The 57,671-nt window shown below is 42.9% G+C and carries 53 protein-coding genes, 4 tRNA genes and 1 riboswitch (1 of these 58 running past the window's edge); of the genes, 21 read left to right on the forward strand and 36 right to left on the reverse strand.

All coding sequences use genetic code 11. From position 1 onward, the window contains the following. The 19 genes from E0H77_RS05005 to E0H77_RS05095 all read right to left on the reverse strand — a co-directional run. The coding region (locus E0H77_RS05005; protein ID WP_228151811.1) for a GTP-binding protein at positions 1 to 232 on the reverse strand (232 nt) is incomplete at its 3' end. Between the two features lie 169 nt (positions 233 to 401). Then, positions 402 to 476: transfer RNA gene (locus E0H77_RS05010), tRNA-Thr, on the reverse strand. Positions 477 to 488: 12 nt separating this feature from the next. Further along, positions 489 to 564: transfer RNA gene (locus E0H77_RS05015), tRNA-Gly, on the reverse strand. A 38-nt stretch (positions 565 to 602) separates the two neighbouring features. Further along, positions 603 to 686: transfer RNA gene (locus E0H77_RS05020), tRNA-Tyr, on the reverse strand. 55 nt (positions 687 to 741) lie between these two features. Further along, positions 742 to 817: transfer RNA gene (locus tag E0H77_RS05025), tRNA-Thr, on the reverse strand. 98 nt (positions 818 to 915) lie between these two features. Then, positions 916 to 2,409 carry an anthranilate synthase component I gene (gene trpE / locus E0H77_RS05030; RefSeq protein WP_131375516.1) on the reverse strand — a complete coding sequence of 498 codons (1,494 nt, stop codon included), beginning with the start codon at positions 2,407 to 2,409 and terminating at the stop codon, positions 916 to 918. Between the two features lie 129 nt (positions 2,410 to 2,538). Next, a complete protein-coding gene (locus E0H77_RS05035; RefSeq protein WP_131375518.1) occupies positions 2,539 to 3,210 on the reverse strand; it encodes a phosphoglycolate phosphatase in 672 nt (223 codons plus the stop codon). Positions 3,211 to 3,260: 50 nt separating this feature from the next. Next, positions 3,261 to 3,905: an FHA domain-containing protein gene (locus E0H77_RS05040; protein WP_131375520.1), complete on the reverse strand. Its 645-nt coding sequence runs from the start codon at positions 3,903 to 3,905 to the stop codon at positions 3,261 to 3,263. 438 nt (positions 3,906 to 4,343) lie between these two features. Further along, the gene (locus E0H77_RS05045) at positions 4,344 to 4,775 is read right to left on the reverse strand and encodes a RidA family protein (RefSeq protein ID WP_131312344.1); all 432 of its coding nucleotides are present in this window, start codon (positions 4,773 to 4,775) and stop codon (positions 4,344 to 4,346) included. Positions 4,776 to 4,830: 55 nt separating this feature from the next. Beyond that, a complete protein-coding gene (locus E0H77_RS05050) occupies positions 4,831 to 6,330 on the reverse strand; it encodes an efflux transporter outer membrane subunit (protein WP_131375522.1) in 1,500 nt (499 codons plus the stop codon). After that, on the reverse strand, positions 6,330 to 9,425 hold the full coding sequence (locus tag E0H77_RS05055; protein WP_131375524.1) for an efflux RND transporter permease subunit: 3,096 nt from the start codon (positions 9,423 to 9,425) through the stop codon (positions 6,330 to 6,332). Before E0H77_RS05055 ends, E0H77_RS05050 begins: the two co-directional genes overlap by 1 nt. Next, positions 9,418 to 10,593: an efflux RND transporter periplasmic adaptor subunit gene (locus E0H77_RS05060; RefSeq protein ID WP_131375526.1), complete on the reverse strand. Its 1,176-nt coding sequence runs from the start codon at positions 10,591 to 10,593 to the stop codon at positions 9,418 to 9,420. Before E0H77_RS05060 ends, E0H77_RS05055 begins: the two co-directional genes overlap by 8 nt. A gap of 513 nt (positions 10,594 to 11,106) precedes the next feature. Next, a complete protein-coding gene (locus tag E0H77_RS05065) occupies positions 11,107 to 11,430 on the reverse strand; it encodes an H-NS histone family protein (RefSeq protein WP_004902511.1) in 324 nt (107 codons plus the stop codon). Between the two features lie 202 nt (positions 11,431 to 11,632). Further along, positions 11,633 to 12,829 (reverse strand): heme biosynthesis protein HemY, encoded by a 1,197-nt coding sequence (locus E0H77_RS05070; protein WP_131375528.1) that lies wholly within the window; start codon positions 12,827 to 12,829, stop codon positions 11,633 to 11,635. A gap of 9 nt (positions 12,830 to 12,838) precedes the next feature. Beyond that, positions 12,839 to 13,675, reverse strand: coding sequence for a hypothetical protein (locus tag E0H77_RS05075; protein ID WP_131375530.1), 837 nt, complete (start codon positions 13,673 to 13,675; stop codon positions 12,839 to 12,841). Further along, positions 13,672 to 14,436, reverse strand: coding sequence for a uroporphyrinogen-III synthase (locus tag E0H77_RS05080; protein ID WP_131375532.1), 765 nt, complete (start codon positions 14,434 to 14,436; stop codon positions 13,672 to 13,674). Before E0H77_RS05080 ends, E0H77_RS05075 begins: the two co-directional genes overlap by 4 nt. A 1-nt stretch (position 14,437) precedes the next feature. Further along, positions 14,438 to 15,358: a hydroxymethylbilane synthase gene (gene hemC, locus E0H77_RS05085; protein WP_131375534.1), complete on the reverse strand. Its 921-nt coding sequence runs from the start codon at positions 15,356 to 15,358 to the stop codon at positions 14,438 to 14,440. Between the two features lie 84 nt (positions 15,359 to 15,442). Further along, entirely contained in the window at positions 15,443 to 16,180 is a 738-nt protein-coding gene (locus tag E0H77_RS05090) for a LytR/AlgR family response regulator transcription factor (RefSeq protein ID WP_131375536.1), read from the reverse strand. A 44-nt stretch (positions 16,181 to 16,224) separates the two neighbouring features. Further along, on the reverse strand, positions 16,225 to 17,367 hold the full coding sequence (locus E0H77_RS05095; RefSeq protein WP_131375538.1) for a sensor histidine kinase: 1,143 nt from the start codon (positions 17,365 to 17,367) through the stop codon (positions 16,225 to 16,227). On the opposite strand from E0H77_RS05095, the gene argH reads away from it, so the two are divergent. Beyond that, positions 17,358 to 18,791 carry an argininosuccinate lyase gene (gene argH / locus E0H77_RS05100; RefSeq protein WP_131375540.1) on the forward strand — a complete coding sequence of 478 codons (1,434 nt, stop codon included), beginning with the start codon at positions 17,358 to 17,360 and terminating at the stop codon, positions 18,789 to 18,791. The two genes, E0H77_RS05095 and argH, sit on opposite strands and share 10 nt — an antisense overlap. Positions 18,792 to 18,801: 10 nt before the next feature. Further along, positions 18,802 to 19,074, forward strand: a complete 273-nt coding sequence (locus E0H77_RS05105; RefSeq protein WP_131375542.1) for an oxidative damage protection protein — start codon at positions 18,802 to 18,804, stop codon at positions 19,072 to 19,074. A gap of 332 nt (positions 19,075 to 19,406) precedes the next feature. Here the strand turns inward: E0H77_RS05105 and phoU are convergent, their stop codons facing one another. After that, on the reverse strand, positions 19,407 to 20,129 hold the full coding sequence (gene phoU / locus E0H77_RS05110) for a phosphate signaling complex protein PhoU (RefSeq protein WP_131312356.1): 723 nt from the start codon (positions 20,127 to 20,129) through the stop codon (positions 19,407 to 19,409). Between the two features lie 304 nt (positions 20,130 to 20,433). Between phoU and E0H77_RS05115 the strand changes: the two genes are divergently transcribed. The 7 genes from E0H77_RS05115 (at position 20,434) to gluQRS (ending at position 27,781) form a co-directional block, all read left to right on the forward strand. Further along, complete coding sequence (locus E0H77_RS05115; protein ID WP_131375544.1) at positions 20,434 to 21,528, forward strand: hypothetical protein; 1,095 nt, start codon at positions 20,434 to 20,436, stop codon at positions 21,526 to 21,528. Positions 21,529 to 21,604: 76 nt separating this feature from the next. Continuing rightward, complete coding sequence (locus tag E0H77_RS05120) at positions 21,605 to 22,498, forward strand: DMT family transporter (protein WP_131375546.1); 894 nt, start codon at positions 21,605 to 21,607, stop codon at positions 22,496 to 22,498. Between the two features lie 64 nt (positions 22,499 to 22,562). Beyond that, positions 22,563 to 22,683: riboswitch (TPP riboswitch) on the forward strand. A 93-nt stretch (positions 22,684 to 22,776) separates the two neighbouring features. Beyond that, complete coding sequence (thiC, locus tag E0H77_RS05125; RefSeq protein ID WP_131375548.1) at positions 22,777 to 24,672, forward strand: phosphomethylpyrimidine synthase ThiC; 1,896 nt, start codon at positions 22,777 to 22,779, stop codon at positions 24,670 to 24,672. Between the two features lie 76 nt (positions 24,673 to 24,748). After that, a complete protein-coding gene (locus E0H77_RS05130; RefSeq protein ID WP_131375923.1) occupies positions 24,749 to 25,357 on the forward strand; it encodes an NUDIX domain-containing protein in 609 nt (202 codons plus the stop codon). 25 nt (positions 25,358 to 25,382) lie between these two features. Next, complete coding sequence (locus E0H77_RS05135) at positions 25,383 to 26,171, forward strand: metallophosphoesterase (RefSeq protein WP_131375550.1); 789 nt, start codon at positions 25,383 to 25,385, stop codon at positions 26,169 to 26,171. 206 nt (positions 26,172 to 26,377) lie between these two features. Then, a complete protein-coding gene (gene dksA / locus E0H77_RS05140) occupies positions 26,378 to 26,890 on the forward strand; it encodes an RNA polymerase-binding protein DksA (RefSeq protein WP_131312361.1) in 513 nt (170 codons plus the stop codon). Between the two features lie 3 nt (positions 26,891 to 26,893). Then, positions 26,894 to 27,781, forward strand: coding sequence for a tRNA glutamyl-Q(34) synthetase GluQRS (gene gluQRS / locus E0H77_RS05145; RefSeq protein ID WP_131375552.1), 888 nt, complete (start codon positions 26,894 to 26,896; stop codon positions 27,779 to 27,781). Between the two features lie 27 nt (positions 27,782 to 27,808). Here the strand turns inward: gluQRS and ftsW are convergent, their stop codons facing one another. The 5 genes from ftsW to E0H77_RS05170 form a co-directional block, all read right to left on the reverse strand. Next, positions 27,809 to 29,002, reverse strand: a complete 1,194-nt coding sequence (ftsW, locus tag E0H77_RS05150; RefSeq protein WP_131375554.1) for a putative lipid II flippase FtsW — start codon at positions 29,000 to 29,002, stop codon at positions 27,809 to 27,811. 20 nt (positions 29,003 to 29,022) lie between these two features. Beyond that, positions 29,023 to 30,372, reverse strand: coding sequence for a UDP-N-acetylmuramoyl-L-alanine--D-glutamate ligase (gene murD, locus E0H77_RS05155; protein WP_131375556.1), 1,350 nt, complete (start codon positions 30,370 to 30,372; stop codon positions 29,023 to 29,025). Positions 30,373 to 30,525: 153 nt separating this feature from the next. Further along, a complete protein-coding gene (locus E0H77_RS05160; RefSeq protein WP_131375558.1) occupies positions 30,526 to 30,780 on the reverse strand; it encodes a DUF6587 family protein in 255 nt (84 codons plus the stop codon). 18 nt (positions 30,781 to 30,798) lie between these two features. Further along, on the reverse strand, positions 30,799 to 32,652 hold the full coding sequence (gene feoB / locus E0H77_RS05165; RefSeq protein WP_131375560.1) for a ferrous iron transport protein B: 1,854 nt from the start codon (positions 32,650 to 32,652) through the stop codon (positions 30,799 to 30,801). Then, on the reverse strand, positions 32,649 to 32,909 hold the full coding sequence (locus tag E0H77_RS05170) for a FeoA family protein (RefSeq protein ID WP_131375562.1): 261 nt from the start codon (positions 32,907 to 32,909) through the stop codon (positions 32,649 to 32,651). Before E0H77_RS05170 ends, feoB begins: the two co-directional genes overlap by 4 nt. 153 nt (positions 32,910 to 33,062) lie before the next feature. Here E0H77_RS05170 and xerD point away from each other — a divergent pair, with 153 nt between their 5' ends. The 4 genes from xerD to thrC all read left to right on the forward strand — a co-directional run bounded on the left by xerD (position 33,063) and on the right by thrC (position 37,506). Beyond that, positions 33,063 to 33,980: a site-specific tyrosine recombinase XerD gene (xerD, locus tag E0H77_RS05175; protein ID WP_131375564.1), complete on the forward strand. Its 918-nt coding sequence runs from the start codon at positions 33,063 to 33,065 to the stop codon at positions 33,978 to 33,980. 114 nt (positions 33,981 to 34,094) lie between these two features. Further along, positions 34,095 to 34,910, forward strand: coding sequence for a DsbC family protein (locus tag E0H77_RS05180; RefSeq protein WP_131375566.1), 816 nt, complete (start codon positions 34,095 to 34,097; stop codon positions 34,908 to 34,910). Between the two features lie 98 nt (positions 34,911 to 35,008). Further along, positions 35,009 to 36,310: a homoserine dehydrogenase gene (locus tag E0H77_RS05185; protein WP_004902561.1), complete on the forward strand. Its 1,302-nt coding sequence runs from the start codon at positions 35,009 to 35,011 to the stop codon at positions 36,308 to 36,310. Positions 36,311 to 36,366: 56 nt separating this feature from the next. After that, positions 36,367 to 37,506 carry a threonine synthase gene (gene thrC / locus E0H77_RS05190; protein WP_131312370.1) on the forward strand — a complete coding sequence of 380 codons (1,140 nt, stop codon included), beginning with the start codon at positions 36,367 to 36,369 and terminating at the stop codon, positions 37,504 to 37,506. A 213-nt stretch (positions 37,507 to 37,719) separates the two neighbouring features. Here the strand turns inward: thrC and E0H77_RS05195 are convergent, their stop codons facing one another. Beyond that, positions 37,720 to 38,724, reverse strand: coding sequence for a serine hydrolase (locus E0H77_RS05195; protein WP_165491500.1), 1,005 nt, complete (start codon positions 38,722 to 38,724; stop codon positions 37,720 to 37,722). Positions 38,725 to 38,938: 214 nt separating this feature from the next. On the opposite strand from E0H77_RS05195, the gene gacA reads away from it, so the two are divergent. From gacA to E0H77_RS05210, 3 genes are read left to right on the forward strand one after another with little or no spacing between them, the layout of a single operon-like run. Then, positions 38,939 to 39,574 carry a response regulator transcription factor GacA gene (gene gacA, locus E0H77_RS05200; RefSeq protein ID WP_004749929.1) on the forward strand — a complete coding sequence of 212 codons (636 nt, stop codon included), beginning with the start codon at positions 38,939 to 38,941 and terminating at the stop codon, positions 39,572 to 39,574. 13 nt (positions 39,575 to 39,587) lie between these two features. Further along, positions 39,588 to 41,159 carry a sensor histidine kinase gene (locus E0H77_RS05205; protein WP_131375570.1) on the forward strand — a complete coding sequence of 524 codons (1,572 nt, stop codon included), beginning with the start codon at positions 39,588 to 39,590 and terminating at the stop codon, positions 41,157 to 41,159. 18 nt (positions 41,160 to 41,177) lie between these two features. Further along, positions 41,178 to 42,632 (forward strand): sigma-54-dependent transcriptional regulator, encoded by a 1,455-nt coding sequence (locus tag E0H77_RS05210; RefSeq protein ID WP_131375572.1) that lies wholly within the window; start codon positions 41,178 to 41,180, stop codon positions 42,630 to 42,632. A 32-nt stretch (positions 42,633 to 42,664) separates the two neighbouring features. Here the strand turns inward: E0H77_RS05210 and E0H77_RS05215 are convergent, their stop codons facing one another. The 4 genes from E0H77_RS05215 to lptF all read right to left on the reverse strand — a co-directional run bounded on the left by E0H77_RS05215 (position 42,665) and on the right by lptF (position 47,691). After that, positions 42,665 to 43,855 (reverse strand): S41 family peptidase, encoded by a 1,191-nt coding sequence (locus tag E0H77_RS05215; RefSeq protein WP_131375575.1) that lies wholly within the window; start codon positions 43,853 to 43,855, stop codon positions 42,665 to 42,667. 12 nt (positions 43,856 to 43,867) lie between these two features. After that, positions 43,868 to 45,415 (reverse strand): 2,3-bisphosphoglycerate-independent phosphoglycerate mutase, encoded by a 1,548-nt coding sequence (gene gpmI, locus E0H77_RS05220; RefSeq protein ID WP_131375577.1) that lies wholly within the window; start codon positions 45,413 to 45,415, stop codon positions 43,868 to 43,870. A 100-nt stretch (positions 45,416 to 45,515) separates the two neighbouring features. Beyond that, positions 45,516 to 46,589 carry an LPS export ABC transporter permease LptG gene (lptG, locus tag E0H77_RS05225; RefSeq protein ID WP_131375579.1) on the reverse strand — a complete coding sequence of 358 codons (1,074 nt, stop codon included), beginning with the start codon at positions 46,587 to 46,589 and terminating at the stop codon, positions 45,516 to 45,518. Between the two features lie 10 nt (positions 46,590 to 46,599). Further along, positions 46,600 to 47,691 (reverse strand): LPS export ABC transporter permease LptF, encoded by a 1,092-nt coding sequence (gene lptF / locus E0H77_RS05230; protein WP_131375581.1) that lies wholly within the window; start codon positions 47,689 to 47,691, stop codon positions 46,600 to 46,602. A gap of 156 nt (positions 47,692 to 47,847) precedes the next feature. Between lptF and E0H77_RS05235 the strand changes: the two genes are divergently transcribed. From E0H77_RS05235 to E0H77_RS05245, 3 genes are read left to right on the forward strand one after another with little or no spacing between them, the layout of a single operon-like run. Beyond that, positions 47,848 to 49,281 (forward strand): leucyl aminopeptidase, encoded by a 1,434-nt coding sequence (locus E0H77_RS05235; RefSeq protein WP_131375583.1) that lies wholly within the window; start codon positions 47,848 to 47,850, stop codon positions 49,279 to 49,281. Then, positions 49,274 to 49,681: a DNA polymerase III subunit chi gene (locus E0H77_RS05240; RefSeq protein ID WP_131375585.1), complete on the forward strand. Its 408-nt coding sequence runs from the start codon at positions 49,274 to 49,276 to the stop codon at positions 49,679 to 49,681. Before E0H77_RS05235 ends, E0H77_RS05240 begins: the two co-directional genes overlap by 8 nt. A gap of 34 nt (positions 49,682 to 49,715) precedes the next feature. Beyond that, positions 49,716 to 50,336: a hypothetical protein gene (locus tag E0H77_RS05245; protein WP_131375587.1), complete on the forward strand. Its 621-nt coding sequence runs from the start codon at positions 49,716 to 49,718 to the stop codon at positions 50,334 to 50,336. 29 nt (positions 50,337 to 50,365) lie between these two features. Here the strand turns inward: E0H77_RS05245 and E0H77_RS05250 are convergent, their stop codons facing one another. The 6 genes from E0H77_RS05250 to glnK all read right to left on the reverse strand — a co-directional run bounded on the left by E0H77_RS05250 (position 50,366) and on the right by glnK (position 55,810). Next, positions 50,366 to 51,025, reverse strand: a complete 660-nt coding sequence (locus E0H77_RS05250) for a riboflavin synthase (RefSeq protein ID WP_131312380.1) — start codon at positions 51,023 to 51,025, stop codon at positions 50,366 to 50,368. Positions 51,026 to 51,046: 21 nt separating this feature from the next. Next, complete coding sequence (locus E0H77_RS05255; RefSeq protein ID WP_131375589.1) at positions 51,047 to 52,339, reverse strand: DNA adenine methylase; 1,293 nt, start codon at positions 52,337 to 52,339, stop codon at positions 51,047 to 51,049. A gap of 2 nt (positions 52,340 to 52,341) precedes the next feature. Next, on the reverse strand, positions 52,342 to 53,421 hold the full coding sequence (gene ribD / locus E0H77_RS05260) for a bifunctional diaminohydroxyphosphoribosylaminopyrimidine deaminase/5-amino-6-(5-phosphoribosylamino)uracil reductase RibD (protein ID WP_131375591.1): 1,080 nt from the start codon (positions 53,419 to 53,421) through the stop codon (positions 52,342 to 52,344). 6 nt (positions 53,422 to 53,427) lie between these two features. After that, positions 53,428 to 53,886, reverse strand: coding sequence for a transcriptional regulator NrdR (gene nrdR / locus E0H77_RS05265; RefSeq protein WP_004902592.1), 459 nt, complete (start codon positions 53,884 to 53,886; stop codon positions 53,428 to 53,430). Between the two features lie 123 nt (positions 53,887 to 54,009). Then, positions 54,010 to 55,410 (reverse strand): ammonium transporter, encoded by a 1,401-nt coding sequence (locus tag E0H77_RS05270; RefSeq protein ID WP_131375593.1) that lies wholly within the window; start codon positions 55,408 to 55,410, stop codon positions 54,010 to 54,012. A 61-nt stretch (positions 55,411 to 55,471) separates the two neighbouring features. Continuing rightward, a complete protein-coding gene (gene glnK / locus E0H77_RS05275; protein ID WP_004749947.1) occupies positions 55,472 to 55,810 on the reverse strand; it encodes a P-II family nitrogen regulator in 339 nt (112 codons plus the stop codon). A gap of 244 nt (positions 55,811 to 56,054) precedes the next feature. Here glnK and E0H77_RS05280 point away from each other — a divergent pair, with 244 nt between their 5' ends. After that, the gene (locus tag E0H77_RS05280) at positions 56,055 to 56,282 is read left to right on the forward strand and encodes an accessory factor UbiK family protein (protein ID WP_131375595.1); all 228 of its coding nucleotides are present in this window, start codon (positions 56,055 to 56,057) and stop codon (positions 56,280 to 56,282) included. A gap of 68 nt (positions 56,283 to 56,350) precedes the next feature. Next, positions 56,351 to 57,671, forward strand: the 5' portion of a protein-coding gene (locus tag E0H77_RS05285) for a YifB family Mg chelatase-like AAA ATPase (RefSeq protein WP_131375597.1). 170 nt of this gene lie beyond the right edge of the window; the window shows 1,321 of its 1,491 coding nt (coding positions 1-1,321); the start codon lies at positions 56,351 to 56,353; its stop codon lies beyond the right edge, outside the window.

A 57,671-nucleotide genomic window follows, 5' to 3' on the forward strand; every position in this document is an offset into this window, starting at 1 on the left:
CGTAGTGACGAATTGGAGAATCGTATTCTACGTGAGAAGTATTAATTGTAATACCACGTGCTTTTTCTTCTGGAGCTGAGTCGATTTGCGAGTAATCTTTCGCTTCGCCGCCGTAAGTTTTTGCACAGATCGTTGCGATTGCAGCAGTAAGAGTTGTTTTACCATGGTCAACGTGACCAATTGTGCCCACGTTTACGTGTGGCTTATTACGTTCAAACTTGGCTTTAGCCATGATGATCTTCCTCGTTTACGTCGAAACCAAGCTACAGGGGACTAAGCATTAAAAGCAACTCAGCACATCGACATATGGTCTTAAAAAAAACAGACACCCAATACTTTAAAAGCAGACTAATAAGCCTGCTTCTTTAAAAATTTGTAGATATTTCTACTAAACTGTAATCTGGAGCTCTTATCGAGACTTGAACTCGAGACCTCTCCCTTACCAAGGGAGTGCTCTACCACTGAGCTATAAGAGCGATAATCTTCGATGGAGCGGGAGACGAGGGTCGAACTCGCGACATGCAGCTTGGAAGGCTGCCGCTCTACCAACTGAGCTACTCCCGCGTGTTGGTATGTATACCACTTCATTCGAAGTTTAAATATGGTGGTGAGAGAAGGATTCGAACCTTCGAAGCTTTCGCGACAGAGTTACAGTCTGTTCCCTTTGACCGCTCGGGAATCTCACCAGATCACACTTATTTCAGTGCTATTCTTTACTTGACTATACTTAACACTTTTAAGTGGTGCCGGCACACGGATTCGAACTGTGGACCTACTGATTACAAGTCAGTTGCTCTACCAACTGAGCTATGCCGGCGTTTCTTAGTGTTTCGTACGTTTCGTATCGGAACGGTGTGCAGTTTAGCAAAACTCAGAAATGATGCAAGCAGTTTTTTAAAAAAAACTGCGAAAAACTCATAAAATCAATCCATTTGATGATAATTCAACCGCTTTGATCACGGCGCGAGCTTTTATTTGGGTTTCATTCCATTCAGATTCAGGATTTGAGTCTGCAACCAGCCCTGCCCCAGCCTGTACATAGACTTTATTATCACGAATAACACAGGTACGAATGGCAATCGACATGTCCATTTCACCATGCCAGCCCAAATATCCGACTGCACCACCAAAAATACCGCGTTTTACTGGCTCAACTTCGTCAATAATTTCCATTGCGCGGATTTTAGGTGCACCAGATAGCGTTCCCGCAGGGAATGTGGCTTTAAAAACATCGAGTGCATCAACATCATCTCTTACTTCACCTTGTACATTAGATACAATGTGCATCACGTGAGAGTAACGTTCGATCACCATGCGATCAGTCACTTGTACTTTGCCAATTTTAGAAACACGCCCCACATCATTACGCCCCAAATCAATCAGCATGAGATGTTCAGCAATTTCTTTTTCATCAGAGAGCAAGTCTTTTTCTAGTGCCAGATCTTCTTCTTTAGTTTTTCCACGTGGTCGTGTGCCTGCAAGTGGACGCACAGTGGCAATCCCATTTTCCAAACGAGAAAGAATTTCAGGTGATGAACCAACTATATGAAATGGTTTTTGATCGGTTAAGGTATGACCTTGCACCAAAAATAGATAAGGTGATGGATTAAGATGACGTAATGCGCGATACACCTGTAAAGGTTCGCCATCAAAATCTGACACCATGCGATGCCCTGGCACTACCTGCATCACATCGCCTGCACGAATGTAGTCTTTGACTTTCTCAATCGTTTGTAAAAATTTCTCTTTACCTGTGAGAGATTCAAAATGTGGTGCTGTATGTGGTTTGGCTTCTAGGCTAATCGGAGTATTGAGCTGTTTTTCAATCTCATCGAGTTGCTGCTGTGCTTTTTGGTAGGCATCGGCATCTTGTGTATCTGCATGCACAATAATAAATAAGGTATCTTTCAAGTTATCAAAAACAATGACGGTTTTTGATAACATCATCCAGATATCGGGCAAGCCAACAGGGTCTTGATTTGGAATATGGTTCAGACGCGGCTCAATATAACGTACAGCATCATAGCCAAAATAACCAACTAGACCGCCTGTAAAACTCGGCAACTCAGGTATTTGTTGTTGTGTTGGAACTTTAAACTGCGCCTGAAAGTCGCGGATATATTGAAATGGGTCACTGCATGACTGCTGGGTAATTTGCCCATCGGGTTGTTGAACTGTGAGCTGACCTTCATTACAAGAAAAGATGGTTGACTCACCCAAACCAATAATTGAGTAGCGCGCCCAGTTTTCTCCACCCTCTACCGACTCAAACAAATAGGCTTGCGCATGTTGTTTCAGGCGGGCAAACACCGATAACGGTGTATCGGTATCTGCTAGGCGGCGACGGTAGACGGGAATGGTATTAAAACCTTGTTGTTGGAGTTGTTGAAATAGTTCAGGAGTCATCATTTGTGGAATGCCTTTTATTTTAAAAATAGGGTTGATCAGTCAAAACTCGGTTAAGCGCGGTTATGAGCGACGCCATCGAAAAAATGTGATCATATTCATTCCAAAATTCCTGTACTTATTAAACAAACATTAAACCATTAAGGTTTCGAGAGTATCAATCACTTGCTGCGGTTGGCAAGCAGAAATATCCTCACCATGATTATAGCCATAACTCATCACTACACAGTCAACACCTGCACGGCGTGCAGCCTCAACATCATTGCTTGAGTCACCAATCATGAGTGTCTTTTCAGGTTGTACCTGAAAGAAATTCATAGCATGTAATATTGGCATTGGGTCTGGTTTACGCTTAGGCAAACTATCTCCACCAACAACTAAACTGAAGAAGTTCCCGACTTCAAGTTTATTGAGTAGGGTTTTTGCCAGATGCTCAGGTTTATTGGTCACACAAGCCATATTTAACTGCTGCGACTGGCAGTACTGTAAAAAGGGCAAGACACCTTCAAACAACTGGCTTTCTACACACAGTTCAAGCTCGTAAACTGCTAAATATTTTTCCAATAGCTGCTGATGCTGCTCAGGGTCAATTTTTCCCTGTAAATGCATCAATACCCGATCACAGAGCTTGGATGTTCCTTGCCCCACCCATTCACGAATTTGTGTTTCAGTCACCAGCGGATAACCGAGCTGTTGCAAGGTCAGATTCATAGCGCGAAACATATCGGCTGCGGTATCAATTAAGGTGCCATCTAAATCAAATAAAATAACATCTCGCTGCTGTAATCGACTGACCGATGACATATATTTCTCCTGCTAAGTATGAGGTTGAGTTGCAACCCCATCACTTCGTCTTATTTAAAGAATACAAATGCCAAAACAGCCAAAATAATGATGACAATAATGGTCATCAATCCAACTGATACATTTTTCTGTTGTTCAACTTCTTGCTCAACACGAGATACAGGTTGCTCAACAGGTACTGGTGTAGGTTCAGCCTTAGCATGAGGGTCTACACCTTCTGGAATAGGAGCAGGTTTTGGTACAGCGACATGCTGCGGCATACCTTCATGGTTGACCGCTGTTTCCGCTGAGCGCTCTGTTAGGCTTGGCATACCCTGCTCATTCATTTTTTGAGCATGATTATCTGCTGCTGTTTGGCCAGCTGTTTTAGATAATTCAAGGTTTTCATCAAGCACCAAATCCGCGTTTTCAGCCAGCAATGCAAATTTTAAATTAGCAAACTGAACGATATCACCTTGCGTCAACAGTGTCTCTTGAGCAATGCGCGCATCATTCACAAAGGTGCCATTGGATGAGTTTAAATCGGTTAACCACAATTGCTCATCCCGAACGCTGAATGCTGCATGGCGGCGGGAAATCGCCGAAGATTGCAAAACAAGGTCACAGTCTTGATGACGTCCAACCAGCATATCTTGTTTTACTTCGACTTCCTGACCCTGTAATTCATCAGAAATCGCCTGTAATATCCAACTCATATTGATTTCCCGTTTTTTCGTTTCACATAGAATAACATGTTTAGCCGATCATGCTGCCCCTGTCAGCCTAATGATTCAATTCACTTTATCGCTAAACACGACTGTTTTGTGCGCATCAATAAAATTGCTTATTCAACAACATCATGCCCAAAAGAGTAAGCTTACCTGTAAAATTATCATACGGTTAATTTTAGGGACGACAACAAAATAAAGCTCAAATTCATCGTAGGCACTTGGGTCTAAGGTCTAAATGATCAGGTAAACAAGAATGAAATTAAACTTAATCTAGATACGGCGATCTAAATTACATTCTTACTTTGAATCATATGAGAGATGCTGAAACTTTTAAAAGCTCGCGAAATAAACTACACCCCGAAAGCTAGATACCTAGCTCCAACTTGCAGGGTGTTTTTCTATCAGTAAAAATCACGTTCGATATTAACGTTTATGCTCAGATTGATGCTTTAAACTCGCACCCGTTAAACAATTTTCATCTTCCAGAACATGTTCTGCAACCGCTTGAACTTCAATTTCAATTTTATATTCCGAGTCAATCAGTTTCACACCTAAAGCAGCACGAGCAGGTGGACAGCCTTCTGGCACCCAATCCTCCCAGACTGCATTCATTTGTGCATAATCACCCACAGAAGCTAAATAAATTCGAGCGCAAACAATATCTTTTTTGCTGGCACCAGCATGTTCAAGCAAGCGATCTATAAATTTCAAAACTTCCTTGGTCTGACCTTCAACATCTAAAATTGTATTTTCAGCCACCTGCCCTGAAATATAGATAAAATTTGCTGAACCCACATGGGCAATGGTCATTTCACTAAATCGTGGACCTATTTCATGCCGTGTAATTGTCACCATTTGAATTCTCCTTATTCTTTATTTCACAATATCTAATTACATGGCACAGATCTTGTCATTTTGTTGTGTCTTGATTTTGCTGAGTTGACCACCATCCCCCACCTAAGGCTTGGAATAATGCAGCCGTATCCTGTAAGCGATTGCCTTGAGCTTGCGCCAATGCTAATTGCATTTGTAGATCATTTTGTTCAAGTGGCAGTAAAGCTATACGACTAATATCACCTAAACGGTATTGTTTGCGTGCCAAATTTAAACTTTTTGAACTTGCCTGTGTAGCCTGTAAGGCTGTGTGATAGGCATTTTGATCTGACTGGATTGATTGCATCACATCGCCAACATTTTGAAATGCAGTAATAATCGTAGCCTTATATTGCGCTACTGCACCATCATAAGCAGCACGTGCCGATTTTTCTTTATGTTTTAACGCACCACCATCAAAAATAGGCTCTGCGACATTCGCCCCGATCATCCAGAAATTCGATGCAGATGAAAATAAATTTGCAAGCCGATCAGCAGATGATCCTAAATCTGCATTTAAGGTAATATCTGGCAACCGATTCGCAACGGCAACCCCGATATTAGCACTCGCAGAGTGTAACATGGCTTCAGATAACCGAATGTCAGGACGGCGTTGCAATAAGCTTGAAGGTAATACTGCTGGCAGTTCATATGGTAGCTTAAAGTGATTTAAATTAAACTCGGCATCCAAACGATCACTTGGGTATTCGCCTGCTAAAGCCTTGATTAAATCACGTTGAATTGCCAGTTGTTTTTGCAAAGGCGGTAATGTTGCTTCAACTGCCAATTGCGCCGACTCTTGTGTCATCACATCTGCATCTGACACTTGTCCAAGCGCTCTCGCTTTATGCACAATCGACGTTAATTCACGTTGTTTTTGAATTACATTTTGCGTAATTCGAATTTGATCTCGAATGATGGCTTCTTGAATCGCAGCATTCACGACATTACTAATCAAAGTAAGATACGTCACTTCTACGTTGTAACGACTCGCCTCTGCTTCAGCTTTTAGCATTTCGATCTGACGTTTATTTGCCCCCCATACATCTAAACTATAGGACGCATTTAATTGTGCTGTATGCAAGTTATAAACATGGCTATTTGAAGCCAAGGGGCTAGCCAATGACGTCGCAACGCTTTGTCGAGTTGGGTTAAAAGTTGCAGATACCGAAGGAAAAAATGCCGCCTGCTGGATTCTCACATTTTCCAAAGCCTGATTTAAATTCGCCTGGGCAATCGCCACAGAAGGATTATTTTTCAGGCACTTTTCGATCAGCAAATTCAGTTCTTGTGAATGAAAGGCTTGCCACCACGCTGTAGGAATATCTTGTAAAACGTATTTCTGTGCTGTTGAAGAGGCCTGAGATAATGCCAAATTGGGTTGCTCAATGAGTGCCTTAGGCAAATGAACATCGGGACGTTGATAATTGGGGCCAACCGTACAACCTGAGAGGATTGCCAGCAAACCTACCCCGCTCCAGAACGTGCCTTTTCTTAAAGCATTTACAGGCAAAGCATATGGTCTAAAGTTTTTCATTAACGATGACTCCGACGTCCAGGCATATTCCATTTTTTATTTTCAGCAAATTTTTCAATCACATAATAAAAAACTGGAACAATAAATAAGGTCAATAAAGTCGATACAATGAGACCACCCACCACAACTGTAGCCAAATTACGCTGTACATCTGTTCCGACTCCTGTTGCCAATGCTGCGGGCAACATTCCAATGGAAGCCACCGTAGCCGTCATTAAAACAGGGCGTAAACGTTCACTTGCTGCGGTAATGATACTTTGATCGAGATCAAGCCCATCTCCACGCACACGCCTGAAATTGGCCACCATAATAATCCCGTTCTGGACAGAGACACCGAACAGCGCAATAAAGCCGACTGCGCTCGCGACATTTAAGGTATTTCCCGTCACATTCAACGCAATAAGCCCGCCTAAAGTCGCCAGTGGCACAACACCTAAAATGAGTAATACTTGACGGAAGCGTCCAAATTGGAAAAATAGCAAAGCGCCCATCATCCCGATCACTAAAATCATAATAAACGCCAGACGTTTTTCGGCACGATCTTGGCTTTGGAACTGCCCCGCCCACTCCATATGATATTTATTTGGATCGAGTTTGACTTGAGTATTGATTTTTTGCTGCGCCTCAGCCAAATAAGAGGTTAAATCGCGACCACGGTTATCAATACGAACAGTAATTTGTCGTTCGCCCTGCTCATGTGAAATCGTACTTTCGCCCGTTTTGAGTGAAATATCGGCCACTTGAGCCAACGGGATTTTTGCACCACTCGCGCTGTTTAATTGCAAAGCACCGAGTTCGGCAGGGCTATTCTTCGCATTTTTAGGGAAACTGACTGTAACGTTATATTGGCGGGCATCAACGTACACGGGAATAATCGGCGTGCTTCCGACACCTGTTTGGATCAGCGCAGAAATATCCGCAATACTAATACCGTATCTTGCCGCTGCTTCACGATTCACCTTGATCATGACTTGTGGAATGGGTGGTTCCTGAAATAATGAAGCTGAAGCTGTTCCACGGATTCCTTTTAAAATATCGACCACTTGATCACCAATACGGCGACCCTCTTTTAAATCTGGCCCATAAATACGTAAAACCAAAGGACTATGCGCACCACCTACCGCATCATTTACCCCATCAATAATCGGCTGACTAATCCCGATATCATAACCAGGCATCTGGCTAAATTCTTGACCTAATTTTTTAATAAACTGAGCTTTGGTTTCGCCATTTGGCCACTCACTATAGGGTTTTAACCCGACTGGCATTTCGATATGCGATGGTGTCCACGGATCTGTGCCTTCATCACTACGCCCAACCTGACTCACCGCATAAGACACTTCAGGATGCTTGAGTAAAACACGACGTAAATTTGTTGCCATTTCACTAGATTTATCTAATGAAATACCTGTTGGAAGTTGTACCTGTAACCACAATGCACCTTCATCTAACTCAGGCAAGAATTCACGCCCTGTACGCGCGCCAAGCAAGACCACAGCCACTAAAGACAAAATCGTAATGCTATAAACAATCACTGGGCGGAATAATAAAGTGGTTAAAACTTTTCGATATTTTTCAGTGAGCCAGATTAAGGGTTTATTTTCAAAAATCTTTCTGGGCTTTTTCAAAGCAACGTAAGCCAATCCCGGAATCAGTGCGATCGCACACACTAAAGCACCGAGTAATGCGTAACTCACTGTAATCGCCATAGGTGTAAATAACTTACCTTCAGCGCGTTCAAAGGCAAATAACGGTAAATAGGCAGTAATAATAATCAATGTTGCAAAGAAAATCGGACGACCGACATAGCTTAAAGTTTCTAAGATATCTTGCTCGCCCAAAACCACATCTGGCTCTTCTTCTCGACGTCTTAAAATCGCCTCCATGACTACAATTGCCCCATCGACAATAATCCCGAAGTCGATTGCCCCAAGCGAAAATAAATTGGCGGGCATGTTTGTAAAATTCATGAGAATAAATACAGTCACCAACGCCGCAGGAATAGCAACCGCCGCAATAATGGCACTGCGTGGACTTCCTAAAAATAAGATCAAAACAATTAGAACAAGCCCCACACCTTCCATCACGGTATGTGTCACTTTATCTACAGTAAGTTTGACCAAGCTATCTCGGTCAATATAAGGCACAATTTTGACGCCTTGCGGAGCAAGTTGCTTATTCAGTTGATCAACTTTGGCATGTACACCATCTAAAACGGTTGAAGGGTTTTGATATTTTGTCATCAAAACAATCCCTTCAAGCGTATCTGGGTTATAGTCTTTACCCATGATTCCTTCACGCTCTTGGTGACCAATAATCAGCTTACCTAAATCTTTTAAATAAATAGGCATGCCATTTTTTTGAGTCACAACAACTGAAGATAAATCATCAAGGGAATGAACTTGACCAATGCCGCGCACAACGTAGCTTTGTTCACCCCGTGTAATACGACCACCCCCAGCATCTGAACTACTGGAATTAATTGCGGTGGTCACATCATTAAGAACCACGCCATATTGCTGCATTTTTGCAGGGTCTAATTCGATACGGAATTCTTTGGTTAAACCACCAAAGTTATTGACATCTGCAACCCCTGCAACCTGCTTAAATGCAGGCATAACAACCCAGCGCTGGATCTCTGAAAGTTGCATTAAATTTTTATTTTCAGCTTCAAGGGTATAACGATAAATTTCGCCACCCGAACCACTTAAAGGACCTAAACTGGGTTGAGTACCACCAGGTAACGTCACACTACTTAAACGCTCCATCACCCTTTGACGAGCAAAATAATCATCTTTGCTGTCAAACACCAGTGTAATCAGAGAAAGTGCAAAAGTACTACTGGAACGAATCGTTGTGACGCCTGGCGTGCTATATAAACTGCGTTCTAGTGGCGTTGTAATTTGCTGTTCAACATCTTCAGCAGACAACCCAGGAACTTGTGTAGTGACCTGCACGGTGACATCATCAAGTTCTGGATATGCTTCTACTTTCATCACTTTCCATGAGTACATGCCATAAATTGCGAGAATAATGGCAATCGCCCAAACCAAGTGACGGCGGCGAAAAAATAAGGCAATCAGACGATTAATCATTTAAGAGCACCCCACCACTAACAATCACGCGATCTGATGGATTTAAGCCTGAAATAATCTGTACATCAGTGTCATTTTCACTGCCCAATTCCACAATTTTCCGCACATAGGTATGTGGTTTTATTTCTACAAAAACGGTGATTTGCTCATTATTCATCAGCAACGCAGACTGCGGTACAGTAATTTTCTGCTGACTGTTATTTTTAATTTGCACCGTTGCAAACATATTTGGCTTCAATTTCATATTGGTGTTATCAAATAAAATACGAGCCTTGGCGCGGCGGGTGTCGCTATCTAAAACACTGCTTACATTACCAATACGCCCATGAAACACTTGGTTTGGATATGCAGGGAAAGTCACATCAACCTCTAACCCTGTATGCACCTGATTCAGCTGTGCCTCTGGAATATTTGCAGTTACCCAGACCTGATCAAAATTTGCAATGGTCAAAATCGCATTGGTATTGTCATTGATAAATGAGCCAAGACCGACATTCAAAGCGGTGACATCACCATTGATTGGAGAAACAATTGGTAAAAAGGCTTCTGAACCTGAAAGTTTTGCACCATGTCCTGCCAGTGTTTTTAAGCGTTGTGTTGCACGTTCATATTCGTCTTTAGCTTGGATTTGTGTACTTTGAGCAGCTTCTAAATCTTTATTTGCATTCGCACCAATCGCATTAACTTCACGTGCACGTTTTAAATTGGCATTCGCTAAACTCAAACTATCTTTGGCTTTGCTTACATCTGAATATGCTTGGGCTAAATCCCCAGAGCTCAGAATTGCAAGCACTTGCCCTTTGCGAACGTGATCACCAATTTTCACATTGAGTTTGACAATACGACCTGTCAATGGAGGCTCAATATTGGCAGATGCCGCTGTATTTGCCTCAACCATACCTGGGAAACTTGTCATCTGGGCTGAACCACCTGAATTCACAGGCATAACTTTGAGATGACTTATTAAAGGTGAATGGTTCGGCACAATATACTCATCCCCTTGATGCTTAAACATTTCAGGGGGAGGGCTAGGATTTTTAGCTTCAGCAGATTCACTTTTATGAGGTGATACCATCCAAATGATGCCTATCAGCAAACATCCCCCGAGTGCGATAGCCAATTTTGAACCGACAAATAATTTTGAAGTGTTATGATTGTTTGAAGGCATAGTCTGGCTACCTTAAATCGTATTGGATTCGTGATTTTTAAAAAATCGGCCTGCTTAAAGCACGTACATCGTATAAGTGAAAAATTAAACAAAAATTAAAACAACAAATTAAATATTTGAAATATATTTAAAAATTAAATCAAATATTCTAGATTATAATTTTCTAAAATGACAAATTAATGATATAAAATTTTAATATTTCTGATAACTTACATCTAATTAAAAGTATAGATATTATACCAAGCAACTCATAATCACTGATTCAACAACACTATTCCCAAACACCTCGTATTTCCCACTAAAACCAACCGCATCGCTAATTTAACTGGGTATACCAGACTTCTTTTATTCATCTGTTTTCGTTCACCCTATGAGATAAATATAAAGAGAGCTGAACCAATGATGAAAGAAGTTCAATTCTTAAAAATTTATGTCACAAAACCCTGCAACAGTACAAATAAAAAAAAGCCGAATCTAAAATAAATTCGGCTTTTTTTATTTTCTTGATCTAGATTAGATTAAGAAGTCTTCCAAGCTTGCGCCTTTTTCCAACTCAGTCACTAACCAGCGAGGTTGTTTACCACGACCAGTCCAGGTTTCTTCCGGGTTGTTTTTATTACGGTAGCGTGGCTCAACAGTTTTACGCGTTGGGCTTTTACGTTTTTGAGCACCATATTCAAGTAGTTGCTCAATTGTTAAATCAAGACCTGAAGCAATTTCAATCACTTGATTATAAGCATCTTGAATTGCTTGTTCTTTTTTAGAAGCAATTAAAACTTCTGCTTCACGTTGTAAGCGTTTTAACTCTTCAACAGATAAAGTACTAATGTCTTGCACAGTTTTTCTCCAAATTCAGATTGGAATCTATTTAAAATAAACTTCCATGTGAAATATATTAATCTAATCACGATTATTAAGTATAGAGTAAAGCCAAAGAAATAACTTATTTTTACAACATCAATCGTCTTTTATTTTAAAACCATAAAACCTCTAGTTTCATATTTAAAACATCCTGATATTTGATTGCAAAATTATTCGGCTATAGATTTACTTTTAAAAAGTTTGTATTACTCTCAAACAGTAAATTAAGCTGTTGCACAAGAACCTCATTATCCTTTAACTGATTTTTAATTCTTAAATAACTCATTAATATATTATCTGGATATAATTCTAATAATTTTTCTGCTTCTGCAAAACATCCTGTTTCCTGATAAACAAACCATCTTGCAAAACTAAATACAGGAATATTTGGATATTTCGCTTCCCACATATTTAACTGTTGTTCAATTTTATCATATGCAGGTGTTTGTTTTAACAATTGTTTTTCAAACCATAAATAAAAAACCTCCTGATCAAACAATTCATTCAGCAATGTCTCTGCCAATACTTCATGTGCCAGACTCATCTCTGGTAAGCGCGCTAAAACCTTCAACCACAACACTTTATTTTCACGAGTTGTCTCATGCAGCTTCGTATCTTTAAACTCTTCATAACGCTGCTGTAAATGATTTAAATCTTCAGGACTCGCTTGATCAAAGGCAATTAAGATCTGCTGTAACCAGCGGGTTTTATCAATATCATTTAAGTGCCCAAACTGACTACTTTGTACATACAGCCACGGAAACTGTGCCGCAAACTGTCCCCAAAGCAATGCTAAACGCTGCAGATACCCCTGCTGAATGTCTTTGAGCCAAGGTGATAATTCATGCTGAGATAAAAACTCCAAATGGGTTAATGCATGATTTGGATTTTGTTCAGATAAATAAATTTCAATTCGCTGCAATTCGGCCAATTCAAAAGCCATGGCGGGGCTATGTTCAAGCATGTTTAATGCTGACTTTGCATCCCCCTGTTTCCAGAGAAAAAACGCATGAATCACTTCATTTAATAAATTAGATTGTTTGAAAATCCCTTCGACCATCTGTCTTTTTTCTTGATTCGCATCTAATAACCACAATACCGCCATTTTTTCATAAGGATGCAAATGTTCAAAATTAAATACTTTCTGTTTTCTTTGTTCGAGTCGGGAAAAATAGCGTTTAAATAACAACCATAATACTTGCCCAATCAGGCTCAGTATTGTCAAAAAAATTAATAATGCCCAAACATTACTTTGAATTTGCCAGTGTCGAAAATAAACATAAACATAACCTGCGCCATATCCATAACTCAAGATACTCACAAGCGCAATTAAAAGCAGCAGCACAAATGCATAAGAATATAAAATCTGTTTCATGCCCGACCTCTAATTCAATATTGCCAGTGCAGTGAGTTTTGGCATAGCCACAGCAGGCAACTGCTTCGCTTTTTCAAGTAATAAACTTAAAGCATGACGATTAAATGTCGGTGCTTGGCGCAATAACTGATTTACATCTAACAGTGTTTGTTGATATTCATCATATTGACCAGATTCAAGCAATTGTTTTGCGAGCACCAAACGTATTTGCATTTCTTTTAATACCAGCCGTTGATTCATTAATTCAGTTTGTGGCTGGTCTGTTGATTCAACTTTAAACCAGCGACTCCAAAAATGCTTTTGCTGTACAGGCTGATATTGTTGGGTTTGACTCAATAATAATTGATTTAATTGCTGATCGATTTGACGGAATACTAAATGTAGCTGATCCAGCTGATTTTGATGGTTATCATGATATTGCTGAATATTTTGTAAATCTTGATTTATCGCCTGATATAAACTTTGCTGCAAAGCAGGCGCTAAATCATAAGCTGCAATCTCCTGATTGAGCTTTTGCAATTGTTCAAATGCATAAACATCCTGTTGCTGCTGTAAAGCAAACTGTACCAGTTGCAACTGCTGTTTTACCAAAATAATCGGATTAAGCGCATGTACAGCAGCACTTTCACTACTGGCAACATCTGAAGCAGTAGCCCCTGAGGTATTGGGTGCAAGTTGACGCTGTAATGCCACTAACTGGTCATTGGCATTGGCATTGGCTTGTTCGCTATGCAAAATCCGCGTTTGTAGCTCTTGTAATTGCTTTGAGTTTTGCACCAGATCGTAATTGAGTTTTACCATCCAAGCGACAATCAATAGACTTAAAGCCACAAATAACTTTCTCATGCTGTGCCTTTTTGTTTTAACAGAAAGTTGCGTATGCTCTCTGGGTCTAAACTTTCAAGCTGCTGTACAGCTGGAATTTGCTGCTGAAGCAACAATTGCGTTAAGCGTTGCCCTAAAGTGAGATACTGACATTTAGATAAAATTTCGGGGTTATTTTGACATAGTTTGACCCAGTTCAACCAACTGGCTTCACTACTTATACAAACAAAGACAGGCTCTGTCATGGTTAGCAAGCGCAGGGATAATTGCTGAAACTGTGTCGCGGCCTGTGCTGGGCACTGGCGCTGATAAAGCACAAAATTCAAAATATTGACGCCGTGCTGCTGTAAGGCATCCATCATGAACTGTCGCCCACCCTGCCCTCGCCAAAATGCCACATGCTGAAGATGCAAACGCTGCAATACAGGAAGTTGCAACATACCTTCAGAATTTTCAACATCTGGAACAAGGGCAGTAATACCATAGTGCTGCAAATTGCGCGCCGTTGCCTGCCCCACAGCAATCCACTGCACCTGATTGAGAGCCGAGAGTTCAATTTGGCTTGCCTGCAAATACTGCATACCCACTTCAACCGCCATTGGGCTAACCACCACAATCACCTGAGCGTGCAGCAATTGCTGATAGAATGCAGCAAGTTCTGCAGAATAGGGCATTGCCTTTAATTCCAGTAAAGGCAGTTCCACCACGTCAATCTGATCGTGTTGTAAGGTTTGCGTCAGGGCTTGCGCACGCTCGATTGGGCGAGTATTCAGCAACAGCATTTTAGTGGTGCAGTGCCTTGAGTAATTCACCTGCGCCTTGAGCCAGCAATTGCTGTGCTAATTGCACACCCAGCTGCTCAGCTTGCTCCACAGTCCCTTCAAGTGTAGCTTTGAGCAGGACTGTACCATCCACACTGCCAACGCGGCCTTCAATATGCAGATGCTCACCTTCCAAGGTAGCAAAACCTGCAATTGGCACTTGGCATCCACCTTCCAGGTACGCATTAAATGCCCGTTCAGCACGTACACAATATTGAGTTTCAGCATGTGCCAAAGGTGCGATCAAATCTAGAACTACCTGATCCTGATCACGACATTCCAAGCCCAAAGCACCTTGTCCAACTGCAGGTAAGCTCATGTCTGAGGCAACATGATGACGAATACGTTGTTCCAAACCCAAACGCATTAAGCCAGCGCTGGCTAAAATAATTGCATCGTATTGACCTTCATCCAGTTTTCCAAGACGAGTGCCTACATTGCCACGCAAATCTTTAATCACTAAATCAGGACGCTGCTGCAAAATCTGGCACTTACGACGCAAACTAGATGTCCCCACGACTGCACCTTGTGGCAATTCATCAAAATGGGCGTAATGATTGGAAACAAAAGCATCAAACGGGTTTTCACGCTCGCAAATCACCGCCAGCGTTAAGCCTTCAGGCAGTTGCATTGGAACATCTTTCATAGAATGAACGGCTAGATCGGCACGACCATCGAGTAAGGCATTTTCTAGTTCTTTGACAAATAGACCTTTTCCACCAATTTTTGCTAAAGGTGTATCGAGGATTTTGTCCCCTTGAGTGACAAAAGTCACCAATTCTACGGTTAACTGAGGATGAAGCTGCTCAAGGCGACTTTTTATATGCTCGGCTTGCCAGAGTGCAAGAGGGCTTTGGCGAGTCGCAATTTTCAAAATATTCATAATGGATGAAGCCTGAGCATCGAGATGATGCACTAAACTTAACCTGATCTAATAAAAATGCAAGTCCCCAGCCCAAAAAACTGTTTAGAGTTGCTGGATAGACTCGCGAAGCTGAGGCAAATGCCGTCGACTGATCACCAAACGCTCGGTGATATCGCGTAACCGCACCTGATACTGTCCAGAACAAATACTTTCAATTCCATCTAAAAATTTGATGGATACCAAGGCATTGCGATGAATTCGAATAAACTGGTCAGCAAATTCCAGTTCCAGATCTTTTAACGTTTCATCAATCAAAACACTGCCCTTTTGATGGCGAATGGTGACATATTTCTGATCTGCCAAAAAATAATACACCTGTTCAATCGGAATAAGTTCGACCCCCCGATGGGACTTTGCGGTAATGTGCTGACGCTGTTTTTGGGATATTTGACTGGATGATTGTTGAAACTGGCTGACTTGCGCCTGATTAGGTTTACAAACCTGATCCAGCACTTCACGCAATTCATTTTTGGCAATCGGTTTGAGTAAATAAGCTTGCGCCTGTGACTGAAATGCCTGTAAAGCATGCTGATCATACGCTGTACAGAAAATGATGGCGGGCTTGATCTCAAGGTGTGCCAATTGACGGGCGCAACTTAATCCATCCATTTCAGGCATTTGAATATCGAGCAATACCACATCAGGTTCATACTCAAGAACCAAATCGTAGACTTGCCCACCATGTTCAGCAGTTGCCACTACCTGATGCCCCAAATCGCTGACTAAACGCACCAATCGCTCAACAGCTAACGGCTCATCATCACAAATTAAAATATCCATACGCGCTTTATATTCCCCGATCTGCTTTGTATGTCATCCGTTTGTTATTGATACGGATAGGTTAAGATTGTGGTAAAAATGCCCTGCCCTGCAAAACATTGAATATAGGCAGCATCGCCATAATAGGCACGTAGCCGTTGTTTAACATTTTCTAATGCAATGCCATTGCCTTGGCGTTGCCCTTGTTGTTCTTGTAAATATGGATTAGTAATCACAATATTGACTTGTCGGTCGAGAATCTCCACCAATAAACTGATCTTACACGGACTGCTTATTTTTTCAACACCATGAAAAATACTATTTTCAAGTAAAGGTTGCAAACTCAGGACTGGAATTTGAATATATTGCAGTGATTGAATGTCGGGTAAGCGCCAATCCATCTGCAACCGATCCCGCAGGCGAATCTGTTCAATCGCAATATATTGTCGGCAAATCTGTAGTTCTTCTGCCAAGCTCACCAGTTTGAGTTCCTGCAAACTCACCCGAAATAAACGTGACAGATTAATCAGCATCTCTTCTGCTTTATCGGGGTCAACTGCAATCAAGCTGACCACACTGTTTAAGCTATTAAACAAGAAATGCGGCTGAATCCGCGCCTGCATAGCCTGAATCCGTGCCTGCAATTCGCTGTGTTGCTGCTTGATCCACTGATCGCGGATGTACAAATAACGTAGAGAAAATGCCCCCATAAGTACGCCATAGCTGAGATGTAAGCCTGCATGATCAAATAACTGTTGCCAATCGCCAAGCTGTCGCCAGCCAAAATGCACCATTAACAGCAATGCATTTAAGAAAATCGTGGTCAGCAGCACTGTCCCCTGCAACAAAACAAATGCTAATGTGAATACAACAACATGATTTAAATGAGTGAGTTTCGGCTGTATTTTCTGAATCACCACAATAAAAACCAGAATCACCCAATAAATGTAGAGCAAATATTGCAGCACATGCCCCCAGTTCATGGCTTGCCACGTCCCTGCTTCTGCCAGCATTAACACCACCGCCAAAATACTGCTGGCTGCAAATAATTCGATTAAGTGTTGCCAACGCCCTATTTTCGTAAAAAAATAGGCTGACTGATTGTTCAGCGCATCGCTACTCTGGGCTGAATGATGATCTTGAGCATCGGCAAGTTGCTGAGCTTTTGTTATACTGCTTTTTATTTTACTGAGCCGCCATGACCACATCTTCTAATTCCTCTAATACTCCGCAAACCAATGAAACTTCAGGTATGTGGGGAGGTCGCTTTACCGAAGCTACTGATGCTTTTGTTGCTGAATTTACTGCATCTGTACAATTTGACCAACGTTTTTATCAACAAGATATCGCAGGTTCAATTGCACATGCCACCATGCTTGCCAAAGTCGGTGTTCTGACTGAAGCTGAACGTGATGACATTATTCAAGGATTAACTGAAATTCGTCAGGAAATTGAAGCAGGTACGTTCGAATGGCGTATTGACCTTGAAGATGTTCATATGAACATCGAATCACGTCTGACCAACCGCATCGGCATTACAGGTAAAAAACTGCATACAGGTCGTAGCCGTAATGACCAAGTTGCAACTGACATCCGTTTATATGTACGTGACGAGATTGATGACATTCTCAAACTACTCGAACGCTTACAAAAAGGAATTTTGGGTTTAGCTGCCAAAAATACTGCCACTATTATGCCAGGCTTCACCCATTTACAAACGGCACAGCCTGTGACTTTTGGTCATCATCTGATGGCATGGTTTGAAATGCTGGTGCGTGACAGCGAACGCCTGATCGACTGCCGTAAACGTGTCAACCGCATGCCACTTGGCTCTGCTGCACTTGCAGGAACAACCTACCCAATCGACCGCGCTTATACGGCTGAATTATTAGGCTTTGAAGCGGTTAGCGAAAACTCGCTAGATGCGGTTTCAGATCGTGACTTTGGTATTGAATTCAATGCCGCTGCGTCTTTAATTATGATGCATTTGTCACGTATGTCTGAAGAAATGATTTTGTGGACATCGGCACAGTTTAAGTTTGTCAATATTCCTGACCGCTTCTGCACAGGGTCATCAATCATGCCACAAAAGAAAAACCCAGACGTTCCTGAGTTGATTCGTGGTAAAACAGGTCGCGTGTATGGTGACCTCATGAGCCTGTTAACCCTCATGAAAGGTCAACCGTTGGCTTATAACAAAGACAACCAAGAAGACAAAGAGCCATTGTTTGATGCGATCGATACCGTTCGTGGTTCACTCATGGCATTTGCCGACATGATTCCTGCACTGGTTCCAAATATTGAAATTATGCGTGAAGCTGCACTACGTGGTTTCTCAACCGCAACTGACTTGGCAGATTATTTGGTGAAAAAAGGCGTGGCATTCCGTGACGCACATGAAATTGTGGGTAAAGCGGTTGCTCTTGGCGTACAGGAATCGAAAGATTTGTCTGAACTCACCCTTGAACAATTACAACAGTTCTCTGACCTGATCAGTGCAGATGTATTTGAAAAAGCATTAACCCTTGAGGCTTCTGTCAGCGCACGTAACCACATCGGTGGAACAGCGCCTGTACAAGTTGCCGCAGCGATTGAACGTGCGCATGCGCGTTTAGCTAAACTTTACGCTTAAGGATCAAGATATGACTCGACAAGTATTTTGCCGTAAATATCAAACTGAAATGGATGGCTTGGACTTTGCACCATTTCCTGGTGCCAAAGGACAAGAACTGTTTGAAACGGTCTCGAAACAGGCATGGCAAGAATGGTTAAAACACCAAACCACGCTGATCAATGAAAAACGCTTAAATGTGTTTGACGCAGAAGCGAAAAAGTTTCTGGAAGAACAGCGCGAAAAATTCTTGAGTAATGATGAAAGCGTAGAGAAAGCAGAAGGCTGGACTGCCGAGAAATAATGATTTTTTCTGCTGGGAAAATCTAGCTTGGTATTAAACAGACTGTAAAAAAGCAACGACTCGCTCGTTGCTTTTTTATTTAAACAAAACTTACCTGTTATTTACAAACAAGCATACAAAATAACAAGCCTTCACATGATTATTGCTTAGACTCTGGTTATGATACTTCTAACAAGACAAGGTTTGTTCTTGATTGATTGATGTGACCGATACTCCTTTTATATATCCCAGATAACCCCCAACTCTGGGATTTTTTTTATCTTAAATTTGAGTCATCCATAAAAAAAGGGCGAAATTTCTTCGCCCTTTAAAAAATATCGTGGTCAGTTCAATTAACGACTGTGTACCCGTTGTTCAATTTCATCTACACTGGTGTGACGAACATCTAGACCTTTAACAATATAAATCACCTGCTCGGCAATATTACGTGCATGATCACCCACCCGTTCCAAAGAACGCAGTACCCAGAGAACATTTAATACCCGTGAAATATAGCGTGGGTCTTCAATCATATAGGTCATGAGCGTACGTGTCGCAGATTGATATTCACGATCAATATCGACATCAGCACGCAGTACTTCTAACGCTTGCTCGGCATCAAGACGCGCAAAAGCATCTAGGGCCTCATGGATCATAACGCGGACCTGGTTACCAATATGACGAGTTTCCATAAAACCACGTGGTGAACTACCTTCTTCACATAAAGTTTGTGCAATATTGGCAATTTTTAAGGCTTCATCCCCAATACGCTCCATATCCGTATTGGCTTTGCTCATGGCAATAACCATTCGAAGATCAATTGCGGCAGGATGACGACGTGCCAAAATCAGGGTTAAGCCTTCGTCAATTTCAAGCTCAAGGCGATTTACATTTTTTTCTTGGTATTGAACATCGAGTGACATATTCACGTCAGTATCGAGCAATGCATGAATGGCATTGGTCACTTGCTGTTCGACTATCCCTCCCATTGCCATAAATTTAGCATTCACTTCTTGTAAATCTTCATTAAATTGTGAAGAAATATGATGAGCTAAGACTGGATTTTTTAGGGTCAAGAGAGATCTCCAAAATCGAGAAATGAATTTTTTATTTAAACATAATCTACATGACGCTTTGATGACAAAACCAACAATTTGATATGCTGCTTTTTTTGATTTTCAGTATCTTATTCCTAGAATTCTCAAAAATCATGGAATTTTACAGAGTATGGACATATTTCATTTTTCTTTGACACTTCACTAAATTTGTTAACCAAAATTTGCAACTTTACAACAGCTTTCTTTACATGCTTGCTCTAAAAATATCATCCATAAATTCGCAATGTTAGCAATTGACGATTTAAATTTTTGAGGTTGATTTATGCCAGTTAAACTAGGGCGTTCCATGTTAATGCTCGTACTCTTGATAGCAGGCTGCCATCAACCTCCCAATGAACCACATCAGGAAGAATCGCAACTCCACGGAACACAAAAAACCGTCATTTCTTTGTGCAGTTTGCTCAATCAGCAGATGCAGAACATCACCAATACCAGCTCAGTACAAGACTTGCAGTATGTTAATCAGCAATTAGAGCAATGTTTGCCACAACTTTCGCTGAGCCAACGCCAACAATTACTCTATGCGTCAACCAGCATGTATCAGCGCTTTCTCGCCAGCGACCGCACGACAGAACAACAACGTGCTTTTGATCAATACGCGATGAGCGACAATACATACAACACCAGTTATTTATCTGAGTTTTCACCGCGCGATCGCTATTTGCTCCAGCATCAGGGCAATGCGGCTTATTATGAGGTTTATGATTCTGGCGATACGGGAATTATGTATCGTCGTCAGCCCAAATATTTGCTGCATATTTTTGCGCCTTACCTCCCCAAAGCCGAACAGATTTTTATTGAAACGCTCGCTGCTCAAAATGAACTCCCGATTTTGTCTGGCAACGGTTTTAATATCTCATGGGCTGAAATTTCCAAACGGGCATTGTTTTGGCAAAATTATGTCAAGACGTATCCTGACAGTACTTTGATTGATGATGCACAACGCTTGAAATTCAGATATACCCAGTTTCTCTTTCACGGGGTAAGCAATATGCCCGTATCTAGCAATTATGTCGGTGAGGATAATATTTACCCAGAAGCGCTCGAAGAAATTAAGTATTTAGCGGCACAAGACCACTCTGAGTTAGGGCAACAGGCAAAAAAATTCCTGCATTTTATTCAGATTGCTCCGAGTAAACGTGATGAGAGTATTCCGATTGAACTCAGCCCGAGTGAGCAGCGTTCACCACAAAGTGAGACGATCAAAGCCATGAAACAGCTCGATCATTATATGGGGCTGTATGATCCGCTGGCGCTAGACAGTACACATATTAATCGTGATTGTTTAAGTGATTCTATTTGTATTACCCATGCAGGCAAGGTGGCAAACAGCCTCGTGAGTAAACAGCAATTTTAAGACCATTGCCGTAAAAACAGCCTATTCATGCTATCTTAGGCAGTTATTCTGACTTTATTTTCTTACCCTGAAAACCATGACTTCTGCCCCCTCAGATATATTGAAAGCCATTGGCTTCTTGATTATTTCTGCCTTTTTATTTTCGATTATGGGGGTTTGTATTCGCTATGCCTCACATACTGTAGACAACGCAACTATTGTATTTTTCCGCAATTTTATTGGGTTATTTATTTTTATCCCAATGCTTTTGCAAAAAGGGCCTCAGTTTTTTAAAACTACAAAATTGCGGATGCATTTGTGGCGCAGCATTGTCGGATTATCTGCAATGTATGGCTTTTTCTACGCGATTGCTCATCTTAAACTCTCTAATGCAATGGTGTTTACCTATTCTTCCCCGATTTTTATTCCATTAATTGCATGGTTGTTTTTAAAAGAACGGATTACCAAATCCATGCTGATCGCGGCACTGATTGGTTTAACGGGCGTCCTATGCGTTGCCAAACCAGACTCAGGCATGTTTAACAGTATTTCGCTGATTGGGCTTGTCGCCAGTTTTCTGGCAGCCATGGCTTTTGTCACGGTGCGGGCACTTACCGATACCGAACCTGCGGAGCGGATTGTGTTTTATTTTTGCGCTTTTGGTTCACTGGTGTCTGCCATTCCAATGTTTTGGCTGATTCGAGCTTACCATTGGCATGAACTGGCATTTTTAATCAGTGCAGGTTTGTTGGCCAATATCAGTCAGATTTTTATGTCCAAAGCCTACAGCTTGGCACCTGCGGGGCAAATTGGGCCTGTCAACTACATGGCCATTATTTTTGCAGGCGTTTGGGGATATATCTTTTGGCAAGAATTGCCTGACCCTGTCAGCCTAATTGGTTTTAGCCTGATTTTTGCCTCAATTTTACTGTGCAATCCTGCACTACTTGCCAAATTAAAACCTAAAAATAATGATAAATCTGCCTGTTAACGATCAGAGCCTTGTAAAAATCTTGCAGGGTCTTTTTTCTACATAAAAACATGCTAAGCTGTTGCCATGCTTGACGGAGCGCGAGTAATCCCTCGCTGAGATTGTGTAAATGTCCGCATTTAAACACAAGTACCGTTGAACCTGATCAGGTTAAGACCTGCGTAGGAATCAAGCCATCTAAAAACTACAGCCTGAGATTTATCCTTTCTAACCTGATAAATCCGCCACGTTTTTTGGTCGTGCTTGATTCGTTGATGTCATTCATAAGGATCATGACCATGAACCAATTAACGAATCCGTCCCCTGCTGATATTTCAGCACAACATGAACAAGATGCAAAAGATCTGACCCGTATTTTGCCTGCATCACGTAAAGTCTATGTTCAAGGCTCTCGCCCAGACATTCAAGTGCCCTTCCGTGAAATCTCACTGACTGAAACGCCTACAGGTTTGGGCGGTGAACATAATCCACCTGTCATGGTTTATGACACCTCTGGTGCCTATACCGACCCGAATACGCAAATTGACCTCAATCAAGGTTTGCCGTCAGTTCGTGGTACATGGATTGAAGAACGTGCCGATACCGATGTACTCGACACCTTAACCTCAAAGTTCGGTCAAGAACGCCTCAAAGATATCCGTACCGCAGAAATCCGTTTCGCCCACATTCAAAACCCGCGCCGTGCCAAGGCAGGCAAAAACGTTACGCAAATGCATTATGCCAAGCAAGGTATTATTACACCTGAAATGGAATATATCGCAATTCGTGAAAACCAGCGTCAGCGTGAAAATGTCGACATGCGTCAGCACGCTGGGCAAAACTTTGGTGCGCAAAATCTTAAAGAAATCACCCCTGAATTTGTGCGTCAGGAAGTGGCTGAGGGACGTGCGATTATTCCTGCCAACATTAACCACCCTGAACTTGAACCAATGATTATTGGGCGCAATTTCTTGGTGAAAATTAATGCCAATATTGGTAACTCTGCGCTTGGCTCTTCGATTGATGAAGAAGTAGCAAAAATGACCTGGGCAACCCGTTGGGGCGCTGACACCATCATGGACTTGTCGACAGGTAAAAATATTCATGAAACCCGCGAATGGATTATCCGTAACTCGCCAGTGCCAATCGGTACAGTTCCCATTTATCAAGCGCTTGAAAAAGTCGATGGTGTTGCTGAAGACCTTACTTGGGAAATCTTTAAAGACACCTTGATTGAACAGGCCGAACAAGGCGTAGATTACTTCACTATTCATGCAGGTGTATTGCTACGTTATGTACCAATGACCGCAAACCGCCTGACAGGCATCGTGTCGCGTGGTGGCTCGATCATGGCGCAATGGTGTCTGGCACATCATCAAGAAAACTTCTTGTACACGCATTTCGATGAAATCTGTGAAATCATGAAAGCCTATGACGTGTCATTTAGTTTAGGTGATGGTTTACGCCCAGGTTGTATTCAAGATGCCAATGATGAAGCACAATTTAGCGAACTAAAAACATTGGGTGAGTTGACTCATCGTGCTTGGGAACATGATGTTCAGGTGATGATTGAAGGCCCTGGTCACGTTCCAATGCACATGATCAAGGAAAATATGGACTTGCAACTTGAAGTCTGTAAAGAAGCGCCTTTCTACACGCTTGGACCACTGACGACTGACATCGCACCAGGTTATGACCACATTACTTCCGCGATTGGTGCAGCCATGATTGGTTGGTACGGTACAGCCATGCTGTGCTATGTGACACCAAAAGAACACTTGGGTCTGCCAAACAAGAAAGATGTGAAAGATGGCATTATTACCTACAAGATCGCTGCTCATGCGGCTGACCTTGCCAAAGGACATCCGGGTGCGCAAGTCCGTGACAATGCGCTGTCGAAAGCGCGTTTTGAGTTCCGTTGGGACGACCAGTTCAACCTGAGTTTAGACCCAGACACAGCACGTAGTATGCACGATGAAACCTTGCCGAAAGAAGCACATAAATCAGCACACTTCTGCTCAATGTGTGGTCCTAAATTCTGCTCAATGAAAATCACGCAAAATGTAAGGGATTATGCAGAAAATCAAAAAAATGCAAATCAGCCAGATATTCAAAATCAAGAAGTTGAACAAGGTTTACAGAGCATGAAGGAAACCTACCAGCAGACAGGACAAAAGTTATACCACAAGGTCTAATTTTTGCATAAAAAAGAGTTGCCTTAATTCATAGCTCAGTTAGGATGAAATGAAATATTTCATCCTAATTTTGCTTATGAATATCGTTGAGCATGCAAGCTATAACAAACAAGATGTTGAAGTGACTTCGCGCGAAACATTATTTAAAGGTTTCTTGCAAGTTGAGAAAGTCAGTTTACGTCATCGTTTATTTGAAAAAACTAGCTATACCTCTGTTTTACAACGTGAACTAATTCACCGACCAAAAGCAGCGGGTGTACTCATTTATAATGATCAGCAACAACGCTTTGCCTTGATTGAGCAATTCCGTGTTGGCGCACTCGATGATCAGCAATCACCATGGCAACTGGAAATTATTGCAGGTGTCCTCGATGGGGATGAATCACCAGAAACCTGTATTCGCCGTGAAAGCCTAGAAGAGTCAGGTTGTCAGCTTGACCAACTCCAGCATTTATTCAGTTTTTATCCTTCCGCGGGCGCATGTTCCGAGTTGTTTCATCTGTATGCAGCGCAAGCAGACTTGCCTGAACAGGGCGGAATTTTTGGGGTCGCCGACGAAGGCGAAAATATTCAATTACATCTTTTTGATTATGCTGACCTCTCCCGATTGCTGACCAGCGGACGACTTGCCAATGCGCCTGTAATTATGGCATTGCAATGGTTACAGCAGCATCTTCAAAAATAAATGGCACTCAAGTGTGATAGATGCGATGACACAACAGGCTCAAACTATTATTCAAATTAGCGATACCCACTTGATGGAGCATGCCAGTGCGACATTTGTGGAAATGTGTCCAGAACATAGCTTTCATGGAATTATGCAACATATTGTTGCTGTGCATCCTCAGATTCAAGCCATTGTACACACAGGAGATGTCGCGCAAGATGCAACTCCAACCACGTATGCCCGCTATATGCAATATATGCAGAGCTTAGGCATTCCATTTTATCAAACACCTGGCAATCATGATGATCTGCGCTATTTTCCCTATTCACAATCCACGCCCATCACAGTGATCGATCTAATGCCGTGGACGATCATTTTATTGACAACAACAGTCACGGGAAAAATTGATGGACATATTGATCAAGATCAATTAGATCAATTAGATCAATTGTTACAGCAATTGAATGATCGCTTTGTGCTGATTGGTTGCCATCATCATCCACTGCATATGCAATCAACCTGGATTGATCATCACCGTCTTAAAAATAGTGCCGACCTATGTTCCGTACTTCGTAAATTTCCTCAAGTTAAAGCTGTCATTCACGGACATGTCCACCAAGAATTTTCACAAATTCAAGACAATATCGAATTTTTAGCCGTTCCATCGACCTGTGTTCAGTTTGAGCCTCATAGCCATAATTTTGCTTTAGGACATAGCGATGCACCCGGTTATCGTGTATTGGATTTGTATAATGACGGACGTATAGACAGTAGGGTTTACCGTGTCAATCACCTCATTCCAAAAATAAATAACGAGATTTCAGGTTATTAACTTTTCATTTTGTGCAATTTCGATTAAGTTAACCGTCTTGAAAAAGGATCGCTTGGGTAGAATTTAAGACTATTCAAGTATGCAAAAAGTCTTTATGATGACGACCCCTTGAGCATGAATTCACTTAAGGGTGAAATAACAAAAAACTTGCATATCACCATAGCGATTACGTCGATCTCGATGTATATGATGAGGAATGCCCTATTATGGCGAATGACAACCTAAACCAAGTCTTAGATGACCACACCGATGCACCGAAACGTGCACGTAAGACCAAGCCTAAGGCTTCTGAAGGCAGCTCAACAGCAAGCTTATTCGGTATCGCTCCTTATGAACCGAAGAAAAATGAAGAGTATATGTCTGAAGGTCAGCTTAAGCACTTCCGTCAAATTCTTGAAGCTTGGAAAGCCGAGCTTATGTCTGAGGTTGATCGTACACTTAACACCATGCAAGACGAATCAACTGCATTGCCAGACGTAAATGACCGTGCAACGCAAGAAGAAGAGTTTGCCATTGAACTGCGTACACGTGACCGTGAACGTAAACTGATTCGTAAGATTGAACAATCTCTTGCTGCAATCAAAGATGAAGATTATGGCTTCTGTGAAACTTGCGGTATTGAAATTGGTTTACGCCGCTTAGAAGCTCGTCCAACAGCGACTTTATGTATCGACTGTAAGACTTTGGCGGAAATCAAAGAGAAGCAAAACAACGGTTAAACCATGAGTGAATTGCAGTCCATGCAGTCTGCTTACGTGGGTCGGTTTGCGCCATCGCCAACTGGCCCGTTGCATTTTGGTTCACTGCTCACTGCTGTTGCCAGTTATTGTGATGCCAAATCGCAAAATGGTACATGGCTGGTTCGTATTGAAGACACTGATATTCCCCGCATTTACTCGGGAAGCGAAGCGCATATTTTACGTTGTTTGGATGCCTTTGCATTTGAATCTGATACCGAGATTATTTTCCAAAAAGATCGCCTCGATCTATATCAAAATGTACTCAATCAACTCCAACAACAAGACCTCGTCTATGCTTGCCAGTGTACCCGTAAAATGCTCGGCTCAAATGCCATTTATGCAGGGACTTGCCGCAAGCTAAAATTACCATTTGAACATCAAGCCATTCGGGTCAAAGTCAGTGATCAGCTCATCTGTTTTGACGACCGCCTACAAGGTCAGCATTGCTCCAACCTCGCCTATGACCTCGGTGATTTTGTCTTGAAGCGCCGCGATGGCATTATTAATTATCAACTGGCTGTCGTGGTCGATGACTATTTACAAGGCATGACCCATGTCGTGCGTGGTGCAGATCTGCTGGATAATACCGAACGGCAAATCTGGCTCGGAGAATTACTGGGTTATCCACGCCTTAGCTATATGCATTTGCCACTTGCCATGAATGCTCAGGGGCAAAAACTCTCCAAGCAAAATTTGGCACAGGCACTTGATCCGACACAAGCATCACAGCTATTACAACAGGCAATTGCCGCCTTACATCAGTTACCAGTTGAACTGGATCATCCTGCCCGTATGCTGGCACAGGCAGTCGCGCAGTGGGATGTCTCACGAATTCCGCAAACCACGCAACTTACACAGATTTATCAATAAAAAACCACGCAATTGCGTGGTTTTGTTTTAGAAGTTTGAGACTTCCTGATTAGGGTTGGTCTGTCTGGTCGATGAGTCAATTTTCAGGACAAAAGCAATCATCACCGCACACATCATCAGCGATGTACCGCCATAACTAATAAACGGGAGCGTCAAGCCTTTGGTTGGCAGCATGCCCATGTTCATACCTGCATTCACCAAAATCTGCATCAGGAAAATCATGCTAATGCCGTATGCCAAATAACCTGCACGCAAGTAGTTATTTTTTAAGGCACGTTGCCCAATCCGCACACAACACGCCAGCATAATAAACTCAAGTGCCAACACTGTCGTAATGCCTATAAAACCAAACTCTTCACCCAAAATAGCCAGCATGAAGTCAGTATGTGCTTCAGGCAAATACGACATTTTCTGCATACTATGTCCAAGCCCGACACCAAACCATTCCCCACGTCCAAAAGCCATTAAGGCATTCGATAACTGGTAACCTGAACCCAGCGGATCTGCCCACGGGTTACTGAACGACACCAGACGTTCATAACGATACGGTTCAAACACAATCAGGAACACCAAGGCGATCAGAATCGCGCCAATATAAAACAGGAACTGGATGATCGGTGCACCTGCCAAAAAGAACACCCCAAACATCATCATCACAATCACGACCGTTGCACCAAGGTCGGGTTCAGCCAAAATCAAGCCAACCGTAATGGACATGATCCCACCTAAACGCACCAAGCCCATCCAGCTATTGCGGACTTCATGGGCACGGCGCACCACATAATCTGCGGTAAAGATTGCCATCATCAATTTGGCAACTTCCGTTGGCTGCAAGGTAAAACCTGCTATACGAATCCAGCGCGTCGAACCATTGACCTCGGTTCCCACACCAAGTGCGACCACTAACAGGCCAATCGTAACTAACCAGAACAAAAAGGTATTTTTAAACCAGTAGTCCAATGCAAACTTGGAGGTGACAAATGCCGCAATGGCAGCAATCACAATCGAAATTGCATGTCGTTCCAAGAAATAAAATGGATCATGCTGCTTGGCATCGGCATAAGGCATTGATGCCGAACCCACCATGACTGTCCCGATGACCAGCAGACTCACCACACAGAAAATCAAAATATTACGTGCGGTGATTTCAGTCGGTAGTTTCGGGACAATGCGAGTACAGAAACTTTGCAGTTTGCTCATACCCTGAGTAATTACAGCCATACGTGCTCCCTGATTCTTGCTTATGCAGACAAGGCTTGTACACAAGCCACAAACTGATGTCCTCGGTCAACATAACCCGTAAACATGTCGAAACTTGCACAAGCAGGTGACAGTAACACCACATCATGCGCTTGAGTGTGCTGTTGGCATAACACAACTGCCTGCTGCAAACTATCAGCATGTAGCAACTCGGTTGTACCTGCAATCGCCTGTTCAATGAGCGGAGCATCCTCACCAATCAACACGGCAACCTTGACATATTTTTGTAGCGAATCACGCAAGGCTTTAAAATCTTGCCCCTTGCCCTGACCACCCAAAATCACAGCCACTTTACCCTGCTGAGCTTCAATTGCTGCACCCAAACCATCAATGGCAGCCAAAGTCGCACCAATGTTGGTGCCTTTAGAATCATTGTAATAACGCACATCTTGTACAGTTGCCACGTATTCACAGCGATGTTCCAGACCTTTAAACTGCTTTAAAGTTTCCAGCATAGAATCCATTGGTAAACCAATCGCTTCACCGAGTGCCAAACATGCCAAAGCATTGGCAACATTGTGCGTACCCTGAATATACATGTCAGAACTTTTCAGCAAACGCTCACGTCCACGCGCCAACCAGATCGTGCCATCCAGATCTTTTAAAATACCGTACTGCTGAATGTCAGGGGCGTTTAAACCGAAGCTCTGCATCGGCGTGGTGTCAGGAACTAAAGGGCGGGTTAAATTATCATCGCGGTTAAACACCACTTTTTTCACGCCTTGGAAAATACGGTGTTTGGCTTGATGATAACCCCACATATCGCCATGACGGTCAAGGTGGTCTTCACTCATGTTGAGTACCACCGCAACTTCAGCATTGAGATGCGACGTAGTTTCAAGTTGAAAACTAGATAATTCCAAAACCAGCAATTCAGGATCATCTTTGAGCAAGTCCAGTGCTGGGCGACCCAAGTTCCCGCCTACAGCCACTTTTTTACCTGCATCTTTTGCCATTAAGCCGACCAGTGTGGTGACTGTACTTTTGGCATTGGAACCTGTAATTGCGACAATCGGTGCATCGGTTGCACGGCGCAATAACTGCACATCACCCACCACAGAAATGCCTTGAGCAATCGCTTGCTGAATTTCAGGCAGTTGTGGCGCAAGCCCTGGACTTAAAATAATTTCTTCGGCTTGCAAGAGCAAATCAACATCCAGTTTGCCAAAACTGGTCTGCACATGACTTGGAATCTGATCATGTCCAGGCGGTGTGGTACGCGAATCGGTCACCGCAACCTGATAACCCTGTTCCACCAAAAAATTAACGGCTGAAACACCAGAAATACCAAGCCCTGCAACGACTTTCAATCCACCGCGTTGTATTAACATATTTGCCCCATCGCATTTATTTTTAAACTTGGCAAATGTTAGCACTTTGCTTTTTGGAAAGCTTTTCCTGATCGTGGCTTATCGCATTTTTTTTGTATATTCACGTAAAAAAACCGCCAGTTTTTGGCGGTTTTACAACTCGGCTTGATGGGATTATTTCCACTTCACCGCTTGAACTGTAACTTTATTTTTAGGTTGTGCAGCACTGTCGGCACTACAACCACAGCCACCCGAGCAGCCTGCTGGCATTGCGGGACGTAGCCATTTTGCCAAAGTCATCCAGCCGCGCTGCTCACAACTGCGTGCTAAAGCAGAAAACACTTTATATGCAGATTGAGGAAAGATTTTTTTAAAGGTATAGATGGCACTCCAAAGCACCAATACCGCAATAATCAGATAACTGACCATATTTACCTCCGCTTGCATTTAACCCAAATAACGGGATGCAATTTGATAGGTTAAAAATGCTGCAAAATAGGCCAAGGCAAATAGATAGCTGGTCATCCAAGCCACCATTTTCCATGAACCTGTTTCACGGCGTACTGTTGCCAATGTCGATAAACAATGTGGTGCATAGATGTACCAAACCAAAAGCGACAAACCTGTTGCCAGACTCCAGCCACTACCTGGCGCACTAATTAAATGACTTAAACCCTGTGCCATTGCATCATCATTGGCGGCGGACAATGCATACACCGTTCCAAGAGATGCCACCATCACTTCACGGGCAGCCATCCCTGGAATGAGGGCGATACAAATTTGCCAGTTAAAACCAACAGGTGCAAAGAATGGTTGCATAAAATGCCCAATTTGCCCTGCGAAACTGTAATTAATTGGCGATAAAGCGGCATGTTCTGGTGCTTGCGGAAAACTACATAAAAACCAAAGCAAAATAGATAAGGCGAAAATAATCCCACCCACGCGCTTCAAGAAGATTTTGGCGCGATCCAGTAACCCAATTCCAATACTTTTCATATTTGGAAAACGATAACTTGGCAACTCCATGAGCAAGGCATATTGAGATTTGTCTTTCTGGAAAAACTTCAGTACGAACGCCACAATTAACGCGCTGATAATGCCTGCCATATACAACGCAAACAGCACCAAGCCTTGTAAATTAAACATTCCCCACACCATTTTGTTGGGAATAAAGGCTGAAATCAGTAAGGCATACACAGGCAAGCGTGCCGAGCAAGTCATGAGAGGCGCAACAAAAATCGTAGTCAGGCGATCTCGCGGATCCTGAATGGTTCGGGTTGCCATAATCCCAGGCACAGCACAGGCAAAACTCGACAATAACGGAATAAATGCACGCCCACTTAAACCTGCTTTATACATGAGTTTATCCAGCAAAAATGCTGCGCGTGGCAAGTAGCCCGTTTCTTCCAGAAGCAAAATAAAGAAGAATAAAATCAGAATCTGTGGCAAAAAGACCACAACACCGCCAGCGCCTGCAATCACGCCATCAACCACCAAACTGTGTAACAATGGCTGAGTCACTAATTTGCCCATCTCAGTGCCCAACCAAGAAAATGCTTTGGTAATGGCTTCCTGAAAAGGCGCTGCCCAAGTAAAGACCGCCTGAAACACCACAAACATCAGCAGGGTTAGAACAACAAACCCCAATACAGGATGTAAAAAAATGCGGTCTAAAAATTCGGTACGTTTATCTTCATGATCTGAAAAGATCACGACATCTGCCAAAATCTGTGCAACTTTCTGATGTGGGTCTCCCACCAAACCGTTCATTTCGGTCTGTGGCAAGGCAAATTTTTTCTGACCCAAGGCATCAATCAGATTCATAACACCCGATGAGGTTTTGGCAACAGTTTCAACAACAGGAATACCAAGACGTTCAGACAGTTTCTGTGAGTTAATCTGAATGCCACGGCGGCGGGCTTCATCCATCATGTTTAAAACTAGCAGCACTGGGCGTCCAAGCTCGATGACTTCTAGAACCAAACCCAAGTGCAAACGCAAGTTAGTGGCATCGACCACACACAAAAATGCATCCTGCTGGCTTTCATCTTTGATTTTGCCAAGACAGACATCACGAGTGACTGCTTCATCGGGACTGGTCGCTTCGAGACTATAAGTTCCTGGCAAGTCCAGTACCCGCACCTGATTGCCAGAAGGTAACTGAAAAAAGCCGATTTTACGTTCAACCGTGACGCCAGCATAGTTGCCGACTTTTTGACGGGTTCCCGTCAGTTGGTTAAAGACTGAGGTTTTGCCACAGTTTGGATTGCCAACCAGAGCAACACGCAAGGTTTCGCTCATGCTACAACTCCCTGTGCGGAAATTTCAATTTTCTGGGCTTCTGCTTTTCGCAAGGCAAAACGAGTAAATCCAATCTGAATCAGCAGTGGATCACCACCGAAAACCCCTTTGGCAACAACTTTCACAGGTGTCCCTGGAATAAAGCCCAAGGTTTCCAATCGACTTGCTATTAAATCCGCCTTGCCATCATCAACAATTTGACGGTTGACTTTGGTAATGACAGCGGTTTGTTTTACCTTTAAATCTGATAACCGCACAGCGTTCTACTCACAGACATTTGATTTATTATAAACATAAATGAGAATAATTTACATACACTACTTGCATCTAGCTTAGCTTTACAATTCGACTTTTACGGAAATTTATTCTAGAGTGAAATAGCATTTTTGATCCTCATATATATCCGCTAGATGATAAACAAAAAACCTCGTATTCCAACGGCGATTAATATTCCAAAAAATTTAGAATTTTTATTAGGTTATCGCGACTATCTTGTGGCTCAAACCGTCAGCCCACACACCCGAAATGCCTACTTGTCCGACTTGATTCAGTGTAGCCAATATCTGGAAAAACCGTTGTTAGACTGGTCAAGTGAAGATATTACCGATGTATTGATTGCGTTAACACAACAAGGTAAAAGCCCGCGTTCAATTGCCCGCCTGTTGTCTGCACTACGCTCTTTTTTCAAGTTTTTACGAGAACAACAACTACGCACCGACAATCCGCTGAGTACCCATAAAACCCCAAAACTTGGGCGCGCCCTGCCTAAAGATTTATCTGAAAGCCAAGTTGATGCACTGATTCAAGCACCCAATACCGAAACCGCACTCGGTTTACGGGATCGAACCATGTTAGAAGTGCTCTATGCTTGCGGCTTGCGGGTTTCGGAGCTCATCACGCTGCGCCTAGAATTACTCAATCTTAAACAAGGCTATGTCCGAATTGTTGGTAAAGGCAATAAAGAACGTCTAGTTCCATTGGGGCAAATTGCTTGTGACTGGATGGAACGCTACCTAAGTGAATCACGTTCACAACTGTTAAAATCGAGCAGTGACTATGTGTTTTTAACCCAGCAAGGTGGCATTATGAGTCGGCAGAATTTCTGGTATGCCATCAAACGCTATGCCCTACAAGCGGGTATCGACTTTGACATTTCACCACACACTTTACGGCATGCTTTTGCCACACATTTACTCAATCACGGTGCCGACCTGCGCGTGGTACAAATGCTTTTGGGACATAGTGACCTATCCACCACCCAAATTTATACTCATGTCGCACAAATTCGTATGCAGCAGCTACATCAACAATATCACCCCCGCGCCTAACCTCTCGCTGTGTTATCGAAGAATTACACAGAATAATGAAAATTCACGAAGCATCACGCATTTTTTGTTATGCTAACGATGTTTTCTTTTTATTGACCAGTCAAAGGGTTATTTATGTCCTTGCACCGTTCCAAAATTTTCCTAGCATGTACACTTGCCGCTGCTGGTATGCTCAGCGCGTGCTCTAAAGATAAAAATACTGAACAAAAAACTGATTCTCTGACTGCAACAGCGCCAGCAACAGGGCAAGCTTCGCCAATTTTAGAACGCAATGCCAAACAACGCTTAATCAATACCCTGCAAGAAAGTTTAAAGAAAGCAAATATCAACGTTAAAATTATTGATATTAAAACCACTGAAATTCCAAATATTTACTGGGTCAACCTAGATGGCATGCCATCAGTTTATGCCACGGCTGACGGTAAATACCTGATTCAGGGTGATGTGCTGCGTTTAGGTGACACGAAACTGCAAAATGTCAGTCAATCCTTACAAGCCGCTGAAAACAAAAAACTGTTTGCTGCACTTAATTCAAAAGATTTAATTGTTTACCCTGCTCAAGGCACGACCAAACACATTGTCTATGTATTTACCGATGCCAACTGTCCGTACTGCCATAAACTGCATGAGCATTTGCCTGAGATCAATGCCAAAGGCATTGAAGTCCGCTATATTGCTTGGCCACGTGGCGAGCAGTTCTTCCCGACTATGGAAGCCATTTGGTGTAACAATGACCGTAAAGCAGCCTTTAATGCAGTAGTGCAAGGTCAGCAAATTTCTGCCGTACAATGCAACAGTCCTGTAAAAGCCCAATATCAGCTCGGAATCAAAATTGGAGTCAACGGCACACCTGCAATTTACTCGCAAGATGGTTTATACCTTGGCGGCTACCTCAGCCCTGAAGAACTAGAGCAACATTTGGAAAAATAATCTGAAATAAGGTGAAGATATTGTGATCTTCACCCTAGAGTCTGTGCATTTTTTTAGCTATGATCAATCTCAATCGCAATAAATACTTGGAGTGTGACGTGAAACCAGTTCGCCTGGCTATATTAGGTCTTGGTACCGTAGGTGGTGGTGCCCTTAAATTATTACAAGAAAACGCCGCTGAAATTAAACGTCGCACAGGTCGAGAAATTCAAATTACCTACGTTGGTACCCGCCGCCCTCGTCCAGACTTAAATTTGGAAGGGATTAAACAAAGCGCTGACTTGTTCGAAATCGTTCGTCAACCCGATGTCGATGTTGTGGTTGAAGTCATGGGCGGTATTCATCCTGCTTATGAAATCATCAATGAAGCGATTAAACATGGCAAACATGTCGTAACTGCCAACAAAGCACTACTCGCTGAACATGGCAATGAACTGTTTAAAGCGGCTGAAGATCACAAAGTTCAGATTGCTTATGAAGCTGCGGTTGCGGGTGGAATTCCAATTATTAAAGTCATTCGTGAAGGTTTGGCTGCCAATAAAATTGATTGGTTAGCAGGTATCATCAATGGTACAGGTAACTTCATTCTGACTGAAATGCGTGACAAAGGTCGTGCCTTTGCAGATGTATTAAAAGAAGCACAAGAGCTTGGTTATGCAGAAGCTGATCCAACTTTTGACGTTGAAGGCATTGATGCTGCGCACAAACTCACCATTTTAGCCTCTTGTGCATTTGGTATGCCTTTACAGTTTAGTAAAGTTTATACTGAAGGCATCAGCAAAATTACTGCGCAAGATGTGAAATACGCTGAAGAACTTGGCTTTCGTATCAAACACTTGGGAATCGCCCGTCGTACTGACAAAGGCATTGAGCTGCGTGTTCACCCAACCTTGATTCCATCCGAAGAACTGATTGCTAATGTCAACGGCGTGAAAAATGCTGTTCTCGTTCAGGCGAATGCTGTCGGCCCAACCTTATATTATGGCGCTGGCGCTGGTGCTGGTCCAACTGCTTCGGCTGTAGTTGCCGACATCGTGGATATCGTGCGTGACATTTCATATACCGAAGATGGCGCAGGAACAATCCCACAGTTGGCTTTTGAAGCATTGACGGACACGCCAATTTTGAGCCGCGAAGAAATGACCACAGGTTACTATATTCGCCTCAATGCTGAAGACCAAACTGGCGTACTTGCTGATGTTACGACCATTCTAAGCCGTGCAGGCATAAGTATTGATGCCATCATGCAACAGTCCCGTTTAAAAGATCTTATTCCTATTGTGATTCTGACCGATCCAATCGTGGAATCAAAAATGGATGAAGCGCTTGCTCAAATTCAAGCGCTGCCTGCCATTCATGGCGAAATCGTGCGAATTCGTTTAGAATCGCTGGATAACTAATCAGGTCGAGGGGAGCGTTCCCCTCTACGTGCTTCTTCTTTCATTGGAACATCATCATGTCGAATGCCAATCGTTATACTGGTCTTGTAGATCGTTATCGTGATCGTTTACCTGTATCTGCAACTACACGTGCAATTTCTTTAGGTGAAGGTAACACCCCTCTCATTAAACTGGAGAATATTCCACGTATTATTGGCAAAGATGTTGAAATCTATGTGAAATATGAAGGTCTTAACCCAACAGGTTCATTTAAAGACCGTGGTATGACCATGGCCGTAACCAAAGCGGTTGAAGCAGGTTCAAAAGCAATTATTTGTGCATCGACAGGTAACACTTCTGCGGCTGCGGCAGCTTATGCAGCACGAGCAGGCATTAAAGCATTCGTTTTAATTCCAGAAGGCAAAATTGCCATGGGTAAAATGGCGCAAGCCATGATGTACGGTGCAATCACCATGCAAATCCGTGGGAACTTCGACGATGGTATGCGTCTTGTAAAAGAAGTTGCCGACCAAGCACCTGTGACGATTGTAAACTCAATCAACCCTTACCGTTTACAAGGTCAAAAAACCATTGCCTACGAAATCGTAGAAGCTTTGGGTCGCGCACCAGATTATCACTGTTTGCCTGTCGGTAACGCAGGGAACATCACTGCACACTGGATGGGTTATACAGAAGCAGTTGCCAATCAACCTGCTGACCAGTTTGAAGCTGTGATTTATGATGCTGAAACGGATCAATTTACAGGGCCAAAACCTGAAGGCTTACCAACCATGGTCGGTTATCAGGCTGCGGGCGCTGCACCGTTTTTACGTGGCGCACCTGTTGCCAACCCTGAAACCATTGCAACAGCAATCCGTATTGGTAATCCGCAAAGCTGGAACCATGCTAAGGCTGTAGTACGCGACTCTCAAGGTTGGTTCGATGAGCTACAAGATGCTGAAATCCTAGAAGCACAGCGTTTGCTTTCGATGTATGAAGGTGTCTTTGTTGAGCCTGCGTCAGCAGCGTCACTTGGCGGTGCTATCCGTGACATTAAAGCAGGTAAAATTGCTGAAGGTTCTGTAATTGTATGTACTGTGACTGGTAACGGTTTGAAAGACCCAGACACAGCAATTAAACAATGTGCCGATGCAGTCATGTTGTCGATTGATGCCACTATGAATCAAGTGAAAGATTCTATTCTTTCAAATATGTAAGCGTTTCGCTTAAATATAAAAAAACCAGTTGTTTACAACTGGTTTTTTTATTTCCATTCGTTATTACAGGCCATCCACTAAAGTCCTGAAAATGTTTTCTTTTTAAGAATTTTCCAGCTCAGCCAAGCATTATTGCTTAAATACTATTCTTGAATGTAAAAAAGCCTTTCATCTTGGAAAAGCTTTTTTTGAAAAGTGGTTCATTCTAAGGATTTAGATTTGTTTTGGTAATTGATTAACCCAACTCAACAAATGCGTTGCATCGCTATTACGTGACTGTGTTGTTGGTTCTCCCAATAAAACCACGACGGTTGGACGCGAATTCACAGTTGCATGCATAACAACACAACGCCCCGCTTCATTAATATAACCTGTTTTAGACAGATTAATATTCCAACCACCATTGCGGACTAAGGCATTGGTGTTATTTGATTTCAATACACGATAGCCCAAATCAAAGTCATAATGCGGTGTTGATGAGAACTGACGAATTACACCATAGCGTGAAGCTTCAGCCACTAGAATCCCTAAATCGCGTGCTGATGACACATTACGGGCATCTAAACCTGTTGATTCATAATAATGAGTTGCACTCATACCAAGCTGGCGCGCTTTGGCATTCATTGCCGATACAAACGCAGGTTTTCCCCCTGGATAAGTACGTGCTAACGCTGCTGCTGCCGGGTTTTCTGACTTCATTAAAGCCACCAGCAAAACTTCTGCACGGTTCATCTTGTCACCAGGCTTTAAAGTAGAGCTGGCGTGTTTTGGACCGTCAAAATCACTTTGTTGTAAGGTAATCTGCTCAGACATATTTAAATGTGCATCAGCAGTAACAACAGCCGTCATCAATTTGGTAATGGATGCAATCGGGCGTGACGCATTGCTATTTTTACTATACAGTACTTCACCAGTATGAGCATCCATAACCAATGCTGAACCTGCTGCCACAGCAGGGCTATTACTCGCAAAGCGAGTATCTGTGACATGTGGTGTACGTAATGTCGTGGTACTGGTGCCTCTGCGTACAGAAGTTTCAGCATTGTTTCGATCTTGGCTCAGGAGCTGTTTTGCCTCATCAGTTGACCAGTTTAGTTTTGCTTGGGAAGCTGCCCCCGAGCCACTGTTCACGATGAGTTCAGCAAAACTATTGGCACTCAACCCTATTAGCATCGACATGCTTACAGCACGTACTAAAGATTTTTTTAAACTTTTCATCATATTACACTCAACTCAGGGGTGGTAAGATACATTTGTGTATAATCACAAAAATGCCTTACATTTACACAATAGACTCGCTCTTTTAAAGTTCAGTAATTGTGCATAACTTTTAGGTTATATTTTAGGATAGCATTGCTAATTTTGTCGTTTCATTGCAAGCTTAATTTGCTTTATGTAACAAAAAAATCATTTAGATTGGGAGGTGTTGCTCGTGATTTCGGTTTTAGTTGTGGATGATCATGAATTAGTACGCACAGGGATTTGTCGTATGTTGGCAGACCATGCGGATGTTGAAGTCATTGGTCAAGCCGAATCAGGAGAAGAAGCCTTGACTCTCGCACGCCAATATCGCCCAAATGTAGTGCTACTCGATGTCAATATGCCTGGTATCGGTGGTGTAGAAACAACACGGCGTTTATTACAAATTACACCTGAAACCAAAGTTATCGCTGTGAGCGGTTTGGCTGAAGAACCTTATCCGTCTTTATTACTCAAGGCAGGTGCGAAAGGCTATATTACCAAAGGTGCACCCATTCAGGAAATGCTCCGTGCCATCAACAAGGTAATGCAAGGTGGTAAATACTTTAGTGCTGATATTGCTGAACAATTGGCAAGCTCGTATTTATCGGAAACGCAGAAATCTCCTTTTGACCAACTCTCCGAGCGTGAAATGCAAGTTGCCATGATGGTGGTCAACTGCCATAGTGCGCAAGCCATTGCAGATAAGCTATTTGTGAGCGTAAAAACAGTCAACACCTACCGCTACCGTATTTTTGAGAAGCTGGAAATTGACAGTGATGTCAAATTGACCCACTTGGCAATTCGTTATGGCTTAATCAAACCTTAATCAGGTTCTGTATATGCATGCAGCACTACCGAGCTCCAATCCCAGCACGTTATATCGTCTTGGGATATGGTACGGCGTTTATCGACTGATTATTTCTTTTAGTCTAATTCTGATTTTTTTTCTCACTTTTCAAAAACTCAAAAGCAACTATGAACATATCGGGGTGTATCTTTTCACCCTGTTGGCTTATTCATTTTTAGGCACTTTACAGTTACTTGCACTTAAGCTTTTTCCGATTGCACTGCCTAGACAGCTGCTCTTGATCAGTCTGATCGATGTCGGATGTTTTTCTAGCCTGACTTTTGCAATGGGCGGCCCGACCCTACATATCGGCTTACTGTTTGTTATTACCATTTTCGTTACCAATCTACTCATTAGCCGTAGCCAGGCGTTCAGTATTACGCTACTTTCAGTTATCGCTGTACTCTACCTGCAACTTTTTGGTAGCTGGTTTATGACCTCTGATCTGAGTAAGATCGGGAATAGTACATTTCTTGCCTTCTTATTTTTTGTGGTCTATTCGACTGGACAATTTGCAGTACAACGCTTTCGGTTACTGGAAAATATCAGCATTTCACAGTCATTAGAATTATTACAATTACAGAATATTAATCGCTATATCCTCGAACAGATTGATATGGGCTATCTGGCCATTGATGAAAAAATGCAAGTGGTGCTGAGTAACCCTGCGGCTTATACGCTGCTTGGTATTCCAGCACTGATGGTTTTTCGCTCTGCTCCCTTAGAAGAAATTCAGCCTGATTTGTATCAATATTTACAGCAAAACTCGGCCAACCAAGGCGAGCGCTTTATTTTTGAAACAATGCAATCTCGCTATAGCATTCATATTCGGGTACAAAAGCTGGAACTGCCACAGCAAACTTTAACCCTATTTGTGATGCAAGATGCACAGAAAATCAACCAGCAAGTTCAACAACTTAAACTGGCTGCGCTTGGACAACTTTCCGCGAGCATTGCTCATGAAATTCGTAACCCGCTTGCCAGTATTGTACAAGCCAATAACCTGCTGATTGATGCTGATAGCGAGCAGCACCCGATGTTGATTAATATGATCCAGAAACAGACGCAGCGTATTGATCATATTATTCAGTCAACATTGAATATGGCTCACAATCAGGCAACATTGCCGATTGATATTCAGCTCAAACAATTTTTACCGCAACTGGTTCTTGAAGATCTATATGAAGTTCATCATAAAATTATTGTTGAAGTTCGAGATGCTGTACTCATTTCATTTGATGAAGCACAACTTCGCCAAGTCCTGATCAACCTGATTCGCAACGCATTGCGTCACACTGCTCCAGAAAAGCCACAAATCTGTGTATATGCCTATCAACAAGATGGCTATGCTTTTATTGATGTGGTTGATTTTGGAGAAGGAATTACTGCCGATAAAGTACACAGCCTGTTCCATCCATTTTTTACAACACAAATTGATGGAACAGGTCTAGGCTTGTACCTTTCACGTAGTTTTTGTGAAGCAAATCAGGCAAAATTAAGTTATGTCAAATTACAAGACGGTACTTGTTTCCGCATTGAATGCCCTGCCATTCAAATACAATAAATAAGCTATTGGAGCATTATGACAACCCAGCAACCCCGTGTGCTTCTGGTCGATGATGAAAAAGATTTATGCATGCTCATGCATATGAGTCTAAAGCGTATCGGGATTCAAGCCGAAGTAGCCTATAACATTACACAAGCCAAACAAGAGTTAAAGGCTCAGCGTTTTGATGCCTGTTTAACCGATTTAAACCTCCCAGATGGTGATGGTATCCAACTGGTACGACACGTCACTGAACATTATCCAAATACACCGATTGCGGTGATTACGGCGTATGGCAATATGGAAATTGCAATTGCGGCACTCAAAGCAGGCGCTTTCGACTTCGTGAGCAAGCCTGCCAGCTCTGAAGATTTACAACAGCTCTTAGAAAAAGCAATTATTCCAAACGAAGACAATAGTCACTTAACCGCCTCCTCTGACATTGAAGAGCGTACGTTAATTGGCAGCTCTGAAGTGATTCAACAGCTCAAACATACCATTCGCAAAATTTCAAAAACTCAAGCCCCTGTATTTATTACAGGTGAATCAGGCACGGGGAAAGAAGTCGTGGCTAACCTGATTCATTCTCTGAGCAACCGCAAGAATGGCCCCTTTGTCCCGATTAACTGTGGGGCAATTCCTGTCGAACTCATGGAAAGTGAACTGTTTGGGCATAAAAAAGGCAGCTTTACCAATGCAACTCAAGACAAGCAAGGGCTGATTCAAGCCGCACATGGTGGCAGTCTATTTCTCGATGAGATTGCTGAGTTACCCATGAACATGCAGGTCAAACTGTTACGTGCAGTTCAGGAAAAGAAGATTCGTCCCATCGGTAGTGATGTTGAAATTGCTGTAGATTTTCGCATTATCAGTGCAACTCATCAAAACCCTGAAGCACTGATTCAACAAGGAAAGTTCCGCCAAGACTTATTTTTTCGCCTGCATGTGATGGACATTCGCCTCCCCCCTTTGCGGGAACGCGGACAAGATATTTTAGAACTTGCCAATTATTTTATTCAGAAAATCTGTCAAGAATGGCAAATTCCAAATAAACAGCTTACGGTTACGGCTCAACAATTTTTACTTGAACAGAAATTTTCAGGCAATGTCCGTGAACTGCGTAATATTATTGAACGAGCATTAACGCTCAGCGATTCCACTGTGCTTGACGTTCAACATATCCGATATCATCCTGAATCATCGTTAAGAACACAACCGAATCACCCAACAACAGCCAAAGTTCCTGAACCTGAAGTAAAATTTATCTCTCATCAGGGCGAAACCCCAGTGCCCCGTCAGCGTTTCAAACTACCTGAAGAAGGTTTAGAAGCCTATTTGGAAAATATTGAGAAAAATATTTTACTCAATGCTTTGGAAATGACTCACTGGAACCGCACTATGGCAGCCAAAAAGCTACAAATGTCATTCCGTTCATTACGCTATCGCCTGAAAAAATTTGGGCTAGATGTCGAAGGTGATGAAGACAGCTAAATGCAGTCTTCATTTTTGATTATAGAAGCCTGTTACCTATGCTTAAGTAAAATCTCGGCGACATTCTCGATATACAAATCGTCACGCATATCGATTGGCAATGCATAAAGCTGGTTCGGCTGAATACCCTGCCCATCAATCATGCTGCCTTTAGGCGTATAGTAATGTGAAACTGTCATTTGTAATGCTGCACCATTTGGCAATGGAAATAACTTTTGTACCACCCCTTTTCCATAGCTTTTCTCACCAATCACCCAAGCACGCCCATGATCTTTTAAAGCCGCACTAAAAACCTCTGCGGCCGATGCCGAGCGACCATTAATCAACAGTCCCAATTTGATATTGCTGAATTTATTGCCAGGGAGTGCCTGAAAGGTCTGATCGCCTTCTGAACGACTTTTGGTCGTGACAATGATGCCATTATTTAAAAAAAGGTCAGCCGTTTCAACCGCAGCAGACAGTAACCCACCAGGGTTATTTCTTAGATCAATTAAAATCGCTTTTAAACGATTGGATGAATATTGTTCAATAATGTTTTTGATTTCACTGGCAGTTTCTTGTTGGAATACAGGAACTTTAATGACCAAAATCTGATTGTGTAAAAGCGCCGATGATACTGCAACGTCTACTTTTTTATTACGAACAATCGTGACAGGTTGCCCAACAGGCGCCGTCTGCACACTCAGAACCGTCCCGATTGAACCATATAACAAGTTACGAACTTGCTCATGGTTGAGATCTTTTAATTCCTGATTATCAAGTTTATAGACCGTCATACCATTATGCAGTCCAAGTTTGACTGAATCAGAACTCTCTTTCAGCCCTTGAATCAGCCACTGGCGGCGTGATTTATCGAAAATTAAATCAAAGTCAACAGAGGCAACATCGCCCTCCGTATATTGCATTAACTGGCGATAGTCTTCGGGAGAGAGGTAGCGAGAATAGCGATCTAGCCCACCCACCAATCCCTTGATGGCTTGTTCAAATAACGCATCATCTGATTTCTCAGTAACGTAATTATCTTTAACAATACTGTAGATCTGCACAAATTTCTGAATCGAATCGACAGGAATCTCTTCATTAGAAGATTCTGAATCACCAGTGTCATAGTCAAGACTTGCATCAGCTTCTGTTGAAGCTGAATTTGCCGCATAAACAGGATGATTCAAATAGCAGAGTGTTAAACTGGTCGCTAAAAATACCTGCCTAATTTTTTGAATCATCCATTCACCTTTTTATGCTTGTAATGTAATTAAATTGCGACCTTGCATTTCAGTAGGAACAGGAATATTCATTAAATGCAATAATGTCGGTGCAACATCTGCCAAAACACCACCTTCAGCAATCACCGCTTGAGTTGGACCAACATAGATAAATGGTACAAGCTCAGTGGTATGTTGGGTATGCACCTGACCGCTTTGGTAGTCTTGCATTTGCTCGACATTCCCATGATCAGCGGTAATCAGCATATGCCCGTGATTTGCCATGACCGCGTCATAAACACGACCTAAGCAAGTATCTACGGCTTCAACAGCTTTCACTGCGGCACTAAAAATACCTGTATGCCCGACCATATCGCCATTGGCATAGTTCACCACCAACAGATCATACTCACCTGAATTAATCGCTTTCACCAGCTCATCCGTGACTTCATAAGCGCTCATTTCTGGTTGAAGGTCATAGGTTGCAACATTTGGTGATGGAATCAAAATACGCTTTTCACCTAGATACTCATCTTCACGACCACCGCTAAAAAAGAATGTTACATGAGCATATTTTTCTGTTTCCGCAATACGTAGCTGAGTTTTGCCCAAGTTGGATAAGTATTCACCAATTGAATTGTGCAAGGCTTCAGGCATATAGGCAACTGGTGCATCAATGCTGGCTTGGTAACGGGTCAACATCACGTATTTTGCCAGTTGTGGCACAACTTTCCGTTGGAATCCTGTGAAGTCTTTTTCTACAAAAGCACGGGTCAGCTCTCGCGCACGGTCAGCACGGAAGTTCATAAACACGACGCTGTCGCCATCTTGAATCGCAGCTACATCGCCCACTCGGGTTGCTTTGACAAACTCATCGCTTTCTTCGGCAGCATAAGCTTGTGCCAAGCCTTCAGTTGCTGTCGCAACCACACGAGTTGCTTCACCTTCGGTCAGTAAACGATAGGCTTGCTCAACACGATCCCAACGGTTGTCACGATCCATAGCAAAGTAACGACCAATCAATGTCGCAATACGGCCTTGATTTGGATATTGTGCAAAGACTGCATCCAGTTTTTGTAAAGATGGTTCAGCGCTGCGCGGCGGCGTATCACGACCATCAAGGAAAGCATGTAAATATACTTTGGCACCACGTTTTAATGCCAACTCACACATCGCAACGATATGGTCTTCATGAGAATGCACACCACCTTCAGACAAAAGCCCCATGATGTGGACTGCACCGCCTGAAGCTTTGGCTTTTTCTACCGCGTCAATCAGCACTTCATGCTCAAAAAATGCCCCAGTACGAATATCTTTGGTGATACGGGTAAAGTCCTGATACAACACACGACCTGCACCCAAGTTCATATGCCCAACTTCAGAATTTCCCATTTGCCCATCAGGTAAACCCACATCTTCGCCAGAACCTGAAATTAAGCTATGCGGATGCTTTGCTTGCATTGCAGTCAAATTAGGTGTTTTTGCTGCTAAGAAAGCATTGTCTTCAATCGCTTCACGATGCCCCACACCATCCATAATCACCAAGACATGAGGAATCTTAGCTGCCTTCGCATCCGTCATTTTGAACTCTCTTTCAGTTGTCAATTGCGTGCGCGCATTTTACCTAATTTTTAAGCAATTCTCCATCGACTAAAAATTGATGATCATTCTCACTTCAATATTATTTGGCACGATTGAGCAAGTATCCACCTGCGATAAAGATCAGGATGATCGGAACAAATACAAACCATGCAGGCGACGGTGAATAAACCAGACTCGCATAGCCCAAAAAGTCCTGCATGTAATAAAAGCCCAGACCAACGAACAATGCAATCACCAAGCGAAAACCCATCGACTGTTGGCGCAGTGGCCCAAAAATAAATGAACAGGCAATCACCACTAGCGCAATCAAAGAAAATGGCATACCGACTTTTTTCCAAAATGCCAACTGATACGTTTTTGGCACTTGGCTATAGACTGACAAATAATTTATAAATGAAACTAACTGACTTGGAGCTAACTCTTCAGGGTCAATCGTCACCATATGCACATATTTAGGCTGCAAAGCCAAAGACAGTGGTAACTGCGCCGATTCAGTTAAATGCGCATCACCATTTGGCTGAACCTGCATTTGCTGGCTTTGCTTCAAATCCCATTGTCTGGTACTGCTGCTATATTGACCCTGCTCGGCATTCAACACACTTTTTAAGTGATAATTATCATCAAAATCAAGAACTTGAATATTGCGTAAAACGCCTTGTGAATTGGCATAGTTAATATAAATAAAACGCTGCCCTTCGCGTGTCCAGTAACCTTTCACTTCACCTAAACTCGCTACAGCCTGATGTTTCTTAATGCTGTCCGCTTTTTCACTACTATAGGGAATAGCCCATTGGCTCAGTGCAAATGCCAAAATGACCAGTAGCATGGCAGAACGTACTACCCACCCCACAATGCGCCATAAGCTAATCCCAATAGAACGCATCACAATCAGTTCACTGTTTGATGCCAGTGTGCCCAAGCCAATCACCGAACCAATCAGTGCCGAAATAGGTAAAATCTGATACAGGTACGTGGGGGTGTTCCAGAACACATATTCAATTGCCTGCCAAGCGTTATAACCATGTTTGAGTTCACTTAATTCCGCTAAATAGCTAAACAGAAACTGCAACAAGGTCAGTACAGCTGTAGCCCCTAGCATGGCTAAGGTTGAGGTTTTCATCACATGTTTAGCGACCAGACGACGTGCGAACATTAACTTAACCTCACTTACTCAATTTAAGTTTTAATTTCGGCGCAAGATTGGGATTGCGCAAAAATAAGATTGTCACAAAAGCATATCCAAATATCACAGCGGGATATGCCCAAATGCTCAACTGGTCTTTAGTAATACGGGTTTTGACTGCCATTAATGCCACAATCAAGCTGGCAAAAATCAAAATAGCAGGCAATAAACGATAGTAGCGTCCCTGACGTGGGTTCACTTCAGACAATGCTGTTGCCAACAGCAATGCCACAATAATTGCAAATGGCACACAAAAACGCCAACCGAGTTCACTTTGTACGACAGGGTTTTGGCGTTTATCCCAAAGCTGTTGTAAACGCATAGACTCTGCTTTATCACCCGAAATATCGGTTTCTTTATTATTTTCAATTCTTAAACGATAACTTTTAAATTCGGCCTGAGTATAATGCGGCTGTCCTGGGTAAATTTCATAACGGCGACCGTCAATCAAATCCACCACACTGGCCGTATCATTCGGAATCTCTACACGAGTTGCTTCACGCGCCAAAATGACCACATCAGGTTTACCCTCTTTGGTTGCACGTTGATAAAACACAATATCGCGCAAATTTTTACGGTCTTCTGACAAATCACTGGCGTAAATCGTATAAGCACCAGAAGATACAAACTCTTTGGGACGTACCAGATCAAAGCCTGTGCGTACAGCCTGCGTGCTCGACAATTGTTCAAATTTACGTAGTCCCCACGGAGACACCCATACCATCATGACAAGCTGTATCGCCAGAAAAACCACTGTGAGCGGTAAGAGCAAACGTGCGAGCTGGTTACGGCTCACGCCACTGGCATTCAGCACTGCCATCTCATGGTCAATATACAAACGCCCAAAGACCAACATCAAGCCAATAAAAAAGCCCAATGGCATAATCAGAGTTAAAAATTCAGGTAATCGATAACCGATAATGCTAAATAAGATATTGGCATCTAAACGACCCTGAGCAGCAATACCAAAATATTTGATTAAGCGACCGCCCATCATGATTAATGTGAGTAAGGCGATGACGACCAAAGAGGTCTCAACAACCTGCTTAACAAGATAACGTCGAATAATCAAAGGAAGCTTCCGTAAAAAATGAAAACATGACTGGTGAATAGTTTAACCCAATAGCCAGCAGAAAAAACCCATACTTGTATTGCACATTGCAACCTGATCCAGTGTAATGTTGCAATCGTTTAAATTCCGCAAACATCAATAGGCATCTAAAACCATATGAAACTGTCTTTAAAACGCACTCAAGACACTGGCTCTGCCCTGTTTGTCTTGGTGGATGCTGAACAAACCCAACATTCAGCCGCACAATATATTAAAAATTATCCACAACTGATTGCGACCGCACAATTTAAAGCAAGCTTGAATGAAAGTGTAACCTTAATTACACAGCATGATCATTATCCATTTTGTAGCTTGTTAGGTCTAGGTAATGCTGCACAAATTCAAGCAGCACAACTCGGGAAATTGGCACAAAGCATTATTAAAGAATCACAAAAAAAATATAGCCGTATTGATATTGATCTATCCGCATTACCTGAACAGCTACATACACTGTTTGTGATGAGCTTAACTCAGGCCAATTATGCCTTCGATGAATTCAAATCCAAGAAAAATGAATTTATCTTAGAAGAAATCCAGTTGATCGCAGAAAAATCACCACTGAATGCAGAACAGCTGAATTTATTGCAAGCCATCAGTACTGGGCAAAATCTAGCGCGTGATTTGGGCAATCGTCCAGGTAATATCTGTTTCCCTGAGTACCTTGCTGAGCAAGCGCTAGCATTGGCAGCAGAATATCCTGAGCTGTTGAAAGTGACCGTGCTAGATGAACAGCAAATGGCTGATTTAGGCATGCATGCATTCTTGGCTGTCAGCAAAGGTTCAGCACGTGCAGGTCGGGTAATTACTCTTGAATACAAAGCTGAATTAGAGCAAGCCCCAATCGTATTGGTCGGTAAAGGCGTGACTTTTGACACAGGCGGCATTTCGCTCAAACCAGGCCTAGGCATGGATGAAATGAAATTTGACATGTGTGGTGCAGCATCAGTTTTGGGAACCATGCGTGCGCTGTGTGAAGCCAAACTGCCGATTCATGTGGTAGGTGCAGTTGCCGCAGCAGAAAATATGCCATCTGACCATGCGACCCGTCCAGGGGATATTGTCACCACCATGAGTGGGCAAACCGTGGAAATTCTCAATACCGATGCCGAAGGCCGATTGGTACTCTGCGATACCTTAACTTATATCCAGCGCTTTAACCCTGCGGTCGTGATTGATATTGCAACCTTGACAGGTGCCTGTGTGGTGGCACTGGGTAAAGTACTCAGTGGTTTATTCTCTCCAGATGATGCTTTAGCTCAAGAGTTGACTCAGGCAGGTGAACAAAGCTTTGACCGCGTCTGGCGCATGCCTGTGCTGGATGATTATCAAGAGCTACTCGACTCACCATTTGCCGATATTGCCAATATTGGTGGGCCGCATGGCGGTGCGATTACGGCGGCGTGCTTCTTGCAACGCTTTACCCGTGACTACCGCTGGGCGCACTTGGATGTTGCAGGCACGGCATGGTTGTCTGGCAGCAATAAAGGTGCAACAGGTCGACCTGTACCACTACTGATGCAGTTTATTGCAAATCGCGTTCAACATGACTAAAGTCAGTTTTTATTTGTTTGAAAATAGCGTAGAACGGCAAGTCGACAGTGCTTGCCGTTTATCGCGCAAACTGTTGCGCCAGCCTGTACGGATTTGGTGGTATTGTTGTCAAGCCGAGCAGCAACAGTTACTCGATGAGGCTTTGTGGACATTTGATCCACAAAGCTTTATTCCACATGGAATTGACCAGCCACAAGCCAGTGTCTGCATTTCTGCACAACTGCCTGAACATGAGTCTTGGCTCATCTTTAACTTTGAAACACAGGCAGTTGAACCGAAAGACACGTTTGAACACATTATTGAAATTGTCGAAAATCAAGAATCAACTAAAATAGTCGGTCGAAACAAATTCAAACAGTACCGAGAATGGGGAATTGCCCCACGTACGTTTAAATTATAATCTTAACCCAATGCGTTGTTTTAAGGAGTAAAACGTGGCGTTAGATGTTGGAGCAGATTTTGAAAAGCGTTGGCTCAATGCACCACAAGCTGTTCGCCAAACTTATATCAATGATCTGACTCGTATTTGTGAATTATTGTCTACCGATGTTCGCTTAGAAGACTGGCTGTCTAACAATAAACAAGCCCAGCTCCAGTCTTATGAGACCATCGAAAATTCCTACGCTGAGCTCAAGGCACAGCTCCTTGAAGAAGCACGTATTCGCCGTCAACATGCCTTAGAGCAATCTTTGGCAAAAAAACGCGCCCAACAACAGGCGTATATTGATGACCTACAACTGGATGAACGCCTGCAACATCAGGCACAAACCCAACAATTACAAGCATTGCAACAACAACTAGGTCAGGAAAGTCGAGCATATAGTGAACGTTATACTACGACACCGAAACTACGTTTTGAAGCGACGACAAACAGTGTGATTAGCCCTGAAATTCAACATGCGCTGGATAACTTAAAAGTTCGCTTAGAACTTGAAGCTGAAAGTTTAATTGAGCAGATTCAACACAGTGTCACCAGCTTAAATCAGAAAATTCAGCAAGCAGCAGACGAAGAAATCCGCTACTTGCTAGAACAGCATCCCTCTTCAGATGCTTAAAAAAATCTCGGCACATGCCGAGATTTTTTTTATTTTAGAAAGCCATTTTCCGCCAGAAATGACATGCTAATACTGGACTGCGGATTTTGCTCTGCAGCTTTATCCCCCAGCAGCAACCGTTCGATATAACGTGCCAGCACATCCACTTCGAGATTGACTTTTGAACCCTGCTTCCACGTGCCAATATTAGTGCGTTCTGCAGTATGTGGAATCAAGTTTAAGCTCAAAATATTACCACGCAAATGATTGATGGTTAAGCTAATACCATCGACAGTGACCGAGCCTTTCTCTGCCAGATATTTCGCCAGCTCAACGGGTGCCGTCACTTCAAAATAAAGCGAGCGGGCATCTTCACGGACTAAAGTAATTTCGCCAATACCATCGACATGCCCACTCACAATATGTCCACCAAAGCGTGTGGTTGGCAACATGGCTTTTTCAACATTGACAGGGTGTCCGACCTGCCAAGTACCGAGCGTTGTACGGTTTAAACTTTCCCGTGACACATCTGCAGCATACCAGTTGTCACCCCATTCGATGACAGTCAGGCAAATGCCATTGGTGGCAATCGAATCGCCCAAATGCACATCTGACATATCCAAATCAGTTTGAATTCGCAACCGTACATCACCACCCACATTTTGCAGGCTGGACACTTTACCTAGGCTTTCAATAATTCCTGTAAACATAGTCTGTTCTCTTTATTTTATTTACCACAAGGCGAGCTGGGTACTCGTACCAAAGGTATCTACTCCACCCAATTCAGCACAATGATAAAGTTGTCCCAATAACTGACGCAATGGCGGTCCAGGTTTGGCATGCGTATCGGTAATCACGATAAATTCCAGTACACGTGCGCGCTCGGACTGACGCTGCTTGCTCACGCGGTAACGTGGCACATCTTGTGTTAATAAGGTCACTCGCCCACGTTCCAAGTTCGCTTTGAGCAAATCTTTGGCGGCAATATTGCCATCGGTTGAGTAACTGGTCAGGATATAACGCGCATTAATCGTCGAAAGCAAAGTTTCATAGGCATCTTTGGCATGTTTCGATGAATTATAAGGGCTTGGTCGCTCTTTACGCCATGCACGGTCAATCCCGCTTTTAAAGCCTTTGGTGTCTGGCGAAGGTAAATCTGCCTGATCCCACAAGGTAAGTGAATTCAACACATGATAGTTACTACTATACGCATGCTGATTGTAGGGTGGATCCAAATAGGCAACATCAACCTCAAAACCGCTCATTTGGTTTGCTAAATGCTGAGCATCCACACACCACATTTCTGCCATTGGGTTTTTAACATCACCAATTTCGCAAAAGCGGCTTGGCGTTAACCACAGTAATGATTCGATACGTTCCAGCGCAGTCTGGGTTTTTCCGCCCCAACCGTGATGAAAACTTTTGAATACACCACTGGTATTACTAACAAAACTGGCAGAATAAAGTAGCGGTGCGAGCAAAGCACTCATTTCAATATCATCAATCGCACCTTCTGCCTGCCATGTTGCAATTTGCTGGCGAATAGCATCAATACGCATACCATTACGGCGTTTGAAAAACAAGCGATCACGCGCAGGGTCGTATTCTTCATCCTTTCGTGGGCAAAGATTATGCGTGACCCAGCCTTTTGCCAGCGGCAAGCGGTTAAGATAATCAATAGCTTTTTGATAGCCACCCAGCTCTTTAAATTTCGGTGCATCAATACAGGACAGCACAGCATGATTTAAAGCATGGCTATAGGGTTCCCAGTCATTGGCAATGACTCGATAACCATTTTGCCGTGCGAGGCGCGATACCACACCACTGCCTGCAAAAAAGTCAGCAAAAATAGGGGCACGCTTCCCTTTATGATTGAGTGTTCCTGTTTCTTCCAGCGCTTCTAAAATCAGATGCAGCAGTCGACGCTTATTGCCCAAATATGGCACTAGCTGATGAAATAAATATTCATCAGTGGTGCGGGCAGCATGACGGCGTTTATGATAAAGCGTTGTTTCTGAACTCATAATCACTCTTGCAATGGCGTTAAGTTAAGGCGAATATCGTCCCCAACTTGGGCAATTTCTTGAATATGCAAACGGTATTGCTGGTTAAGACTTTGCAAATCGACTTGAAACATGGCACGTGCCGAATGTCCCAATAAGGTTGGCGCAATATAATGAATATATTCATCAACCAAGTGCTGTTGAATAAATGCTGAAGCCAAGGTCGCTCCTGCTTCAACCAATACATCATAAATCTGATGATCACGTAGCAATTGCTTCAGCAATTGATCTAAAGGCTGTACTTCAATTTGTACCACCCCTAAATTCGCTAGTTCTTGGCGAAAGGGTCCCATCACGATCAGGGTTTCAGGTTGTTGTAAGATCTTGGCAGTCAGTGGCAAACGCCCCTGACGATCCAGCACCACACGTTTTGGCTGAACCACGCTACTCAAATCGACATTGGCCAACTCACGTACATTAAGCTGGCAATCATCGGCTAGAACCGTTCCAATTCCCGTAATCACAGCACCTGAAATGGCACGCCAGTGCTGTACATCTTGGCGTGCTGCTGCACCTGTAATCCATTTTGACTCACCCGATGCCATTGCAGTTCGACCATCGAGGCTTGCTGCGACTTTCAGGCGGACATACGGCATTTGAGTTGCCATCGCTTTTAAAAAGCCTTTGTTCAATGCGGCTGCTTCAACGTCACAAATGCCTGACTCAACCTCAATACCTGCGGCTTTTAAAATCTCAATGCCTTTACCTGCCACAAGTGGATTTGGGTCTAAACAGGCAATCACGACTCTTTTAACTTGAGCTTTGACCAATGCTTCAGCGCAAGGCGGTGTCCGACCATAGTGTGCACATGGTTCAAGCGTGACATAAGCGGTTGCACCTTGTGCCTGTTCAGCTGCCTGACGTAAAGCAAATACCTCGGCATGAGGCTGCCCTGCACGCGGATGAAAACCCTGACCAATCACCTGCTCATCTTTAACAATTACACAGCCCACATTCGGGTTTGGCTTGGTACTGTAGCAACCTTGCTTAGCAAGCCCAATTGCCTGCTGCATATAGCGTTCATCGAGAGAGTAATTAGACATAATGCGTTAGTGTTCTCGTTGTTGCATAAGTTCAATATGTTGGCGAAAAGCTTCTACATCTTGGAAATCTTGATAAACTGAAGCAAAACGGACATACGCCACGTGGTCTAAACCAAACAAAGCCTGCATGACAATTTCACCAATGGTACGTGAACTGACATCACGCTCACCTAAACGGCGGATTTTAATTTGAATATCACTGAGTACTGTTTCGATTTGTTCTTGTGTTACTGGGCGTTTCTGTAAAGCATGCATCAATGAGCGGCGTAATTTAGCTTCATCAAACGGTTCATTTTTACCATTTGATTTAATCACACGTGGCATGACCACTTCATAACTTTCAAATGTCGTAAAACGCTCGCCACAACTTGGACATTCACGACGACGACGAATCTGACTTCCTTCCGCAGCTAAACGTGAGTCAATCACTTTGCTATCGGCAACATTACAAAACGGACAATGCATTACACAATGAATCAAGCAAAACGGTAATTCTAGTGTATCAAAAATCTTCCAGATACTAAATGTTGTGTTTGAAATAAAAAACAGCCCCGATTGGAGCTGTTTTTTTGATCTAAAACCGTAAGGTTATTCGATACGTTCACCATGCTGGCTGAGGTCAAGACCCATACGTTCGTCATCATTACTCGCACGTAGGCCAATCACCATATCAATCACTTTCAAGATCACGAAAGTCAAGATTCCACTGTAGGCAATTGTTGCAAGGACACCTTCAACTTGTACCCAAACTTGGTGTGCAATATCTGTTGGCGCTTTAGTCCCCATAATAAACGAGCTGGCGAAGACACCTGTCAAGATTGCACCCACAATACCGCCCACTGCGTGTAGACCGAAGGCATCAAGTGAATCGTCGACTTTAAGTAAGCGTTTAAGACCTGTTGTTCCCCAGAAGCATACCACGCCTCCGATCAAGCCCATGATTAAAGCACCACTTACAGTCACATAACCCGCTGCAGGTGTGATCACAACAAGACCTGCAACCGCACCAGAGGCTACGCCCAACACAGAACCTTTACCACGAATCATTTTTTCAACAAACAACCAAGAAATGGCTGCTGCTGCTGCGGCAACTTGTGTAGTCAGTACAGCATAACCTGCAGCACCGTTTGCACCCAAAGCTGAACCGCCATTGAAACCAAACCAGCCTACCCATAACATGCTTGCGCCAATAACCGTCAAAACAAGGTTATGTGGTGCCATAGACTCTTTGCCAAGACCAATACGTTTACCCAAGAGGTATGCAGCAACCAGACCTGCCACACCTGAGTTAATATGCACCACTGTACCACCAGCAAAGTCAAGCGCACCATCTGTGCCTAACCAACCGCCACCCCAAACCCAGTGAGTAATTGGTGCATAAACTGCAATCACCCAAATGGTAATAAATGCCACAAACGCACCAAACTTCATACGTTCAGCAACAGAACCACTAATAATCGCGACAGTAATAATTGCAAAAGTCATTTGGAAGATGACGAAAAGAATTTCAGGAATTGTTCCCTGTAAAGTATCAGTGGTAATACCAGCTAGCATGGTTTTACTAAAACCACCAATGAAAGCATTGCCTGTATCAAATGCTAGGGTGTAACCAATCGCCACCCAGACAATACTTACAATCACGACTGCTATAAAGCTGTGTGCCATGGTTCCCAATACGTTCTTTTTACGAACCATACCGCCATAAAATAAAGCCAATCCTGGAATGGTCATCAGGAGAACTAAAGCGGTAGAAATAAGAATCCATGCAGTGTCACCAGTATCCAATTTTGGTTTGGCTGCTGGCGCAGGCGTAGTTGCTGCGGGTGCTAATGCAGGTGTTGCTGTAGCGGCAGATGCTGCCGTGGTTGCTGCGTCCGATGCAGCAACTGCTGTTGGTTTAGGTGTAGAAGACGTTGCTTCTTCTGCCCAAGCAGCAGAACCACCGAGTAATGCGCCAGATAAACCAAGCGCCATGATTATTTTTTTCATGTGTATCCCCCAACCTTAATCTTTTGCGAGCTAAACTCTACTGAGCAAACTTCGTGCCAAATTACACAGCATCTGGACCAGTTTCGCCTGTACGAATACGGATGACTTGCTCAAGGTTGGTCACAAAAATTTTACCGTCACCAATTTTACCTGTGCTTGCGACACGGGTAATGGATTCAATGACTGAATCCACCATTTCATCGCTAATGGCAATTTCAATTTTAACTTTTGGTAGGAAATCAACGACATACTCAGCACCACGGTACAATTCCGTATGACCTTTTTGGCGACCGAAACCTTTAACTTCGGTTACGGTGATCCCTTGAACACCAATTTCAGAGAGTGCTTCACGCACATCATCCAATTTGAATGGTTTTACAATTGCAGTTACGAGCTTCATGTTTGTTTTCCTTCGGCTTGTTGTTCAGCTGTAAGGTTTTATGTTCAATTTTCATGCCAATATCTCTGCGGTTAGGGGAATACAGAAATATCTGACACGAATCCACTTTATACCCTATTTTAACGCTTTACGTGCATAGATCAGAAAAAAAAGAAGTTTTTTTTCAATTTATGATGCTCTAAACACATCATGCTAGAATGTTGCAGATTTTTAACATTTTCTGCACATTTATGAGGATCTTATAATGATTGAAATCTTATTAGAGGCGATATTAGAGCAAATTGATCAACCAAAAAAAGACTTAGAGCACAATTTAAGGGCGCTCCTCAATGAAGCTGTAAGTCGTATGGATTTGGTCTCTCAGGATAAAATTCAACGCCAAAAAAATGCGCTATTTATTGCAAATCAACGCCTAGCAATTTTAGATGAAAAAATTAAACAACTTGAAAATAGCTTACAAGCACAAAAATAAGCACCATGATTGTGCAAAAAAATAGAAATTCGACTAAATAATAAGCACCAAAACGGAACTAAAATAACATGTCTTTTGCTAAAATTTATACACGGGGAGTATTGGGACTCCATGCTCCCCTCATTGAAGTTGAAGTCCATGTCAGTCAAGGGTTACCTTCTTTAACGATTGTTGGCTTAGCCGAAGCTGCGGTACGTGAAAGTAAAGATCGAGTTCGTTCAGCAATCATTAATAGTGGTTTTCAGTTTCCAACTAAACGTCTCACGATCAATTTAGCCCCTGCAGATTTACCCAAAGATGGTTCACGGCTTGATTTGCCAATTGCCTTGGGAATTTTAATTGCTTCTGGACAAATTCCTGACCAGAAAATTGCAGACTACGAACTGATCGGTGAACTGGCACTAGATGGGCAATTACGCGCTGTTTCGAGTACGCTAAGTATTGCGTTGGCTTGCCAGAAAGCCCAGCATAAACTGTTATTGCCAACAGACAATGCCAATGAAGCTGCCCAGTTACAACAGCTTGATGTATATGCAGCCAGTTCACTTGAGCAAGTTTGCCAACATTTTTTAGGGCAGCAACCCATTCAAGTTACGCATCCCTCGCAAAACATCGCAGCCTCACAGCAGTTACTGGATCTGGCAGATATCAAAGGTCAGCTTCGGCCACGTCGTGCCTTAGAAATTGCGGCTGCTGGTGGACATTCTATTTTATTTCGTGGCCCGCCTGGCACAGGTAAAACCTTACTGGCATCACGGTTACCGAGTATTCTGCCTACATTAACTCAGGAAGATAGCCTCACCGTTGCCAGTATTTATTCGGTTGCCAATCAACCTTATCAATTTGGACAACGCCCCTTTCGTGCGCCACACCATACCGCGTCAGCAATTGCTCTGGTTGGCGGAGGCTCACAGCCGAAACCAGGTGAAATTACGCTTGCCCATTTAGGGGTATTATTTTTAGATGAACTTCCAGAATTTGATCGTAAGGTTTTAGAAGTTCTGCGCCAACCCTTAGAAAGTCAGGAAATTGTGATTTCACGAGCGGCTCGGCAGATGACTTTCCCAGCGCAGTTTCAACTGGTTGCAGCCATGAATCCCTGCCCTTGTGGTTATGCTTTTAATCAGGACAGTCGTTGCCAATGTTCTGCTGAAGCGATTAAACGCTATCAGAACCGAATTTCAGGGCCATTGCTCGACCGTATTGATTTACATATTGATGTACCGCCACTCTCAGCGCAAGATCTGCAAACCCAGCGCCCAAGTGAAACTTCTACAACAGTTCGCGCTCGGGTTCTGGCAGCTTATCAATTTCAGCTCTCCCGCCAAGGGTTTAGTAATCAGCAGTTATCCCCTCAGCAACTTGAACAATATGCTGTCCTGTCTAGTG

It is taken from the genome of Acinetobacter brisouioides (assembly GCF_004331075.1).
Taxonomy (GTDB): domain Bacteria; phylum Pseudomonadota; class Gammaproteobacteria; order Pseudomonadales; family Moraxellaceae; genus Acinetobacter.

Bases quoted from the DNA above. Each gene is read 5' to 3' on its own strand.
- trpE (WP_131375516.1), bottom strand. From the start codon at position 2,409: ATGATGACTCCTGAACTATTTCAACAACTCCAACAACAAGGTTTTAAT.
- E0H77_RS05035 (WP_131375518.1), bottom strand. From the start codon at position 3,210: ATGTCATCGGTCAGTCGATTACAGCAGCGAGATGTTATTTTATTTGAT.
- E0H77_RS05040 (WP_131375520.1), bottom strand. From the start codon at position 3,905: ATGAGTTGGATATTACAGGCGATTTCTGATGAATTACAGGGTCAGGAA.
- E0H77_RS05045 (WP_131312344.1), bottom strand. From the start codon at position 4,775: ATGGTGACAATTACACGGCATGAAATAGGTCCACGATTTAGTGAAATG.
- E0H77_RS05050 (WP_131375522.1), bottom strand. From the start codon at position 6,330: ATGAAAAACTTTAGACCATATGCTTTGCCTGTAAATGCTTTAAGAAAA.
- E0H77_RS05055 (WP_131375524.1), bottom strand. From the start codon at position 9,425: ATGATTAATCGTCTGATTGCCTTATTTTTTCGCCGCCGTCACTTGGTT.
- E0H77_RS05060 (WP_131375526.1), bottom strand. From the start codon at position 10,593: ATGCCTTCAAACAATCATAACACTTCAAAATTATTTGTCGGTTCAAAA.
- E0H77_RS05070 (WP_131375528.1), bottom strand. From the start codon at position 12,829: ATGAAACAGATTTTATATTCTTATGCATTTGTGCTGCTGCTTTTAATT.
- E0H77_RS05075 (WP_131375530.1), bottom strand. From the start codon at position 13,675: ATGAGAAAGTTATTTGTGGCTTTAAGTCTATTGATTGTCGCTTGGATG.
- E0H77_RS05080 (WP_131375532.1), bottom strand. From the start codon at position 14,436: ATGCTGTTGCTGAATACTCGCCCAATCGAGCGTGCGCAAGCCCTGACG.
- hemC (WP_131375534.1), bottom strand. From the start codon at position 15,358: ATGAATATTTTGAAAATTGCGACTCGCCAAAGCCCTCTTGCACTCTGG.
- E0H77_RS05090 (WP_131375536.1), bottom strand. From the start codon at position 16,180: ATGGATATTTTAATTTGTGATGATGAGCCGTTAGCTGTTGAGCGATTG.
- argH (WP_131375540.1), top strand. From the start codon at position 17,358: ATGACCACATCTTCTAATTCCTCTAATACTCCGCAAACCAATGAAACT.
- E0H77_RS05095 (WP_131375538.1), bottom strand. From the start codon at position 17,367: ATGTGGTCATGGCGGCTCAGTAAAATAAAAAGCAGTATAACAAAAGCT.
- E0H77_RS05105 (WP_131375542.1), top strand. From the start codon at position 18,802: ATGACTCGACAAGTATTTTGCCGTAAATATCAAACTGAAATGGATGGC.
- E0H77_RS05115 (WP_131375544.1), top strand. From the start codon at position 20,434: ATGCCAGTTAAACTAGGGCGTTCCATGTTAATGCTCGTACTCTTGATA.
- E0H77_RS05120 (WP_131375546.1), top strand. From the start codon at position 21,605: ATGACTTCTGCCCCCTCAGATATATTGAAAGCCATTGGCTTCTTGATT.
- thiC (WP_131375548.1), top strand. From the start codon at position 22,777: ATGAACCAATTAACGAATCCGTCCCCTGCTGATATTTCAGCACAACAT.
- E0H77_RS05130 (WP_131375923.1), top strand. From the start codon at position 24,749: ATGAATATCGTTGAGCATGCAAGCTATAACAAACAAGATGTTGAAGTG.
- E0H77_RS05135 (WP_131375550.1), top strand. From the start codon at position 25,383: ATGACACAACAGGCTCAAACTATTATTCAAATTAGCGATACCCACTTG.
- dksA (WP_131312361.1), top strand. From the start codon at position 26,378: ATGGCGAATGACAACCTAAACCAAGTCTTAGATGACCACACCGATGCA.
- gluQRS (WP_131375552.1), top strand. From the start codon at position 26,894: ATGAGTGAATTGCAGTCCATGCAGTCTGCTTACGTGGGTCGGTTTGCG.
- ftsW (WP_131375554.1), bottom strand. From the start codon at position 29,002: ATGGCTGTAATTACTCAGGGTATGAGCAAACTGCAAAGTTTCTGTACT.
- murD (WP_131375556.1), bottom strand. From the start codon at position 30,372: ATGTTAATACAACGCGGTGGATTGAAAGTCGTTGCAGGGCTTGGTATT.
- E0H77_RS05160 (WP_131375558.1), bottom strand. From the start codon at position 30,780: ATGGTCAGTTATCTGATTATTGCGGTATTGGTGCTTTGGAGTGCCATC.
- feoB (WP_131375560.1), bottom strand. From the start codon at position 32,652: ATGAGCGAAACCTTGCGTGTTGCTCTGGTTGGCAATCCAAACTGTGGC.
- xerD (WP_131375564.1), top strand. From the start codon at position 33,063: ATGATAAACAAAAAACCTCGTATTCCAACGGCGATTAATATTCCAAAA.
- E0H77_RS05180 (WP_131375566.1), top strand. From the start codon at position 34,095: ATGTCCTTGCACCGTTCCAAAATTTTCCTAGCATGTACACTTGCCGCT.
- thrC (WP_131312370.1), top strand. From the start codon at position 36,367: ATGTCGAATGCCAATCGTTATACTGGTCTTGTAGATCGTTATCGTGAT.
- E0H77_RS05195 (WP_165491500.1), bottom strand. From the start codon at position 38,724: ATGAAAAGTTTAAAAAAATCTTTAGTACGTGCTGTAAGCATGTCGATG.
- E0H77_RS05205 (WP_131375570.1), top strand. From the start codon at position 39,588: ATGCATGCAGCACTACCGAGCTCCAATCCCAGCACGTTATATCGTCTT.
- E0H77_RS05210 (WP_131375572.1), top strand. From the start codon at position 41,178: ATGACAACCCAGCAACCCCGTGTGCTTCTGGTCGATGATGAAAAAGAT.
- E0H77_RS05215 (WP_131375575.1), bottom strand. From the start codon at position 43,855: ATGATTCAAAAAATTAGGCAGGTATTTTTAGCGACCAGTTTAACACTC.
- gpmI (WP_131375577.1), bottom strand. From the start codon at position 45,415: ATGACGGATGCGAAGGCAGCTAAGATTCCTCATGTCTTGGTGATTATG.
- lptG (WP_131375579.1), bottom strand. From the start codon at position 46,589: ATGTTCGCACGTCGTCTGGTCGCTAAACATGTGATGAAAACCTCAACC.
- E0H77_RS05235 (WP_131375583.1), top strand. From the start codon at position 47,848: ATGAAACTGTCTTTAAAACGCACTCAAGACACTGGCTCTGCCCTGTTT.
- E0H77_RS05240 (WP_131375585.1), top strand. From the start codon at position 49,274: ATGACTAAAGTCAGTTTTTATTTGTTTGAAAATAGCGTAGAACGGCAA.
- E0H77_RS05250 (WP_131312380.1), bottom strand. From the start codon at position 51,025: ATGTTTACAGGAATTATTGAAAGCCTAGGTAAAGTGTCCAGCCTGCAA.
- E0H77_RS05255 (WP_131375589.1), bottom strand. From the start codon at position 52,339: ATGAGTTCAGAAACAACGCTTTATCATAAACGCCGTCATGCTGCCCGC.
- ribD (WP_131375591.1), bottom strand. From the start codon at position 53,421: ATGTCTAATTACTCTCTCGATGAACGCTATATGCAGCAGGCAATTGGG.
- nrdR (WP_004902592.1), bottom strand. From the start codon at position 53,886: ATGCATTGTCCGTTTTGTAATGTTGCCGATAGCAAAGTGATTGACTCA.
- E0H77_RS05270 (WP_131375593.1), bottom strand. From the start codon at position 55,410: ATGAAAAAAATAATCATGGCGCTTGGTTTATCTGGCGCATTACTCGGT.
- glnK (WP_004749947.1), bottom strand. From the start codon at position 55,810: ATGAAGCTCGTAACTGCAATTGTAAAACCATTCAAATTGGATGATGTG.
- E0H77_RS05280 (WP_131375595.1), top strand. From the start codon at position 56,055: ATGATTGAAATCTTATTAGAGGCGATATTAGAGCAAATTGATCAACCA.